This is a genomic window from Alsobacter sp. (assembly GCF_059501845.1).
On record NZ_JCACDK010000014.1, the window covers coordinates 225,038 to 281,915 of the forward strand.

47 protein-coding genes (2 of these 47 cut by a window edge) are annotated in these 56,878 nt (G+C 68.8%); 18 read left to right on the forward strand and 29 right to left on the reverse strand.

Annotated features, from left to right (window positions below):
* A protein-coding gene (locus AC5JCN_RS12020; protein ID WP_495755299.1) for a phosphatidylglycerol lysyltransferase domain-containing protein crosses the window boundary here: on the forward strand, nucleotides 1-12 show its end. Its footprint begins 2,433 nt before the window's first position; the window shows 12 of its 2,445 coding nt (coding positions 2,434-2,445); its start codon lies beyond the left edge, outside the window; the stop codon is at nucleotides 10-12.
* 30 nt (nucleotides 13-42) lie between these two features.
* Here the strand turns inward: AC5JCN_RS12020 and AC5JCN_RS12025 are convergent, their stop codons facing one another.
* The 7 genes from AC5JCN_RS12025 to AC5JCN_RS12055 all read right to left on the reverse strand — a co-directional run bounded on the left by AC5JCN_RS12025 (nucleotide 43) and on the right by AC5JCN_RS12055 (nucleotide 6,869).
* Nucleotides 43-270 carry a hypothetical protein gene (locus AC5JCN_RS12025; protein ID WP_495755300.1) on the reverse strand — a complete coding sequence of 76 codons (228 nt, stop codon included), beginning with the start codon at nucleotides 268-270 and terminating at the stop codon, nucleotides 43-45.
* Between the two features lie 198 nt (nucleotides 271-468).
* Nucleotides 469-1,215, reverse strand: coding sequence for an SDR family NAD(P)-dependent oxidoreductase (locus AC5JCN_RS12030; protein ID WP_495755301.1), 747 nt, complete (start codon nucleotides 1,213-1,215; stop codon nucleotides 469-471).
* Nucleotides 1,196-2,263, reverse strand: coding sequence for an oligopeptide/dipeptide ABC transporter ATP-binding protein (locus AC5JCN_RS12035; RefSeq protein WP_495755302.1), 1,068 nt, complete (start codon nucleotides 2,261-2,263; stop codon nucleotides 1,196-1,198). The genes AC5JCN_RS12030 and AC5JCN_RS12035 overlap by 20 nt, the downstream gene beginning before the upstream one ends.
* A 3-nt stretch (nucleotides 2,264-2,266) precedes the next feature.
* Entirely contained in the window at nucleotides 2,267-3,238 is a 972-nt protein-coding gene (locus tag AC5JCN_RS12040) for an ABC transporter ATP-binding protein (RefSeq protein ID WP_495755303.1), read from the reverse strand.
* 16 nt (nucleotides 3,239-3,254) lie between these two features.
* Nucleotides 3,255-4,262, reverse strand: coding sequence for an ABC transporter permease (locus AC5JCN_RS12045; protein ID WP_495755304.1), 1,008 nt, complete (start codon nucleotides 4,260-4,262; stop codon nucleotides 3,255-3,257).
* Nucleotides 4,259-5,203 (reverse strand): ABC transporter permease, encoded by a 945-nt coding sequence (locus AC5JCN_RS12050; RefSeq protein WP_495755305.1) that lies wholly within the window; start codon nucleotides 5,201-5,203, stop codon nucleotides 4,259-4,261. The genes AC5JCN_RS12045 and AC5JCN_RS12050 overlap by 4 nt, the downstream gene beginning before the upstream one ends.
* Nucleotides 5,204-5,210: 7 nt before the next feature.
* The gene (locus tag AC5JCN_RS12055) at nucleotides 5,211-6,869 is read right to left on the reverse strand and encodes an ABC transporter substrate-binding protein (RefSeq protein ID WP_495755306.1); all 1,659 of its coding nucleotides are present in this window, start codon (nucleotides 6,867-6,869) and stop codon (nucleotides 5,211-5,213) included.
* A gap of 485 nt (nucleotides 6,870-7,354) precedes the next feature.
* On the opposite strand from AC5JCN_RS12055, the gene AC5JCN_RS12060 reads away from it, so the two are divergent.
* Nucleotides 7,355-8,275, forward strand: coding sequence for a LysR family transcriptional regulator (locus AC5JCN_RS12060; RefSeq protein ID WP_495755307.1), 921 nt, complete (start codon nucleotides 7,355-7,357; stop codon nucleotides 8,273-8,275).
* A gap of 5 nt (nucleotides 8,276-8,280) precedes the next feature.
* On the opposite strand, the gene AC5JCN_RS12065 is transcribed toward AC5JCN_RS12060, so the two are convergent.
* Nucleotides 8,281-9,456, reverse strand: coding sequence for an amidase (locus AC5JCN_RS12065; RefSeq protein ID WP_495755308.1), 1,176 nt, complete (start codon nucleotides 9,454-9,456; stop codon nucleotides 8,281-8,283).
* Between the two features lie 10 nt (nucleotides 9,457-9,466).
* Nucleotides 9,467-10,699: an amidohydrolase family protein gene (locus AC5JCN_RS12070; protein WP_495755309.1), complete on the reverse strand. Its 1,233-nt coding sequence runs from the start codon at nucleotides 10,697-10,699 to the stop codon at nucleotides 9,467-9,469.
* Between the two features lie 175 nt (nucleotides 10,700-10,874).
* Between AC5JCN_RS12070 and AC5JCN_RS12075 the strand changes: the two genes are divergently transcribed.
* Nucleotides 10,875-12,017, forward strand: a complete 1,143-nt coding sequence (locus AC5JCN_RS12075) for a Gfo/Idh/MocA family protein (protein WP_495755310.1) — start codon at nucleotides 10,875-10,877, stop codon at nucleotides 12,015-12,017.
* Between the two features lie 12 nt (nucleotides 12,018-12,029).
* On the opposite strand, the gene AC5JCN_RS12080 is transcribed toward AC5JCN_RS12075, so the two are convergent.
* On the reverse strand, nucleotides 12,030-12,161 hold the full coding sequence (locus AC5JCN_RS12080; RefSeq protein ID WP_495755311.1) for a hypothetical protein: 132 nt from the start codon (nucleotides 12,159-12,161) through the stop codon (nucleotides 12,030-12,032).
* Nucleotides 12,162-12,546: 385 nt separating this feature from the next.
* On the opposite strand from AC5JCN_RS12080, the gene AC5JCN_RS12085 reads away from it, so the two are divergent.
* From AC5JCN_RS12085 to AC5JCN_RS12095, 3 genes are all read left to right on the forward strand, one after another.
* Entirely contained in the window at nucleotides 12,547-13,026 is a 480-nt protein-coding gene (locus AC5JCN_RS12085) for an Hcp family type VI secretion system effector (protein ID WP_495755312.1), read from the forward strand.
* 85 nt (nucleotides 13,027-13,111) lie between these two features.
* Nucleotides 13,112-14,608, forward strand: a complete 1,497-nt coding sequence (locus AC5JCN_RS12090) for a M48 family metalloprotease (RefSeq protein ID WP_495755313.1) — start codon at nucleotides 13,112-13,114, stop codon at nucleotides 14,606-14,608.
* A 13-nt stretch (nucleotides 14,609-14,621) separates the two neighbouring features.
* Entirely contained in the window at nucleotides 14,622-15,164 is a 543-nt protein-coding gene (locus AC5JCN_RS12095; protein ID WP_495755314.1) for a LemA family protein, read from the forward strand.
* A gap of 9 nt (nucleotides 15,165-15,173) precedes the next feature.
* Here AC5JCN_RS12095 and AC5JCN_RS12100 read toward each other — a convergent pair whose 3' ends face one another.
* The 11 genes from AC5JCN_RS12100 to AC5JCN_RS12150 form a co-directional block, all read right to left on the reverse strand.
* The gene (locus AC5JCN_RS12100; RefSeq protein WP_495755315.1) at nucleotides 15,174-16,718 is read right to left on the reverse strand and encodes an SUMF1/EgtB/PvdO family nonheme iron enzyme; all 1,545 of its coding nucleotides are present in this window, start codon (nucleotides 16,716-16,718) and stop codon (nucleotides 15,174-15,176) included.
* A gap of 22 nt (nucleotides 16,719-16,740) precedes the next feature.
* Nucleotides 16,741-17,193, reverse strand: coding sequence for a DUF4399 domain-containing protein (locus AC5JCN_RS12105; protein WP_495755316.1), 453 nt, complete (start codon nucleotides 17,191-17,193; stop codon nucleotides 16,741-16,743).
* A 2-nt stretch (nucleotides 17,194-17,195) separates the two neighbouring features.
* The gene (locus AC5JCN_RS12110) at nucleotides 17,196-18,443 is read right to left on the reverse strand and encodes a DUF4399 domain-containing protein (protein ID WP_495755317.1); all 1,248 of its coding nucleotides are present in this window, start codon (nucleotides 18,441-18,443) and stop codon (nucleotides 17,196-17,198) included.
* Between the two features lie 143 nt (nucleotides 18,444-18,586).
* The gene (gene tssH, locus AC5JCN_RS12115) at nucleotides 18,587-21,232 is read right to left on the reverse strand and encodes a type VI secretion system ATPase TssH (protein WP_495755318.1); all 2,646 of its coding nucleotides are present in this window, start codon (nucleotides 21,230-21,232) and stop codon (nucleotides 18,587-18,589) included.
* Between the two features lie 13 nt (nucleotides 21,233-21,245).
* A complete protein-coding gene (gene tssG / locus AC5JCN_RS12120) occupies nucleotides 21,246-22,274 on the reverse strand; it encodes a type VI secretion system baseplate subunit TssG (protein WP_495755319.1) in 1,029 nt (342 codons plus the stop codon).
* Nucleotides 22,271-24,235 carry a type VI secretion system baseplate subunit TssF gene (gene tssF / locus AC5JCN_RS12125; RefSeq protein WP_495755320.1) on the reverse strand — a complete coding sequence of 655 codons (1,965 nt, stop codon included), beginning with the start codon at nucleotides 24,233-24,235 and terminating at the stop codon, nucleotides 22,271-22,273. Before tssF ends, tssG begins: the two co-directional genes overlap by 4 nt.
* A gap of 4 nt (nucleotides 24,236-24,239) precedes the next feature.
* Entirely contained in the window at nucleotides 24,240-24,788 is a 549-nt protein-coding gene (tssE, locus tag AC5JCN_RS12130; RefSeq protein WP_495755321.1) for a type VI secretion system baseplate subunit TssE, read from the reverse strand.
* Nucleotides 24,789-24,837: 49 nt separating this feature from the next.
* On the reverse strand, nucleotides 24,838-25,317 hold the full coding sequence (locus AC5JCN_RS12135; protein ID WP_495755312.1) for an Hcp family type VI secretion system effector: 480 nt from the start codon (nucleotides 25,315-25,317) through the stop codon (nucleotides 24,838-24,840).
* A 107-nt stretch (nucleotides 25,318-25,424) separates the two neighbouring features.
* A complete protein-coding gene (gene tssC / locus AC5JCN_RS12140; RefSeq protein ID WP_495755322.1) occupies nucleotides 25,425-26,930 on the reverse strand; it encodes a type VI secretion system contractile sheath large subunit in 1,506 nt (501 codons plus the stop codon).
* Nucleotides 26,931-26,944: 14 nt separating this feature from the next.
* A complete protein-coding gene (tssB, locus tag AC5JCN_RS12145; protein WP_495755323.1) occupies nucleotides 26,945-27,478 on the reverse strand; it encodes a type VI secretion system contractile sheath small subunit in 534 nt (177 codons plus the stop codon).
* Nucleotides 27,479-27,572: 94 nt separating this feature from the next.
* A complete protein-coding gene (locus AC5JCN_RS12150; RefSeq protein WP_495755324.1) occupies nucleotides 27,573-29,069 on the reverse strand; it encodes a type VI secretion system protein TssA in 1,497 nt (498 codons plus the stop codon).
* A gap of 188 nt (nucleotides 29,070-29,257) precedes the next feature.
* On the opposite strand from AC5JCN_RS12150, the gene AC5JCN_RS12155 reads away from it, so the two are divergent.
* Nucleotides 29,258-31,132 (forward strand): type VI secretion system Vgr family protein, encoded by a 1,875-nt coding sequence (locus AC5JCN_RS12155; RefSeq protein WP_495755325.1) that lies wholly within the window; start codon nucleotides 29,258-29,260, stop codon nucleotides 31,130-31,132.
* Between the two features lie 9 nt (nucleotides 31,133-31,141).
* Complete coding sequence (locus AC5JCN_RS12160; RefSeq protein ID WP_495755326.1) at nucleotides 31,142-31,705, forward strand: DUF6931 family protein; 564 nt, start codon at nucleotides 31,142-31,144, stop codon at nucleotides 31,703-31,705.
* A 9-nt stretch (nucleotides 31,706-31,714) separates the two neighbouring features.
* On the opposite strand, the gene AC5JCN_RS12165 is transcribed toward AC5JCN_RS12160, so the two are convergent.
* Entirely contained in the window at nucleotides 31,715-32,257 is a 543-nt protein-coding gene (locus AC5JCN_RS12165) for an OmpA family protein (protein ID WP_495755327.1), read from the reverse strand.
* A 340-nt stretch (nucleotides 32,258-32,597) separates the two neighbouring features.
* Here AC5JCN_RS12165 and tagH point away from each other — a divergent pair, with 340 nt between their 5' ends.
* The 7 genes from tagH (at nucleotide 32,598) to AC5JCN_RS12200 (ending at nucleotide 44,038) form a co-directional block, all read left to right on the forward strand.
* The gene (tagH, locus tag AC5JCN_RS12170; RefSeq protein ID WP_495755328.1) at nucleotides 32,598-33,968 is read left to right on the forward strand and encodes a type VI secretion system-associated FHA domain protein TagH; all 1,371 of its coding nucleotides are present in this window, start codon (nucleotides 32,598-32,600) and stop codon (nucleotides 33,966-33,968) included.
* Between the two features lie 22 nt (nucleotides 33,969-33,990).
* Complete coding sequence (gene tssK, locus AC5JCN_RS12175) at nucleotides 33,991-35,328, forward strand: type VI secretion system baseplate subunit TssK (RefSeq protein ID WP_495755329.1); 1,338 nt, start codon at nucleotides 33,991-33,993, stop codon at nucleotides 35,326-35,328.
* A gap of 161 nt (nucleotides 35,329-35,489) precedes the next feature.
* On the forward strand, nucleotides 35,490-36,779 hold the full coding sequence (gene tssL, locus AC5JCN_RS12180; RefSeq protein WP_495755330.1) for a type VI secretion system protein TssL, long form: 1,290 nt from the start codon (nucleotides 35,490-35,492) through the stop codon (nucleotides 36,777-36,779).
* 13 nt (nucleotides 36,780-36,792) lie between these two features.
* Nucleotides 36,793-40,431, forward strand: a complete 3,639-nt coding sequence (gene tssM, locus AC5JCN_RS12185) for a type VI secretion system membrane subunit TssM (RefSeq protein WP_495755331.1) — start codon at nucleotides 36,793-36,795, stop codon at nucleotides 40,429-40,431.
* Nucleotides 40,432-40,433: 2 nt separating this feature from the next.
* Nucleotides 40,434-41,117, forward strand: coding sequence for a type VI secretion system-associated protein TagF (gene tagF / locus AC5JCN_RS12190; RefSeq protein ID WP_495755332.1), 684 nt, complete (start codon nucleotides 40,434-40,436; stop codon nucleotides 41,115-41,117).
* Between the two features lie 10 nt (nucleotides 41,118-41,127).
* Complete coding sequence (locus AC5JCN_RS12195; protein ID WP_495755333.1) at nucleotides 41,128-41,901, forward strand: PP2C family protein-serine/threonine phosphatase; 774 nt, start codon at nucleotides 41,128-41,130, stop codon at nucleotides 41,899-41,901.
* A gap of 4 nt (nucleotides 41,902-41,905) precedes the next feature.
* Nucleotides 41,906-44,038, forward strand: coding sequence for a serine/threonine-protein kinase (locus AC5JCN_RS12200; protein ID WP_495755334.1), 2,133 nt, complete (start codon nucleotides 41,906-41,908; stop codon nucleotides 44,036-44,038).
* Between the two features lie 3 nt (nucleotides 44,039-44,041).
* Here the strand turns inward: AC5JCN_RS12200 and AC5JCN_RS12205 are convergent, their stop codons facing one another.
* The 6 genes from AC5JCN_RS12205 to AC5JCN_RS12230 all read right to left on the reverse strand — a co-directional run bounded on the left by AC5JCN_RS12205 (nucleotide 44,042) and on the right by AC5JCN_RS12230 (nucleotide 51,375).
* Nucleotides 44,042-44,407, reverse strand: a complete 366-nt coding sequence (locus AC5JCN_RS12205; RefSeq protein WP_495755335.1) for a hypothetical protein — start codon at nucleotides 44,405-44,407, stop codon at nucleotides 44,042-44,044.
* On the reverse strand, nucleotides 44,404-45,000 hold the full coding sequence (locus tag AC5JCN_RS12210) for a hypothetical protein (protein ID WP_495755336.1): 597 nt from the start codon (nucleotides 44,998-45,000) through the stop codon (nucleotides 44,404-44,406). The genes AC5JCN_RS12205 and AC5JCN_RS12210 overlap by 4 nt, the downstream gene beginning before the upstream one ends.
* A gap of 115 nt (nucleotides 45,001-45,115) precedes the next feature.
* A complete protein-coding gene (locus tag AC5JCN_RS12215) occupies nucleotides 45,116-46,315 on the reverse strand; it encodes a serpin family protein (protein WP_495755337.1) in 1,200 nt (399 codons plus the stop codon).
* Between the two features lie 4 nt (nucleotides 46,316-46,319).
* Nucleotides 46,320-48,881: a trypsin-like serine protease gene (locus AC5JCN_RS12220; protein ID WP_495755338.1), complete on the reverse strand. Its 2,562-nt coding sequence runs from the start codon at nucleotides 48,879-48,881 to the stop codon at nucleotides 46,320-46,322.
* The gene (locus AC5JCN_RS12225) at nucleotides 48,872-50,566 is read right to left on the reverse strand and encodes a caspase family protein (RefSeq protein WP_495755339.1); all 1,695 of its coding nucleotides are present in this window, start codon (nucleotides 50,564-50,566) and stop codon (nucleotides 48,872-48,874) included. Before AC5JCN_RS12225 ends, AC5JCN_RS12220 begins: the two co-directional genes overlap by 10 nt.
* Complete coding sequence (locus AC5JCN_RS12230) at nucleotides 50,566-51,375, reverse strand: OmpA family protein (RefSeq protein ID WP_495755340.1); 810 nt, start codon at nucleotides 51,373-51,375, stop codon at nucleotides 50,566-50,568. Before AC5JCN_RS12230 ends, AC5JCN_RS12225 begins: the two co-directional genes overlap by 1 nt.
* 302 nt (nucleotides 51,376-51,677) lie before the next feature.
* Between AC5JCN_RS12230 and AC5JCN_RS12235 the strand changes: the two genes are divergently transcribed.
* From AC5JCN_RS12235 to AC5JCN_RS12245, 3 genes are read left to right on the forward strand one after another with little or no spacing between them, the layout of a single operon-like run.
* Nucleotides 51,678-51,965, forward strand: a complete 288-nt coding sequence (locus AC5JCN_RS12235; RefSeq protein WP_495755341.1) for a PAAR domain-containing protein — start codon at nucleotides 51,678-51,680, stop codon at nucleotides 51,963-51,965.
* Between the two features lie 9 nt (nucleotides 51,966-51,974).
* The gene (locus tag AC5JCN_RS12240; RefSeq protein WP_495755342.1) at nucleotides 51,975-53,648 is read left to right on the forward strand and encodes a hypothetical protein; all 1,674 of its coding nucleotides are present in this window, start codon (nucleotides 51,975-51,977) and stop codon (nucleotides 53,646-53,648) included.
* Nucleotides 53,645-54,709, forward strand: coding sequence for a DUF4424 domain-containing protein (locus tag AC5JCN_RS12245; RefSeq protein WP_495755343.1), 1,065 nt, complete (start codon nucleotides 53,645-53,647; stop codon nucleotides 54,707-54,709). Before AC5JCN_RS12240 ends, AC5JCN_RS12245 begins: the two co-directional genes overlap by 4 nt.
* A 3-nt stretch (nucleotides 54,710-54,712) precedes the next feature.
* On the opposite strand, the gene AC5JCN_RS12250 is transcribed toward AC5JCN_RS12245, so the two are convergent.
* Nucleotides 54,713-56,878, reverse strand: the 3' portion of a protein-coding gene (locus tag AC5JCN_RS12250; protein ID WP_495755344.1) for a caspase family protein. It continues 408 nt past the right edge of the window; the window shows 2,166 of its 2,574 coding nt (coding positions 409-2,574); the start codon falls outside the window, past its right edge — the gene reads right to left on this strand; the stop codon is at nucleotides 54,713-54,715.

The following is a 56,878-nucleotide window of genomic DNA, read 5'->3' on the forward strand; positions in this document are numbered from 1 at the left end:
GCGAAGCGCTGAGCAAGCATGCCCTGCCCCGGGGCAATCTGGTCAGTCCAGTAGGTCGGCGGGGGCCGTGCGGCGAGCCTCGGTGCGGGCCGGGTGAGCCCAGGGCGGCCCGTCCTCGTCGAAGGCTCCGGGCAGCACGGTGGGGGTGCGGAGGGAGAAAAGCCGGCCGAGGGATTTGATCTCGGCTGTCGCCGTTCCCATGGACGCGGCTGGGACCTTGTCGAACCCGCGGGCTTCGGTGGTCATCGCGGCGAGGGGGGCGGCGTACATGATCTCGTCTCCGTTGCGTCGTCTGGCGCAGGGGGACAGTGCCCCGTCTGCGCGCCTCAATCTGTGAGCTTCCTCACATGAACGCTCCCTGAAGAGGCAGGTTCGGCCGCAATGGTTTCCGGAAAGCAAACGGCCGCGCTGGTGGCGCGGCCGTGTGGCATTTCCGGCACGAGGCTTCCAGCCAGGTGGCCGCCTGCTTCAAATCATGTAGTCGCCGCCGTTCGGATTGAGGCTGGCGCCCACGAAATACGATCCCTCTTCGGAGGCGAGCAGCAGGGCGACCGGAGCAATCTCGCCCACCTCGCCGAAACGGCCAATGGGAAGCTCCTTCATCTTCATGTCCAGCCAGTCCTGCGGGAGGGCCCGCAAAAGCGGCGTGTTGATCGGGCCGGGATTGAGCGTGTTGCAGGTGATGCCGTCGCGGGCGAGTTCATAGGCCAGGGACTTGGTGAAGCCCATGATGGCGGCCTTGGCACCGACGTAGTGCGCCATCCCCGGTGCGCCCTTGTGCGCGAGCTGCGACGAGACGTTGATGATCCGGCCCCACTTCTTGGCCTTCATGCCGGTGATGACTTCGCGCGTGCACAGAAACGTGCCCTTCACGTGCACGTCCATCATGCGGTCGAACATCGCCGTTTCCATCGTTTCGACGGGGCTCACCGTGTCGATGCCGGCGTTGTTCATGAGGATGTCGACGGTCCCGAGCGCGGCCGTAATCGTCTTGAAGGCGGCTTTCACCGCCTCCTCGTCGGCGACGTCGGCGGCGGCCGAGGCAGTGTTGACGCCGTGCGCCGCCAGCTTCCGCGCCGTCTCCGCAGCCTTCCCTGCGTCGAGGTCGATGACGCCGATGGCGGCGCCCTCGCGCGCGAAAAGGTCGGCCGTGGCCGCGCCGATGCCGCTGCACGCGCCGGTGATGACTGCGACCTTACCCGTAAGCTTTCCCATCACTCGCTCCTTCGATGCTGGCCGTCCGGGGCGTCAGGATGCGCTCCGCCTCGGCCTGAAACCGTGAGAAGAAGTCGTCCGACCGCTCCATCGCGGCGACGTCCTCGTGCCGCCAGCAGCGGACGAAATGGCGGTCGCCCAACGCCGTGACCGGCGGCATCTCGACCCTGCAGCGATCGATGGCGAGCGGGCAGCGGCCAGCCAGCGGACAGCCGGGCGGCAGGTCGATCGGGCTCGGGATCTCGCCCTCGAGCTTGATGGTGTTCTCGCGCCTCAGGTCGGGATTGGGCAGCAGCACCGAGGAGAGCAGGCCCACCGAGTAGGGATGGCGCGGGGCGGCGAACAGCGGTGCCGCAGGAGCGTCCTCGACGATCGAGCCAAGATACAGAACCGCGACGCGGTGGCTGAGGTAGCGCACGGTGCTGAGATCGTGGGAGATGAAGAGATAGGCGGTCCCGAGGTCCTTCTGGATCCGGATCAGCAGGTCGATGATCTCCGCCCGGGCGCTCGGGTCCAGCGCCGAGGTCGGCTCGTCCAGGACGATCAGCTCGGGCTTGGACACGATGGACCGGGCGATCCCGATGCGCTGCTGCAGCCCCATGCTCAGTTCGGCGGGGTAGACATCGAGGAGCCGCTCGGCCAGGCCAACGCGGCGCACCGCCTCCCGCACGGCCTTCTCCCGGTCGGCGCGGTTGACGCCCAGGGCCCTGAGCGGCTCACCGATCGTGTCGCCGACGACGGTGCGCGGGTCGAGCGACTCGGCCGGCTCTTGGAAGACGAGCTGCATGCGCCCGCGCAGGGCGGACGACCGGACGGTCATCCCCTTCCCCATCGTCTGGCCTTTGAAGGCGATGACGCCGCGCGTCGGACGGATCAGGCCCAGAACGCAACGGCCGATCGTCGTCTTGCCGCTGCCCGACTCCCCCACCAGCGCGAGCGTCTCGCCGGGGTCGACGGTAAGGCTCACGCCGTTGACGGCCTGCACCACCTTCCGGCTGCCGGAGACCGGAAAGTGCTGAACGAGGTCGTCCACTTCGAGGAGCGCCATGCCTCAGTGCTCCACGGGATAGTGGCAGCGCACGAAGTGGCCCGGGCTCAGCTCCCGTAAGGGCGGATGATCGACAGCGCAGTTAGGCCTGGCCCGGACGCACCGTGGCGCGAAGCTGCAGCCAGCCGCCGCCGGTGCCCTGTCCTCCGCCGTGCCGCCCTTGATCCAGTAGCTGCGCAGCCGGGGATTGTGGGAGAAGGCGGCCAGCAGCAGTAACGTGTAGGGGTGCATCGGGGTGGCGAAGAAGCTCGCCTTCGCGGCGATCTCGACGATCTCGCCGGAATAGATAACGGCCACCCGATCACAGAAATGCGCAGTGATGCCGATGTCGCGGGTGATGATGAGCATCGCCGTGCGGTGGCGCGCGACAAGGCGCTGCAGCAGCTCCAGCACCTGGGTCTGCACCGTGACGTCGAGCCCGCTTGTGGCGTCGTCCGAGATGACGAAGCGCGGGTCGCAGATCAGCGCGATGGCCATGACGACGCGCTGGGCCATGCCGCCGGACAATTCGTGCGGATAGGCGGCGTAGCGACGCTCGGGATCCGGGATGCGGACCTCCTTGAGCATGTCGATGACGCGGTCCTTCAGCTCCTGCCCGGTGACGCCGACATGGTAGCGCAGCACGTTGCCGATCTGCTGGCCGACGGTGAGCAGCGGATTCAGCTCGCTACGTGGATTGGCGATGACCATGGACATGGACCTGCCGCGCAGCTGGCGCAGGCCTTCCTCGTCCAGCGTCGAAAGGTCGATCCCCAGGAACTTCACCTTGCCGCGCGCGATGCGACCCGGCGGCGGCACCAGCTGCATGATGGCGCGGGCGAGCGTCGTCTTGCCGGCGCCGGATTCACCGACGAGGCCGACGATCTCCTGCGAGGCTATGGCGAGGTCGAGTTGCCGGACCGCCCTCTGCGCGGTCTCGCCGTAGCGGGGGAACTCCACGTCGAGAGCCTCGACGTTCAGCACCGGACTTTCCATCAGGGCAATCCCGCCATCAGCGCGTCCTGGGATCGATGAAGAAGTAGAGGAGGTCCACCATCAGGTAGACGAAGAGCGACAGCACGGCCGAGTAGAGCACGAAACCCAGCACGGGGTTCAGGTCCGCGTTCAGCACGCCCTGCACGGCGTATTGCCCCGCCCCGCCCCACGAGAACACGATCTCCACCAGCACCGCGCCGCCGATCAGGAAACCGTAGAGCACGCTGACGATGGTGATGACGGACGGCAGCGCATTGCGGAAAGCCTGGCGCACGACGACCTTGCGCGGCAGCCCGCACAGCTCCGCGTAGCGGCTGAAGTCGGAGTCGAGCATCCGCTCCGTCGTCGCCTGCGTCATCTTCAAAATGGGGCCGGCATTGATGAGGCCGAGCGTCACGACGGGGAGCACCAGATGGGCGGCCGCGTTACGGAACGCCTCCCAGTTGCCCTCGAGCAGGCTGTCGATCAGGAGCGCGTTGGTGACAGGGGTGGGCGGCAGGATGACGAGGTCGAGCCGGCCCAGCGGCGCCGGGGCCCATCCCAGCATCGTGTAGAAGACGTAGATCAGCACGAGCGCCAGCCAGAAGTCCGGCAGCGCGCCGGCGAGCAGGCCGTAATAGTCCGCCGCCGCGCGGATTGGCCCCTTCGTACGCCGCGCGCCGGCAATGCCGAGCGGGATGCCGATGAGCAACGCGAGGACGAGGCCCAGCGTGACCAGCTCGAGCGTGGCGGGGAATCGCTGGGCTAAGTCGGAGGTCACCGGCATCGTGGTCTGCCACGACATGCCGAGATCGCCGTGCAGCACGTTGCCGAGGTAGATGAAGAACTGCGTGAAGACCGAGTGGTCGAGGCCCAACTCCCCGCGCAGCTTGGCGAGCCCTTCCGGCGTAGCGAAGGGCCCCAGCATCAGGACCGCCGGGTCGCCCGGGATCAGCTTCACCATCATGAAGCTGACGAAGAGGATCCCGACGATCTGCGGGACGACGAAGAGCAGTCGCTGGCCGAGATAGCTGAACAGGCTCATGCCCGGGCCCCCGCCTGTCCGATACGCCCGGCGAGGCGGCGCCGTCGGGCGGGATCGGACAACACCTCGATGCTGCTGCCGATGAGCGAGAAGCCGAAGACGGTGACCGCCAGTGCGAGACCGGGGAAGATCGAGGGCCACCAGTGGCCGGTGACGATGTTCTGGTAGCCGGACGCGATCATGCTGCCCCACTCGGGTGTCGGCGCTTTCACGCCCGCGCCGATGAAGCTCAGGGCCGCGGTGAGCAGCACGGACCAGCCGATATTGACAGACAGCTGCGCCAGAACGGGCGCGATGGCGTTGGGGACGATGTGGCGCAGGATGATGCCGGTATCGGAGACGCCGGCAAGCCACGCCGCCTCGACGTAGCGCATGTTGCGGATGCTCATGACCTGCGAGCGCATCAGCCGGAGGTAGATCGGCGCGTTGACGAAAGCGATGGCGAGCACGATCGACTGAAGGCTCTGCCCGAAGACGGCAACGAGCGCGATGGCGAAGACGAAGACGGGAAAGGCCTGCAGCACGTCGGCCGAGCGCATGACGAAGCCCGCGCCGATCTTCCCGATGCCCTTGACCGACTGGTAGTAGCCCACGAGGGCACCGAGCGACGTGCCTACCAGGGCAGACAGCAGCGTACCCAGCACGGCGATGGACAGGTCGATGCGCGGCGCCCAGAGCACCCGCGAGAAGACGTCCATGCCCGTGGCGTCCGTGCCCATGAAGTGCCGCCAGCTCGGGGGCTGGAGGAAGGCGCCGGGGTCCGCGGCCTCCGGCGGGAAGGGCGCGACCCAGGGCGCGAGGATCGCCAGCACCAGCACGACCCCGACGATGCCGTAGCCGAGGGCGAAGCTGGGGTTCGTCCTGAGTACGGCGAGGAAGAAGGCGAGGCGGCGGGATGACCCGCCGCCTGCGCCATACGTGTCCGTCCGAGCGACGGCCATCGCGGGATCAGGCCCGGCTGAAGTTCTGGAAGCGGATGTTGTTGGATGTGTAGTACGTCCAGCCCTTCAGATCCGCCTTACGGGCCATCGTGTAGTTGGGATAGGCGACGAAGGTCCACGGTGCCTCGCTCATGATGATCGCCTGAGCCTTCTTGGCCGCCTCGAGGCGCACCTTCTCGTCGGCGGTACCGGCCATCTCGGCAATCAGCTTGTCGACTTCGGCATTCTCGTAGTTCGAGTAGTTCACGTAGGACTTGCTGTCGAAGTAGAGCGTGAGCGAGTAGCCGGGATCCGGGCACCACGGGCTGTCCACATAGAAGATCATCGGCTGCTTGCGTTCGGTGACCGCGTTGTAGAACGAGCCTGCCGGAACCTTCTTGAGCTCCAGCTCAACGCCGATCTTGCGAAGGGCGGACTGGTAGATGATGGCGATCGGCTCCTGGATGGGATCGCCGGCATTGTAGGCCAATGTCGTCTTGAACCCGGTCACACCCGCCTTTGCCAGCAGCTCCTTGGCCTTGTCGAGATTGTAGGTGTAGTCGGCGAGGCCCCCCGCGAAGCCCGGGTAGATGTTGGGCATGCAGCCGTCGAGTGGGCTCGCGAGCCCCTGGAACACTGCCTTGAGGACTTCCTGCTGCGGGAAGGCGAAGTTGAGGGCGCGGCGGACGTCGACCATGTCGAGCGGCGCCATCTTGGCGTTCAGCTCGATCCAGACCATGAAGGAGGCCGGCACGGTTTCCACTGCCACGTTGGGCACGGTCTTCAGGCTGATGACCTCCAGCGGCTGGAGGTACTGGGCGATGTCGACCGCCCCGCCGCGCAGCAGCTGAACGCGGGCGGCGGAGGTGGGCACCTCCTTGAAGATTACCGTGTCGATGGCAGGCTTGCCGCCGTAGTAGTCCGGCCGCGCCTTGAAGACCGCCTGCTGTCCGCGCACCAGCTGCTGCAACTGGTAAGGGCCGAAGCCGGCGCTGTTGTTCTCCAGGAACTTGCGCGCCCACGGGTCGTCCGCGCCGCCCGCCTCCTTGCACTTCTTGCTGTCGTAGACGGGCGTGTACAGATTGGCGTGGATCTTGAGCAGAAGCGGGTTGGGCTCCTTCACGTTGAAGGAGACGACGTACTTGCTCTCGACCTTGATGTCGTCGGGGCCGGACAGGCCGATGACCTTGGTGTAGAAGGCGCCGAGCGCTCCGAGCGCGAAGGCTCGGGACCACGTCCACTTGACGTCCTCGGCCGTGAGCTCGTTGCCCCAGTTGCTCTTGACGCCCTCGCGCAGCTTGAAGCGCGCCCACTTGCCGGCGGGGTCGAGTTCGAAGCTCTCGGCGAGCTTGCCGTACATGTTGACGCCACCGACCTTGTCGGCGTGGAAGGCGATGTCCTCGCGCCTGGCGTCGGGCACGCCGGCATCCGGGATCAGCGTGAAGCCGAGCAGGCCGTCATACATGGCGGCGATCGCCTCGAACGTCCCGAGGCTGACGTCGAAGTTGCAGTCCAGGCTCTGCGGCGTCGCAGGTGCGGCGATCACCATCGTGCTCACCGCCTGCGCATGAGCCTGCGGAATGGCGAGGATGCGCGGCATGGCCGCGATGCCGGCCAGGGCCGCCGTGGTCTCGAAAAAGCGGCGCCGGCTGATCTCGAACGCGGACTTGTCGTTAGTATCGCTCACGATCCCCTCCCCTCAGGCCGCCGCCATCCGGCGGCTTCCCACTGTGGTGCGGGAGCGAGAAAGCCGACCAACAAGAAATCCCTATCCGATGTATAGTCTCCACCTATGGCGAACGTCGAACACGATGGGTCGGAGCTGGAACGGGGGCCTGAAGGGCCATTTGCGGCTGCGTGGTTCCGGAAATGCCTGATCCAAGGTCAATCCGCTGCCGCATTGACCGCCCCGGCGCTCAGCTTACGCTCAGGAACCTGGTCCTGCCATGGCTGTCATAGCAGCAATCGGGCCGGGCTATACGGTCCCGGATCATCTCATCCTGTCCAGCCTTGGTCGGGCCGTGGGCCCGGTGCCCTGCCCATGCGTGAGGCAGGCGCGCGCGACACTCTGCAAAGGGTTGGCCACCCCATAGGTCAATGCTATGGGCGACGCCTCCAATACGGGCAGTCCATGCGTCGCGCGGGTTACAGCAGGGATCCGCGAGGCGGCACATGGACCTGAGACAGCTGCGCTACTTCGTCCAGATCGTGGAAAGCGGCAGCCTGTCGCGGGCCGCCGAGATCCTCGGCATCGCTCAACCCTCGCTCAGCGTGCAGGTGAAGGCGCTGGAGGAAGAACTTGGCGTCGACCTGCTCATCCGCCATCCCCGCGGGGTCACGCCCACCGATCTCGGCATCGCCTTCCGCGACCACGCCCAGTTGATCCTGGACAACATGGACCGGGCGCGGGAAGCCGTCCGCTCGCAGGTGTCGAGCCCCGTGGCCACGGTCGCGGTCGGACTGCCCGCCTCGGTGTGCCGGGGCGTGGCGCTCCACATCGTCCGGGAAACCAGCAACCGCTATCCTGGCATCTCGGTGCACCTCGTGGAGGCCATGTCCGGCACTCTCGAGGAGTGGATCCAGGCCGGCCGGCTGGACGTCGCCATCCTCTTCGACCATCGCGCCTACGAGCACATTTCCGCCGTGGAGATCATGACAGAGGACCTCGTCCTGCATGTTCATGCCCGGTCCGGACTCGCCGGCATGAACGCGATCCCGTTCAGCAGGCTGGCCGGTGTCCCGCTCGTCCTGCCCTCGCCCGGGCACGTGGTGAGGGGCCTGGTGACCAAGCAGGCCGGCCTCGCCGGGTGCGAACTGTCCGTGATGAACTGCGACTCGCTTCCCGCCACGCGGCAGCTGGTGCGCGCCGGTTACGCGACGGTCGCGCCGCATTTCGCCTTCGCCGAGGAGATCGAGCGCGGCGAATTGGCCGCCGTGCCCATCGTCGATCCCACCCCGTCGTGGCGGATCTCGATCGGGGTGTCCCGCCGTACCGTCCACCCGCGGGCGGCCCACATCCTCGCGGGGGTGCTGGAGGAGGTTTGCAGGGATCTCGTGCGTACGGGGATCTGGCAGGCGAGGCTCGTCGACTGAACCAATCACCCCGCCACAGCCTGCGCCAATGCGAGCAGGTCTTCGTCCGTCCCCGGTCCGCCAACGACGGAAAGCCCGACGGGAAGGCCGTCGACAGACGCGAGCGGCAGGCTGACCTGCGGCAGGCCGGCGTGACCGGCGAGGCAAAGCAGCGCCAACGCCCGCGCCCTAAAGGCTTCGAGTTCCGCCGGTGGTGAGCCGCGCAGGGGCGCCGGCCCCGGCGACGACGGAAGGAGCAGGACCGTTCCGGCCGGCAGCATCGAACGCAGCCGCCCGGCAATGCCGACGCGCAGCCGCTGCGCGGCGGCGAGCGCTGCCGGGTCGGTCGCAGCGGCCGCGGCGAAGCGCTCGCGGATGCCGGGGCCGAAATCCGGCTGCACGGCGGTTACCCACGCGCCATGGGTCGCCCAGACCTCTGCGGTCTGGATCGTCCGGAACGCGTCGCGCCAGGCCGCCATGTCCTCGCCTGCAACGCTGACCTCCTCGGCTGGTCCCGCGATGCTCTCAAGTCGGCGCAGAGCGTGCATCAGGGCGTCGGCCGTGCCGGGATCGGCGATCGCGAAGAGATCGATCGCGACGAGCAACCGCGACGGCACCGCGCCTTCACGCTGCGACGACAGCAGAACGCGGCCGACCTCCGCGAGCATATCCGCCGAGCGGGCAAACCAGCCGGCGCTGTCATAGCTCGGCGCAAGCGCGACGGCGCCCTCCATCGGGATACGCCCGTGCGTCGGCCGCATGCCATAGAGGCCGCAGAAGCTGGCGGGCAGCCGGACAGATCCTCCCGTGTCCGAGCCCAGCGAGAAGTCGACGAGACCGGCCGCTGCCGCCGCCGCGGACCCGCTCGATGAGCCACCCGGGATACGCCCCGGCGCGGAGGCGTTGAGCGGCGTGCCGTAGCGGGCATTCTCGCCCATCAGGCTCCAGGCGAGTTCGTCCATCTGCGTCTTGCCCACGCAGGTCGCACCGGCATCCAGCAGCCGCTGGACAGCGGGAGCGGTTCGCGTCGGGACGGGATGGGTGGCCAGCCATTCCGGCGAGCCGTTGCCCGTGAGGATGCCGGCGAGGTCGTAGAGGTCCTTCACGCCGAAGGTGAGACCCGCGAGTGGGCCGTTGGCGGCCCCGCGGACCTCGGCGAGGCCGTGGGCGCAGAACGCACCGGCCGTGTCGACGACGCTCATCGCTTGGTCCTCACTGCGGGCGGTGCAACTCGGGCAGTGCCCGCGTGAAGGTGCGCACACCCCGCTTGATCCCGAGCACAGGCGGCGCGAGCTCGGCGATGGCCGTGCTCGGCGCAGGCGCGTCGAGCAGGACGAGGTCGGCGCTCATGCCTTCGGCGATCCCGTAGTCGTCGAGGTTGAGCAGCTTTGCCGATTGCGAGGTCACCATGTCGAGGCAGGATGCAAGACCGCTTTCGCTCCCGACCTGGGCGATGTTGGCATAGAGGTTCGCCATCCGCACCAGTGAGCAATCACCGAAGGGGGTGAAGGGGTTCAGCACGTTGTTGGTCGAGATCGAGCAGGTCACGCCCTTTTCGAGCAGCTTGTGGGCCTGCGTCACGCCGCGGGGGATGTCATGGTCGCGGTCTCGGCCGGTGAGGTAGAGGTCGGTGGCCGGCAGAACGGTGACGGCCACGCCGGAGGCCGCGAGCATGGCGGCGATGGCGTCGAGCCTCGCGGGCGGCACCGACGAGAACTTCGTGACGTGGCCCACGGCCACCCTGCCGCCCCAGCCATAGTGGTCGGTCAGGCGGCACACTTCCTCCACGTCGAGATGCGAGGGATCGAGCCCGAAATCGAGATGGAAGTCGATGTCCACGTCGAAGTCCCTGGCCATGGCGAAGATGCGCGCGATCTGGCCGTGCGAGTCCTTGTCCATGTAGGGCGCGCCGCCGACCACGTCCGCGCCCTCGGTGAGCGCCTGCCGCATGACGTCCTCGCAGCCGGGGTCGTCCAGCAACCCCTCCTGCGGAAAGACGCAGAGCTGGATGTCGATCGCCCAAGAATAGGACTGCTTGAGCCGCCTCAGTGCATGGAAGCTGGTGAGCCCGACCCGTGGATCGACCTCGACATGCGTGCGCATGCGCATGGTGCCGTTGACGAGCGCTTTTTCCAGCGTGCGGGACGCGCGGACATAGACGTCCTCGTCGGTGAAGGCGCGCTTGGCGTCTGCGACCAACCCTATCGCCTCCTGCAGGGAGCCCGTTTCGCAGCGGCAGCGGCCGATCAGGCAGGACTTGTCGAGGTGAATGTGGGTCTCGACGAAGCCGGGCACCGCGAGGCGCCCTCCCGCGTCGACGGTGGGCGCATCCGCCACGAAGCGCGTCCCGACGAACGCGATCCGCCCCGCTGCAATGGCGATGTCGACCGGCTCGGCCCCGTGGCTTGCAAGGCGCGCATCGCGAACGATCAGATCGAAGCCCATGTCCCGTCCCCCCAGGCTTCCGGCCGTCCGGCGCCGCGATACCCGCTCGCAAGCCACGTGCCATCGCGCCGTGAGAAGGCGCTCGCGCCGACGCCGCAAGCCGCGCATGATCATGGACGCGGCCGGCAGGCCTGACTGGACCGCGCCAAAGACGACAGGCATCGGAGGATACGCCATGTCCGGCTCCGCTGGCGACAGCGCTGCGCGCGAACACCCTGTCCGCATCGGCCTCGTGGGGGCGGGTGCGATCATGCGGCTGAGCCACGCGCCCACCATCGCGGCTACGCCCGAGGCGGTGCTGGCCGGCGTATTCGACCCGGATGCCGGCAGGTCGGACGCACTCGCGCGTGAATTTGGCGGCTGGGCCTATCGCGAGCTCGACGCCATGCTCGAGGCCCGTGACATCGACGCGGTGATCGTGGCGACGCCGAACGCCCACCATGCCGAGCCCGTGATCGAAGCGGCCCGCCGGGGCAAGCACGTTTTCTGCGAGAAGCCACTGGCCATCGACATCGCCTCGGCACGGAGGATGGTGGACGCCTGTGCCGAGGCCGGCGTGGTGCTCCAGGTGGGCTTCAACCAGCGCTTCTGGACGCAGGTCCAGATTGCCAAGGCGCTGCTGGACAGCGGCCTGATCGGCAAGGTCCACCAGATGCGGTCGGTCTACTCCGAGAAGTCCACGGCCTACCCCGCCGCAACGCGCTACCGCTACGACCTCGCCTTGTCCGGCGGGGCGACGATCATCGACCTCACGATCCACCGGATCGACCTCGCCCGGCATCTCGTGGGCGACGTTTCGGCCGTGATGGCGGAGCTCGCCAACAGCGCGATGGCCGAGAAGGTCGACGACAATGTCTGGCTGATGACGCGCTTCGCAGGCGGCGCGCGCGGGTGCCTGACCAGCAACCGCTACTCGCCCAACATCGGCGACGGCACGGATCTCTGGGGCACCGAGGGCACGATCCACATCGCCAGCGAGACGCTGAACCCGTTCCACGCCGCCCCGCTCGCCGTCTACACCGAGAAGGGCGCCGCGGATCTTCCGGACGTGCTGCGGGAAGCGCACTACCCGGATGCCTGGTGGAAGACCTTCGACGGGGGCTGGATCACCGTGAAGCCGCCGCGCCGGAGCCCATACCTGGCGCAGATGAAGGCGTTCTGCGACAGCATCCGCCACGGCGCGCCCGTGGCCGTCACCGGGATGGACGGCCTGCGCGCGCAGGAGGTCGTGCAGGCGGCCTACCTGTCGCAGGAGAGCGGCAGCTGGGTCGGGCTGCCTCTCCCCGAGGACGCGCCCTTCGTGCTTCCACGATACTAGGAGAAGGCTGGCTCAGCGGCGGCGTCCGGCAGCCACCTGCACGGGAGGCCGCTCGGGCCGGTCGACAGGAAACTGGCGCAGCACGGCACGGTAGTCGCCGAGCCCGACCGATGCGTTGCCGCCCTCGCGCAGCATGCGCATCATCTCGGCGCATCCGCCCGGATCGGCAGGCACCCTACCATTGCGAAGCAGAGACATAGCCGACTCCCCCTTTCGGCCGCACCGCCAGAGTATGCACGTTGCGCACACGGCGATGTGACAAATCGCACCTGCCCCCCTTGCACAGGCCAAGATGCCTGTTGGCACATGGAAGGCGACGGACCGCCAGACTGACAGGCGGGACCCGGCACGTCTGTGAAGTGCGCCACACTGTTTCCCCCTTTTCGATTGGAGGGCGAAGCGTGGACGTGGGAAGAAACTCCAGCTTATCTGGCTCCCATCGGACGCCACGGGGCGCCGGATCTCAAGTAGAGCTTCCCGCACTTACAAGGTTCCGGAAGCCTTCGACCTCGGACGATGGAGCACTACAATGGCAGTGGACATGTTTCTGGTCCTCGACGGGCTCGAGGGCGAATCGCAGGACAAGGCCTATTCAGGCAAGGTCGACGTTCTGTCCTGGTCATGGGGCCTGACCCAGACCGGCAACACCCATGTCGGCGGCGGCTCGGGTGCCGGCAAGGTGAATGTCGACGACATCACCATCACCAAGTACATCGACAATGCCTCGCCGACGATGATGACCTGGTGCTGCAACGGCAAGCACATCCCCAAGGGCAAGATCATCTGCCGCAAGGCCGGCGAGCACCCGCTCGAGTACATCACCATCGAGCTTGAGAACATCATCATCGCGCATATCGGCACGGGCGGCTCGCATGGCGAGGAACGTCTGACCGAGCACGTGCGGCTCAACTTCGGCAAGTTCAAGTACGTCTACAAGAAGCAGGACGAGAAGGGTGGCGGCAAGCCCAAGGAAGCCACCTGGAACATCATGACCAACACGCCGAACTGATCGTGTACGGTCCGACCGGCGCGCCGGCGCCGTCTCCTCCGGGAGCACCGCGCCGGCGCACCCATACGTTCCGCCGGGACCGCCCATGAGCGCAGTGACGCTGGAACGCACCTCCTTCCAGGAAGAACAGGCGCGCCGCCGCCGCGGCACGTGGCGGATCAGCCTGGCGTGCCTCGCCATAGCCTCGGCGCTCGGCATCGTCATGAGCACGGTGCTGACCCCGCTGATCCTCATCGCCGCTGGTGGCCTGCTGCGGCTGCTTGGCCTGGTGCCAGGATTGGGTTCGCCCGCCGGTTCGCTCCGTCATGCTCTCGGAGGCTGGCTGACGGGCCAGCTCGCCCGTTTCGAGCGCTTTCTCGACGCTATCGACAAGCTCAACGGCCTCACCGACGTCGGATCGCTCGGGCCCTCCGCCCTTGGAATGGCGGGCCTCATGCTGCCGGGCATCGCTGCAGCCGGCCTGGTCTGGCTGCTGTTCGTCTGGGCCATCCGACGGACAGGGCTTCGCGACCTCGTGGCGAGCCTGAACGCCCGGCCGCCGCGCGGCAACGACATCGAGGAGCGGCAGCTCGCCAATCTTGTCGACGAAATGGCGCTTGCCGCCGGCCTGCCATCGCCGGGGCTCCTCGTGGTCGACAGCGAAGCGGTGAACGCCGCCGCCGTCGGCAGCACCCCCGAGGACGCGTCCGTCATCGTCACCCGCGGGATGCTCGACAGGCTTGGCCGCGAGGAGACCGGGGCTGCCGTCGCGCACTGCGTCGCCTCCATCGGCCATGGTGACCTCAAGGTCAGCGCGTCCGTCCTCGCCGTCCTGCAGACGCTCGGCCTGCTGCTCTCCATCCTCGACCTGCCGTTCCGGGGGACGGCCTGGCGCGGTCTCTACCGGTTCGCTCCGCTCGCCGTCGGCCTCTCCTCCGACCCGCAAAGGCTGCTCGCGGCGGAAAGAGACTTCGAGACGGCGATGAACTCCAAATCTTCCGAGGAGATCGGCAGGTTCATGCCGGAGGAAGGCAAGTCCCGGCTGAAATTCCTGATCACGCTGCCGCTGCTGCCGCTGATCCTTCTGACCCTCTTCATGAAGATGATCGTCGTGCTCTGGGTGCCGCTGTTTCTCGGGCCGCCGCTGACGATGCTGTTTCGCAACCGGCGCTACCTCGCCGATGCCGGGGCGGTGCAGCTCACGCGCGACCCCGACGCGGTCGTGGCCGCCCTCACCGCGATCGCTTCATCGTCGCTGCCGGAAGGGGGCGAGTCCCGCGACTTCCTGTTCGTCCACGCACAGGGTGGCGGCAAGCGGGGCGGCATGGCAGACAGGCAGACGCTGCCCGCCGCGCTCACGCCCTCGCTCGAGGCGCGGTGTGTCCGGCTCGCGGCCATGGGAGCCCGGGTCCAGGTGACGCCGCACCGGGCGCTCCGTGCGCTCCTGGCGAACCGGCGCGCGGCCGTGCTGGTCGCCCTCCTCTGCATTCCCCTCGTTCCCCTCGTGGGAATGCTGGTCTTCATGACCCTTCTGATCACGGCCGGGTTCATGCTTTTCTCGCTTGCCGGCGGGCTCGCGCTGGCCTCCTTCGTCGTCGGATGATTTCGGAGACTCCATGACCTGGCTGCTGATCGCCGCGGGCCTCTACGCGGTATGGCTCTACAATCGCATCGTCGCGCGACGGAACCGGACAGACGCCGCCTGGGCGCAGATCGATACCCAGCTGAAGCGCAGGGCGGACCTCGTGCCGCAACTGGTGGGCGCCGTGAAAGGCGCCATGGCGCATGAATCGTCGACGCTGGAAGCCGTCGTACGGGCGCGGTCGGAGTGCCTGGCGACGGCGACGGCGGACGCGCCGGCCCGGTTCGCCGCCGAGCAGCGGCTGAGCGCGGCGCTGGCTCCGCTGTCGGTCATCGTCGAGGCGAATCCGGACCTGAAGACCTCCGCCAACGTGCTCGGCCTGCAGGAGGAACTCTCCTCGACCGAGAACCGGATCGCCATGGCGCGCCAGCACTTCAACGATTGCGTCGCCGAGTACAACACGGCGATCGGCACCGCTCCCGGCGTGTTCCTGGCGAAAGCCTTCAGCTTCCAGCCGCGACAGCCCTACGCGGCGGAGGATCAGTCCAAAGCGGTCCCCCGCGTCAGCCTCGGTTGACGGCCGGGCTCATGGGTCGCGCGCCACGCGCAATCCGTTGGTGAAGTAGCGCACGTCGGAGTCGTATTTGAAGCGGGCGCCCGAACGCAGGTAGCGCGGATCATTGTTGAAGGACCCGCCGCGCAGAACGCGCTCGCGGCAATCCGCTTTGGTCCAGGCCGAGCCGTCGGCGGGCGCACCCTTGTAGGTTTCGCTCCAGCAATCCTCCACCCACTCCGCCGCATTGCCGGGCATGTCCAGCAAGCCCCACGCATTGGCGGGGAACTGGCCGGAGGCGACGGCGTGCTTCACGGGCTGGCTGGAGCAGCCGAGGCAGTTGGCGCGATCCTTGTCGGGGGCGGCGCCCCATGGATAGGTCGTGGTCGTGCCCGCCCGGCCGGCATACTCCCACTCGGCCTCGGTGGGCAGGCGATAGGACTTCCCAGTGGTCCGCGAAAGCCATGCCACGTACTCCTTGGCATCCGCCCAGGAGATATCGGTGACGGGCCTGTCGCCGCGCCCGAGGCCGCGGTCCGACGGCCGGGCCTGGCATCCGCCGCCGTCCACGCAGGCGTCCCACTCGGCGAAGGTGACCTCCTTCCTGCCGAGCATGAAGGGCCGCGAGATCGTCACGCCGTGGACGGGCTTCTCGAAGTCGAACTGGTCGCCGCCCATCTGGAACGAGCCGGGCCGGACCGCCACGAGCTCGGGGCAGGTCTCGCAGTCCTTCGTGGCGCCTTCGGCAGCTGGAAGAAGAGATGCATCGCGGCTGGTATCGGCCTGCGCCACCGGGGCGGAAGCCGCGGGGGGTGGAGGCGGGGCGGCTGCTCCCGGCGGCCCGGAGACCGGCGGACCTTCCGGCTCCTGCCGCACGATGAAGGCGGGGACGCCACCCGGCGGCGTCGCGGCGGCACGCACCTGAACCGCCACCTTGTTGGCCGACAGCCCCGGCGCGGCCATCGCCCGGGTGAGCTCCGCCGCGAGCCGGCTGCCGCCGGACCCGGGCAACGCCGGCGCCACACCGACGGGGGCGGCGTAGAGCATGGCCGTCGCTGGGGGCACGCGCACAACAGCAAGGCCGCGCGCGGCCGCTCCGCCCGTTCCCAGCGGGAACGAAAAGCCGGTGTCCAGCACGACGAGCGCGGTGGCGGGACGGCCGACGATGAGCCGGTCCAGCAGCGTCTCGAGCCCGAAGCCCTGGGTGCGCAGGTCGTCGGCGGTGGCCGGGTTCGCGTCGACGGGAAGCAGCACGTTGACGCCGTTCGCCTGCACGCCGTGCCCGAGATAGTAGACGACAGCGGTAGCGCCGGGGGTGAGCTTGCGGCCGAAGACGGTGAGCGCCTGCTCCATGCCGCCACGGGTCATGTTCTGGCCGAGCGTCACGTCGTAGCCGGCCGTCGTCAGCGCGAGGCCGAGCTTCTCGGCGTCGCTCGCCGCGGTCGGGATGCCGGCCTTGGCGTAGCTCCCGTTTCCGATGACGAGGGCGACTCGCCTGGACTGCGCCGCCGCGGGCGCGAGTTGCGCCAGTGCCGCCAGCGCACCGAGCGCCAGAGCCAGGACCCAACGCAACCTCATGCAGACCTCCCGGAGATTGCGATCAGCGCACCGTCACCGTGATCTTCTGGGACATCACGGGGGGAACGTGCGGAATGTGGTCCTGGTCGGCGACGACCAACTGCAGGGTGTGGACGCCCGGCGTCAGCGTCACGACCACCTCCGTCTGGCCGTTGCCGAGGTGGATGTGGTTGTAGTCAGAGGGAATCGGCTCGCCCGGCGGTCCGGGCGGCGCGTCGATCAGCAGGTGGTGATGGCCGGTGTTGGCCATCTTCACCCCGGCGGGCGCGACGCCCATCTCCTTCAGCCCGATGCGGACCGTGAAGCGCTGCGGCACGCGGCTGCCGTCCTTGGGGTAATGGAAATAGACAAAGGCGCCCTTGGGAGAGGGTGTGTTGCCCTTCCCCTCCTGGGCCGAGGCGGGACATGCTGCAGCCACCAGGGCTGCCGCGGAAAGCGAAGCGGCGATGAGCGCCGCGCGGACTGTCCGGCGCATCGTCACTTCTTCCTCCTCTTGCCGCCGCCGGGGACGACGATCACCTCGATCTTCTCGGACATGACGGGCGGATCATGCGGCACGTGCTTCTCGTCGGCGAGAATCAGCTGCAGCGTGTGCTTGCCCGGGGGGAGCGTGATGCGCTTTTCCGTCTGGCCGGCGCCGAAATGCAAATGGTTGAGGTCGCTGGGGATCGCCTCGTCGAGCGACGGCGTGTCGGCGTCGACGATCAGGTGGTGATGCCCGGTGTTGGCCTTCACGACGCCGGCCGGGGCGACGCCCATGTTGCGCAGGCCGAAGCGGATGGTGGACGTCGGGTAGATCGTCTCGCCATTGTGGGGGTAGACGAAATAGACGGCGGCATCAGGCGGCGAGGGCTTGCGCTTCAAGGCTTCCTCGCCCGGCGCCGCCTTGCCCTCCGACACCGTGACGCGGATCGGCGCCGACATGACCGGCGGGTCGTGGGGCACGTGCTGGTGGTCCGCCAGCAAGGCCTGAATGGTATGCGGGCCGGGCTTCAGGGTCAGCTGGATCTCCGTCTGCCCCTTGCCGAGATGCACATGGTTGAAGTCGCTCGGCACCTCGTTCTCGAGCGGCGGCACGGGTGCGTCGACCAGAAGATGGTGGTGGCCGGAGTTCAGCTTTTGCGTTCCCGCGGGCGCCACCTCCATGCCTTCAATGCTCAGCTTCACGGTGAAGGTGGGCGGCACGGTCGCGCCATCAGCCGGCTCGGTGATGCCGACCTTGGCGCCCGGCGGCGAGGGCGTGCGCGGCGGGCCCTCCGGTTGCTCGGCCTCGGCCGAGCCCTGGGCGGGATCCACCACCTTCACGGTGATCCGGCCGGACATCACGGGAGGATTGTGCGGCACGTGTGAGGCATCACCCAGCAGGAGCTGCAGCGTGTGCTCCCCCGGCGGCAGCTTGACCTCGGCCTCCGTCTGCCCCTTGCCGAAATGCAGGTGGTTGAAGTCGCTCGGGATGGGCTGGTCGAGCGGCGGCAGTTCGGTGTCGATCAGCAGGTGATGGTGGCCCGCAGCCGGACCCTTCTCGCCCGCTGGCGTGATCGTGACCCCCGACGCGCCGAACCGGATCTTCGCGTCGGGCGGGATGACTGACCCGTCCTGCAGGTCGGGGAAGAAGACGGAAGCGTTGGGCGGCGCCGGCGTGCGCGGATCGGCCCAGGCCAAGGCAGGGAAGGCGAGGATCGCGGCGAGGGCGAGGACCCGGCCCGACATGGCTCTGCTGCGCAAGGATCCCTCCACCGACAGCCTGCCGCGCGCACCGGAGCCGATGCCATGCGGAGTTGAAGAAAGACTCGCTGACACCGACGGTTGCGGCAAGGGCGCCCCGTTCCAAACGGTTTGAAGGCCGAGTCCGCGCTCAGCGCCGGGCATCAGCGCCAAGCATAGGTGAACTCGCTTCCCTCTGCCCCGACCGCAATGCCCGTCAGCTTCTCGCGTGCGACGGAGCGCTGCAGCACGCCGCGGGCAAGCGCCGGGAGCATCGTGTTCGTGACGATGTTGTCGATCATGCGCCCGCCCGAATCCGGGTCGTTGCAGCGTGACACGATGAGGTCGACCACGGCGTCGTCGTAGTCGAACGCCGCCTCGTGATTGTCGGCGAAGCGCTTGCCGATGCGGTTCAGCTGCAGGCGGACAATGCCGGCCAGCATGTCCGGCGAGAGCGGGAAGTAAGGGATGACGACGATGCGCCCGAGCAAGGCCGGCGGAAAGACGCGCAGCAGGTCCGGGCGCAGGGCTGCGGCGAGCTTTTCCGGCTCCGACGCAAACTGCGGATCGGAACCGAGCTCCATGATCGTGTCGGTGCCGACATTGGAGGTGAGCAGGATGAGCGTGTTCCGGAAGTCGATCCTGCGTCCCGTGCCGTCCTCCATCTGCCCCTTGTCGAAGACCTGGAAGAAAATCTCGTGCACGTCGGGGTGGGCCTTCTCCACCTCGTCCAGCAGCACGACGCTGTAGGGCTTGCGCCGCACCGCCTCTGTCAGCCGGCCGCCCTCGCCATAGCCGACATAGCCGGGAGGCGCCCCCTTCAGGGTTGAGACCGTGTGGGCCTCCTGGAACTCCGACATGTTGATCGTGACGACGTTCTGCTCGCCGCCATAGAGCGCCTCCGCGAGCGCCAGCGCGGTCTCCGTCTTGCCCACGCCGGACGGGCCGCAGAGCATGAAGACGCCGATGGGCTTGTTGGGATTGTCGAGCTTGGCGCGGCTCGTCTCGATGCGCCGGGAGATCATGTCGAGGCCGTGCTTCTGGCCAACGACGCGCTTGCCGAGGATGTCGGGAAGCGACAGCACCGCTTCTACCTCGTCCTTGACCATGCGCCCGACGGGGATGCCGGTCCAGTCCGACACGACGGCAGCAACGGTCTGGTCGTCGACATGCGCGTGGATCATCCGCGCTTCCGGATCGATGCCATCGAGCTCGGCGGTCTTTTCCTTCAGCCTCACGCGCTCCGCGTCGGGGTCGGTGCCCTCGGGCATTTCGGCGGCGGCGAGGATCTCGCGAATGCTGCGAACCTCGCCGACCAGGGCCTGTTCGCGCTGCCAGTCTGCTTCCAGCTTCTCCATCGTCGCCGAGAGGCTTTCGAGCTCGGCGTCGATCTTCGCCACGCGCTCGGCCCGGTCCTCGCCGAGATCCAGGTCGAGCACCAGCCGTTCCTTTTCAGCCTGCCGGGCCGAGATCGTGGCGCGCGTGTCCTCGATGGCGGCCGGCGTGGCGCTCTGGCTGATGGCGACGCGCGCGCAGGCTGTGTCGAGCAGGCTCACAGCCTTGTCCGGCAACTGGCGGGCGGGAATGTAGCGGTGCGACAGGTTCACCGCCGCGACGATGGCGCTGTCGGCGATGCGGACCTTGTGGTGCTTCTCCATCGGCCCGACCAGCCCGCGCAGCATGATCGCGGCGCGGGCGATGTCCGGCTCGTCCACCTGAATCGGCTGGAAGCGGCGGGTGAGCGCAGGGTCCTTCTCGATGTATTGCCGGTACTCGGACCACGTGGTCGCGGCGATGGTGCGCAGCGTCCCGCGTGCGAGGGCGGGCTTCAGGAGGTTCGCCGCATCGCCCGTGCCCGCTTGGCCGCCCGCGCCGATCAGCGTGTGCGCCTCGTCGATGAAGAGGATCACCGGCTTGGGGGAGCTCTGCACCTCGTCGATGACGGAGCGAAGGCGCTGCTCGAATTCGCCCTTCATGGAGGCGCCCGCCTGCATCAGGCCGACATCGAGCACGCAGACGCGCACGTCGCGCAGCGGTGGTGGCACCTCCCCCGCGACGATGCGCTGGGCGAAGCCCTCGACGACGGCGGTCTTCCCCACGCCCGCCTCGCCGGTGAGGATAGGGTTGTTCTGCCGCCGGCGCATCAGTACGTCGATGAGCTGGCGGATTTCCTCGTCGCGGCCGAGGATCGGGTCCATATCGCCGGACGCGGCCTTCGCCGTCAGGTCCTGCGAAAAGCGGTCAAGGGCCGTGGTGCCCGACGGGCCTGCTGCCGCTGCACCTGGAGTACCGGCCGCGCTTAGGCCCGAGCCGTCCATCGGCCGCAGGTTTTCCTCCTCCGACCCCGCCCAGGCGGCCCGGTGCTCGGTCGCAAGGGCATCGGCCGGGATCTTGGCGAACTCGGCCGAGGCGTTCGTCAGCGCGCGCCTGAGCTCCATCGACTTCAGGGCGGCGAGCAGAACGTGGCCGCTGCGGATCTGCGTCTCGCCGAAGAACAGCGTCGCGTAGTGCCAGCCCCGGTCGAGCACGTCGACCACGGCGTTGGAAACGCCCGGCATCTCCGTCTCGTTCTTGCGGAAGCCCTCCACCACGCGGCCGAGATCGGCCAGCATCCTGGCACGGTCGAGCTTGAAATGATCGGCGGTGAGGGCGACGTCGGTTGCGTCGCGCTGCAGCAGGTGGACGAGCCAGTGCGCCAGCTCGACATTGCGGTTTCCCGCGGCCTTGGCCTGCCGGAGGGCCTGGATGAAGGCGTCGTAACCGACCCGGTTGAGTTTTCCGGTCACCGTTTCGAGGCTGATGTCGGCCATCGCGGACCTCCTGTCACTGCGGCGAAGGCGCAGCAGCCTTGCGGCTGCGCGCCGCGCGCTCGGCGGCGTTGAAGCGGGCATCGGCCCGGCGTGTACCCTTGGCGTTCGACCAATTCGGCGCCACCCAGCTCGTCCACCCCAGCCGGCCGAACCCGCCGAGCGTGGTCGGCTTCACGGCGGCCGCGTCGATGGACAGTTCCACGTCCCACTCGAGCTCGTCGCCGCAGCAGAAGAAGACGAGGTCGACCAGACGCGGGCTGTGTTCGCCGACGGGGAGAAAGCGCTCGTACTCGTCGAGGTCACGGGCAAGGATGCGCACGCGGAACTTGTCCTCGACGGAGAACAGCGTCGCGCCGAGCAGCGTGTCCCGGCCCAGCGCGCAATACCCGACGCCGAGGCGCGAACGCTCCTCCGGCTCGATCGGCAGCCGCGTCCCCGCGAACTGCTCGATCTCGGCGCGCACGCCGAACATGCCCTCGATCAGGCTCTTGAGCCGCGAGGCAGAGGCGCCCTTCCGGCCGAGCAGGCCGGCGAAGCCCAGCTTGGCGATGTCCTCGATCGAATCGAGCTGCCTGTAGACAGGGGATCCGATCCCGATGGTCGAGCCGACGAAGGCGGCGAAGCGGTCGTCGTCCGGGCGCTCGTGCTGCGCGATCGGCCTCGCGTCCGCCCAGGCACGGTAGAAGAGCTGCAGGAAGCGATTGTTGAAGATGTCGAGGAAGCGGGCAAAGGCGTCGTCGCCGGCGAGCGCCCAGCCATAAGCCTCCTCCGTGATGGCGAGCGGCAGCGCCCCCTGCGGTCCAAGCAGGCCGAGGAAGCGCACGAACAGGGCGAGACGACCCTGCGCGTCCCTCGCCGACCGCGAGAGGGTCGAGGCCGGGAAGTCGAGGAACGGGTCCTGCCCCAGCGTCACCCGGTCGTCGCGGCGCGACGCGCTGTCACCGATGCGCGGCGCGTCGGGGCTGTTGCGCTCGACGATGCGCAGGGCGAGAAGCGCATCGACCAGCCAGGGCTCGCTCTCGACGAGACGCTCGACGCTCACAACGCCCTCCTCAGGCCCGGGCGGGGTGGCCAGCGCATGAGAAGGCCGCGGTCCGTGGAGCGGATCACAGTCTGCGTGAAGTGGTTCATGCCGGCATATTCGGCGAGGAACCTGTCGAGGATGGCACCCAGCAGAAACGCTCCGGATCCCTCGAAGGCTTTCTCGTCGAGCGTGACCGTCACCTCCGTCCCGCGCGCAATGCCGGCACCTGCGCGCTGCCGGACGCGGCGGGTCACTGGCCTGCTGTCGACGGCGCGCACGCCCCGGATGCGGCGCTCGACGGCGGCGTCGTTCAGGTCGGCGAAGAAGGCGAGCGTCTCGCGCAGGGCGTTGCCGTCGCGGCCGCCTCCCCTGCGCACCAGGCCGAGCTGGTTCAGGCTCAGCATGTTGATCAGCCGCCACGTGATGCCGCCGGTGCTCTCCGCTTCGGAGCGGACGGAGCGCTGCCCCACCATCGGGCCACGGGGCGGGGTGGGTCCCGCAGCGCAGGTCACCGTCAGCGCCGTGTTGTCGAGGATCGTGAAGTCGGCGCCGCTCTCGCCGACGGGCAGGTGCTCGGTCAGGTGCCGGTTCGAGCACAGCGCCCGGACGCTCAGCTCCGCAACGGGCGGCATGTCGCCCGCGCGCACCGGCTCGAGCAGCGACAGGAACATGTCGGTGCCGGTGTAGTCGGACGGCGATCCGAAGGTGCGTTCGCGCGCCGTTCGGCGTCGGGGCATGCGGCGTACGCCGTAGAAGAGCCCGGAACGCAGCGACCCGCCGTCTGGCGTCGCCGAGTAGAGCGGGTTGACGGGCACCTTCTCCTGGCCGCCGGCGAAATGCGCCCCGACCTCCAGGATCCGGTGCGGCTCGAAATCGAGGTAGCGGCTGCGGTCGGGGACGACCTGGTACTCGTGCTGGAACGAGCGCACGGCAATCCGGTCCGTCGTCTTCTCGAAGAGGTTGACGGCCGGCGCGGCATAGAGCGCGAACATGGCCGGCGTGACGGCGGCGGACAGGCGCGCCGCGACCTCGTCGAAGCACAGGACGAGGTCGAGGTCACGGGACTGGATGCGCGGCATCAGCGGTCCGAGGCCGTTGATGCGGAAACCGAGGAATTTCCGTGGGAAGATGAAGTAGTCCCGCAGCAGCTGGAAGCCTCGAAAGATCCGGTGGTCGCCCGGCAGAAGGCTGTCGTCGTCGCCGAAGCCGATCTGCTCGATCTGCGCCGGGTCGAGCCTGATCAGGACGGGGTCGCCGAACTCGTCGGGAAAGCGAAGGAAGGCCGCCGTGCGGTGCCCGAAGAGCTGCTCGTAGAGCGCATCGGCGTCCGCCTCGGGCCCGACGAGGTGAACGGCGAGGTCCTGCGTGCGGCAGCCGGCGAACCAGGCCTGGGGCGTCTTGGCGGCAACGGCGTCGGGCGGCTCGTCCTCGAGGCGGTCGGCCGTGCGGCAGGCGAGCGACAGGCGCATTCCCGCCGCGACCTCCGGGCCGACGGGAACGCCGAGCGCCTGCAGGGGACCCGGCCGGGAAAAATACTCCGTGCCCGCGATCGAGAAGGGCCACAGCACGATGTCGCCCCGCAGCTGGAACCGGCAGGCGATACGCCTGTCGCGTTCCAGGTAGGTCGCATCCATGTAGGCGCCCGACGGTACGGCCAGCCCCTCACGCAGGCCGGGGTCGGAGAAGGGCGGATCGATCCGCGCCAGCAGCGCCGACGGCGTGGGGGCAAGACAGTCGGGAACGAGCTGCTCGATCAGGTTGGCCGTGAATTCGGGAAACTCGTGCTTGATCTTCAGCTGGACGCGGGCGGCGAGGAAGGCCGTGCCCTGCAGCAGGCCCTCGACCATGGGGTCGGTGCGGTCGGCGAGCAGCCCGCCCAGCCTGTCGGCAATGCCGGGATATTCCTCGGCGAACTCCCGGCCGTGCTCCTTGAGGAGGCGCAGTTCCCGCTCGTAGAGGTCGAGGAACTCGCGATCCATGTGCCTAGGTCCTGACGATCGCGATCTTGCCCGCGCCGACGTCGACATCGGCGACGAACTCGGCGGAGGTGTTCACGGGCTCGCAGAACAGGTCGGCGCGGATGCTGAACCGCACCTTGAGGGCGGCGGGGTCGGCGACCGCGTCGCGTGCGACCTCGATGGTGCCGGGCACCATGCGTGGCTCGAAGTCGATCAGGGCCTGCCGCACCTCGTCCTTGATGTCGGCCACGGAGAACTCGTCGTAGGACCGGTGCACGATGTCGGGGATCCCGAAATTAATGATCGAGTGCCGCACCTCCTCCAGCTCCGACAGGTCCTGCGTCGAGGCCATCTGGATCGTGTTGAGCAGGTTCTCGAGGTCGCGCCCGACCTCCCGTCGGAGCGCGGCCTCGGTGATCGGCGCCCGGCCGAGCGCGCGGCGGCCGGCAATGACCCGCTCGCCCGTCTCATCCCGCAGGTCCAGCTTGCGTTTGGAGTCACCCGCCCGATGCGCCTCCCGGAAAGCGTGCAGCAAGGGCGGGCTCAGTCGGTTGCGCCGCTCTCTCGTCGACATCGATCGCTCCGGAGTCCAGGCAGCAGGGCGGGCGCCCGGGTGGCGCGGCTCAGTTCGGCGTGTTGGTCATGATGTTCCAGGTGGCTTCCTTGGGCTTGCCGCCACCCTTCTCGTCCTGCTTCTTGTAGACGTACTTGAACTTGCCGAAGTTGAGCCGCACGTGCTCGGTCAGACGTTCCTCGCCATGCGAGCCGCCCGTGCCGATATGCGCGATGATGATGTTCTCAAGCTCGATGGTGATGTACTCGAGCGGGTGCTCGCCGGCCTTGCGGCAGATGATCTTGCCCTTGGGGATGTGCTTGCCGTTGCAGCACCAGGTCATCATCGTCGGCGAGGCATTGTCGATGTACTTGGTGATGGTGATGTCGTCGACATTCACCTTGCCGGCACCCGAGCCGCCGCCGACATGGGTGTTGCCGGTCTGGGTCAGGCCCCATGACCAGGACAGAACGTCGACCTTGCCTGAATAGGCCTTGTCCTGCGATTCGCCCTCGAGCCCGTCGAGAACCAAGAACATGTCCACTGCCATGGCGTTCCCCCCGTGATTGACGGGCGCGGCAGGCGCTGAACGCGCCGCCGGCCCTGTTTCCGCTCAAGTCGTGAAGGCGGACGCGCCCCGCGTCCGCAGCGCGTGGGTCAGCTCTGGGCGCCGGGCAGGCGCGAGACGAGGCTGAGGCCGACGTCCATTCCTTCCAGCTGGAAGTGCGGGCGGAGGTAGAACTTCGCCGCGTAGTAGCCGGGGTTCTCGGGGTTATCGATGACCTCGACCTTGGCGTCCGCGAGCGGCCGGCGGGCCTTCGTCTCCTCGGAGGAGTTGATGGGGTCGCCGTCCACGTATTCGTAGATCCACCCCTGCAGCCACTTGGTGAGCTGCTCCTTCTCCTTGGTGGAGCCGATCTTGTCGCGCACCATGCACTTCAGGTAATGCGCGAAGCGCGAGACCGCGAACATGTAGGGCAGCCTCGAGGACATGTTGTCCGACGCCGTCGCTTCGACCGCATTCGGACCCGTCCGCGGCGAGGGCTTGTAGAGCGATTGGGCGCCGATGAAGGCGGCCTTGTCGGTGTTCTTGCGGTGGATGAGCGGGATCAGGCCAGCCTTGGCGAGTTCCGCCTCGCGCCGGTCGCTGATGGCGATCTCGGTCGGGCACTTCAGGTCGATGCCGCCATCGTCGGTGGGGAAGGTGTGCGTGGGCAGGTTGATCACCTCGCCACCCGACTCCACGCCGCGGATGCGGGTGCACCAGCCCCATTCCTTGAAGGCGCGGTTGATGTTCACCGCCATGGCGTAGGAGGCGTTCATCCAGGCGTACTTGTCGCCGGTATGTCCGTCCGTCTCCTCCTCGAAGGCGAACTCCTCGACCGGCTCCGTCTTGGCGCCGTAAGGCACGCGGGCGAGCACGCGGGGCATGCACAGGCCGATGTAGCGGGAATCGACGCTGTCGCGCACGGACTTCCACGCCGCGTAGTCCGGCGTGTCGAAGATCTTGCCGATGTCGCGCGGGTTGGACAGCTCGGTCCAGGCGTCCATGCCGGCCAGTGTCGGGTCGGCGCCGGCGAAGAACGGACAGTGCGCCGAGCTGGCGATCTTGCCGATGTCGCGCAGCAGCTGCACGTCCTGCGGAAGGTGGCTGAAATAGTAGTCGGCCACCAGCGCGCCGAAGGGCTCGCCGCCGAGCTGGCCGAACTCGTGCTCGTAGATCTGCTTGAAGATCGGGCTCTGGTCCCACCGCGCGCCGGAGTAGAGCTTCAGTGTCTTGAGGAGCTCTGTCTTGCCGACGTTCATGAAACGGATCTTCAGCATCGAATCCGTTTCGGAGTTGAAGACCAGGTAGTGCAGGCCTCGCCAGGCGCTCTCGATCTGCTTGAATTCGGGCGCGTGGATGATCTCGTTCACCTGCGCGGTGAGCTTTTCGTCGAGGCGGGCGATCATTTCCTCGATCGTGTCGAGGACGTCGTCCTTGATCAGGCTCTGGTCCTGCAGCGCCTGCTCGACGAGCGTGGTGACCGCGTTCTCGACTTCCGTCGCCGCGCGTTCGGTGCGCGGCTTGAAGCTCTGCTTCAGGACGGAGGCGAAATCGTCGGGGTTCTTCGTCTCGACGGCGGTGCCGGCGGCCCCGGTCTGGATCTGTGCGTCAGCCATGGTCCCCTCCCCGCTCACTCGCTCTCGCCCGGCTCGGCCGGAGCGCGCTGTCCGGCGCGCTCCTTGAGAGCCGCCATCAGCTGCGGATCGGCCAGCAGCTCCTTCAGCTTGCCTTCGGCCGCCACCTTGCCGTCCATGAAGCGCAGGAGGTTGGCGAGCTGCTCGCGCGCCTCCAGGAGCTTGGCGACGGCAGGCACCTGCCGCGCGACCGCGGCGGGGTTGAAATCGTCCATCTTGTCGAAGCGAAGCTGGACGCTGAGCTTCTCGCCGGCGCCGGGGTCACCGAGCTTGTTGTCGACGCGGAAGGATACGCCAGGCTGGATGGCCGCCATCCGCCGGTCGAAATTGTCCATGTCGATCTCGAGGAACTTGCGGTCCTTGACCTCGGGCTTCTCGACGCCGGGCGTGTTGCCGGAGAGGTCCCCGAGGACGCCCATGACGAACGGAAGCTCAACCTTCTTGTCGGCATTGTAGGGATCCTCGTAGGTGATGTGCACCCGAGGCTTCCTGTTACGGCTGATGAACTTCTGCCCGCTATCGGAAGACATTGCCAGGATCTCCGCTGATCTTCGCGATTGCTCGCGGTTTCCCGTCGTTCTCCTTCATGGAACGCTACGCAACGTTGCGCGTCAAACGTAACGTTCAGTCTTGGCCTCCAATCTTTTTGAGGCTCGCTTCCGGCAGCACGTCCTTGAGCAGGCTCAGGAAGTCCCGCTCGGCGAACGACCGTGCCCGCTCGGTCAGGAACGGGATCGGGCTCGACGGCTCGGCGGCGCGGAAATAGGTGCCGACCTGCTGCAGGACGGCCATGGCGGCCTGCCGGCTCTGGACAATGGGCTTCACCGGCGAGGATTCGCGGGCCTGCGCGACGGCAGGCGGCGAGTGAGAATTATCCGGTTGCGTATCCGTCCCGTCGGGCATTGTTTCCGCGACTTCCCCGGCGTCGGAAGCGCCGTCATCGCCCGTGCCGGACGTGTATTCGTCGCCGACTTCGCCGTCCTCGGCGGACTGCCAGGAGGGCGGATCGTCGGCATAGCCTGCGCCGGACGTAGCGCCGTCGAGCGAGCCCAGCCGCTCGAGCGGCAAGTCGAAGAACTCCTGCCCGCCGATCTGGATGTTGGCCTGGTCGAGCTGGCCGGGCAGGAGAACCTGCATCACTTCCAGGAACGACTTGCCGATCAGCTGCTCCGCCTGGCGGACGAGGAGCAGGGAGGGGCTGGAGGGCTCGCGAGCGGCGAAATACTCGGCCACCGCCGCAAGAGCGAGGGCCGCGTCGCGGGGGGAAGCTATCGATCCGACAGAGACCTGCGCCGGGGCAGCCATGGCCCCCTGCGCTGGTCCCTGACCCGCCGGTGCCGTCTCATGGCTGGCCGCACCGGTCGTCACGAAGCCCGGATCGCGCCTGGAGATCGCAGCGCCGAGGAAGGCGACCATGCGCCCGAGCAACCCGTCCACGCGCTCGAGGGACACCGCCTGGTCGTGCCCGGCCTGCGACAGCCAGACGGTGTGGATCCGGCCGACGGCAGCGTGCGTGGCACCGAGCACGGCCGCCTGCGCCTTCATCGCGTCGAGGTCGGCGTCCGCCATTGCGAGATCGATCGTCTGGCGGTCAAGCGTCTCCTCGTCTTCCCGGGCCGCGGTTTCACCATTGGCAAGCAGTTCGTGACGGAACCGCACGGCGCCATAGCGGCGGCTCTCGGCGAGGGTGATGTGCTGGAGCGGCAGGACAACGTGGGGGAGGTCGTCCAGGGTCTGCAGGATCGCGCCGCGCAGCGAGACGTCACCATCGTCGGGAGCGGGATGAACATGCGTCCACTGCGTCTCCAGCAGCCCGGCAATGGCTGCAAGCCCCCCGGAGAAGGTTTCGGTATCGCGTGTCAGGATCGCGAGCTTCGAGAGGACGACGAGCAGGCGCAGGTCGCGCGTGCGCTCCAGAAGGCCGGCAATGGTTGCGGCCTCGACGTCGAACTTGATGCTCGACCGGTCGAACGTGAAATAAGCCGCCGGCAGCAGGCCGTCGATGCGGGCCATGAAGTTCGTGAAGTCCGGATCATACTCCGCGTCGAGGTCCGGGCCGCAGGGGGCCTCCGGCGAAAGCGGTTCGTCCAGGCGGGTGAGGACAGGGATGATGGCGGCCAAGATGCGGTCCCGTGCACAGTCGCTGCGGGCTTTCGGCCGGCGCACGGCGGACTGTGCGTGAGCGCGGCGGCGCGGTCGAGCGCTCCCATCCCAATCCGATTGCAGACCGCGCCCGTCGACTTTCCAATGCCGCATGTATAGCGTCAAGCTGATGCACTTGATTACGTAAATGCAGCCAGGGTGAAACCATGCTCCGGCAGGATGATCGGGCCTCTTTGCTGAAGACGCCGCTGGGGAAAGACACCCTGGTGCTGACGGCGTTCGAGGGAACGGAAGGCCTGAGCGAAGTCTTTGAGTTCTCAGTTGCCGCCCTGAGCGAGCAGGAAAACGTGAACTTCGACGACGCCCTGGGCCGCAATTGCAGCGTCAAGATCAAGACCTACAAGTCCGGCGAGCGCATCTTCAACGGAACGCTCATTCGCGCGCAGTGGCTGGGCAAGCGTGACGACTACTACGCCTACCGGCTGGAACTGCGGCCTTGGCTCTGGTTCCTCCGTCACACCAGCAACTGCAAGATCTTCAAGGACCAGTCGGTTCCCGACATCGTCAAGGCGGTCTTCGACGACCGAGGTTACACCGACTACAAGCTCAAGCTGACGCAGTCCTATGCGAAGCTGGAGTACTGCGTGCAGTATCGCGAGACGGATTTCGACTTCGTCTCCCGGCTGATGGAAGAATACGGCATCTACTATTTTTTCGAGCACACGGACGACAAGCACACTTTGGTGCTGGCGGACGCGCCCTCGTGCCACACGCCTATGCCGGGCGTGGAGAAGGTGACCTTCCTGCCGCGCGGCGCGGGCGACCAGCGCGACCGGCCGCACTTCGTGTCGTGGACCAGCGAGCGGAACTTCCGCAGCGGCAAGTTCACGCTCAACGACTACGACTACCTCAAGCCCAGCGCGAGCCTTAAGGCGGACGCGCAGGGCTCGGAGCGCTACTCCTCCTCGAAGCTCGAGCGCTACGACTATCCCGGGCGCTACATCGACCGCGGGCTCGGCGAAAAACTGGCCCGCATCCGGCTGGAGGCCGAGCAGGCCCTCGACCATCGCCGCGAGGGCCATGGCGATGCCGTCGGGCTAATGCCGGGCGCGCGCTTCAAGCTCGAGCAGCATCCGACGGGCGCCGAGAATGCCGACCACCTCGTCCTCAGGGCCGAGCACCAGTTCGAGAACGAGGCCTACCGGTCGGGATCCGAGGGCGCGGGCGAAAACTATGCCGGGCGCTACGTCTTCCTGAAGAGCGACCAGACCTACCGCGCCCCGCCGCAGACCCCGAAGCCCCGCATCTACGGACCGCAGACGGCCAAGGTCGTCGGCAAGTCCGGCGAGGAGATCGACGTCGACGAGCACGGGCGCATCACCGTCCAGTTCCACTGGGACCGGGACAAGAAGCCGTCCCGCCGGGTGCGCGTCGCCCAGAACTGGGCCGGAAAGAGCTGGGGCCAGCAGATCATTCCGCGCATCGGGCACGAGGTGGTGGTCGAGTTTCTCGACGGCGACCCTGATTTTCCGCTGGTCGTCGGCTCCGTCTACAATGGCGAGAACGAGCTTCCCTACGACCTGCCGGCCAACAAGACGAAGTCGGGCCTGAAATCCGACTCGTCCAAGGGCGGACGCGGCTACAACGAGCTCGCGCTGGAGGACAAGAAGGGGTCGGAGAAGGTCAATCTCCGCGCCGAGAAGGACCTCGACGTGCTCGTCCGCAACAAGGAGGAGCGCGAGATCGGCGAGGCCTTCGTCCCGCCGATGGGGTCGCCCTCGCGCAAGACCACGCTGAAGAATGGTGACGACGTGCTGGAGGTGAAATCCGGCAACCAAGACGTCAAGGTGGCCATGAACATCAGCACCAAGGCCGGCCCCATGCTGACCATGGAGTCCGACGTGATGATGCAGTTCAAGGTGGGCCAGAGCACCATCACAATGACCCCCGCTTCGATCATGATCCATTCGCCGGTCGTGATGGTGACCGCCGACGGGCCCGCCATGCTGTCGGGCACGATGACCACGGTCACCGGCTCCGCCCTGCTGACGCTGATGGGCGGGCTCATCACCATGAACTGAGGAGCGGCCATGTCGCGCCTGCGTTTCGAGACGGCTTCGGAGGTGTTCGAGGCCTTTCCCGCCCTCCGCACGGACATTCGCGCGGCGCCGGGCCCGGATGAGCTGCCGCTGGTCTACCTCGCCCGGCTGCTCAAGCCGGAGACGGGGGCCGAGGCGGTGCGCTTCCTTGCGCATACTCTGCCCCGCCGGGAAACGGTGTGGTGGGCCACGCGCAGCGTGCGCAACCTTCTCGGCAAGGACGTCACCGGACCGGATGCGCGCGGGATCGAGCTTGCCGAAAACTGGGTCCGCGAGCCTGACGAGCCGGCCCGCCGCGCGGCGCTGGAGTTCGGGCTGGACGCGAGCCAGGCAGCGCCGGGCACGTGGGCGGCGCTCGCGGCTGGCTGGTCCGGCGGCGGGCTGACGCTCGGAGAGCACACGGCCAACGCGCCGGCCGACATCACGGGCCGCAGCGCCATGGTGGCGGTGACGCTCGCCTCCTGCTCCGTCCCGGTTGCGCGGCGTTGGCCGGCGACGCAAGCCTGCCTGGAGGCGGGCATGCGCTTCGCCGCCGGCGGCGATCTCGGCATGTGACCTGCGCGCCTACTGCGCCAGCTTGGCCTCGACCCTGCGATTGACGGGATCCATGGGATCCGTTCCGTCGCGCGGCTTCTCCTTGCCGTATCCCTTGGCGAGCAGCCGGTCCGGCCGCACGCCCGCGGAGGCGAGGTACTTGACGACTGCGCCGGCCCGCTTCTGCGACAGCACGAGATTGTAGCGGTCGCCACCCCGCGCGTCGGTGTGGCCCTCGACGGCGAACTTGCCGGCGGCGAGGCGCGGATCCTTCAGCGCCTTCGCGAACTCGTTCAGGTTCTGTTTGGCCTGTGAAGTCAACGCGTTGGAGTTGAATTCGAATGTGACGAGGAGATCGAAGGGTTGCGGGGGCGGAACCGAAGCGGCCGCCTGCGCCTGCTCGTTGCACTCCGTCTCGGTGCCGACGCAGAGGGCGCGGACGTCGCCGCCCGACAGCGCTGGCGCGAAACGCTTGACCACATCATCCGCCGAGTAGACGGATTGAGCCATTGTTGGGCTGGCAGTGGCGGCGGCAAGCACCGCCAGTGCCGGCAGGAGCACGGTGTAGCGCATTGCTGGACCTCCGGTCTGCGTCCAGAAAAGGCTCGCAGAAGGGTCCCGTCCCGTCAACGCGAGCGGGGGTGTTAAGCGCTCCAATCCATTTGGAGAGCAACTATTTAGCGGAGCTTTCCTCAATCAAGGTGGCATGCGACAAAACCGGTGCGGAGCCGCGGCGGCTGGCGTTCCGGCGCCCGGTCAGGCGGGACACATCGGGGCATGCACCTCATATGACGCGTACTGCGAGAGCGATGGCCGGGGACAAGTTCCGCTTGCTCCTTTGCGGTACCAGCCACAATCATCGGTTGTGGCGTTGCGCTTTCCCTGCCGCGCCCCGTGGGGTCCAGGGTCCACCATGCCGCTGACACTCACCATCGAGAACGAGCCGAACCTGCCGGACGGCGGACCGGTTACTGTCACCGTGTCCGGCAAGCGTGGCCTCGACGTCGGCCGCGACCGCCACCTCGACTGGACCCTGCCAGACCCCAGCCGCTACATCTCCGGCAAGCATTGCGAGGTCCGGTTCCGCGACGGCGAGTACTGGCTCACCGACGTGTCGACCAACGGCACCTACGTCAATGGCAGCGACGTGCGGGTGCAGAGCCCGTACCGCCTGCGCAACGGCGACAGGCTCGCAATCGGCCACTACATCGTTCGCGTCGACATCAGCGCCGCGCCCGGCGAGGCCGACGCGCCGTCCTCGCTCACGACGCCGCCTCCCTCGCCGGAGCCACCGGCAGCTCTACCACCGGCCTCCGTTCCGGCTCCGTCGGCGAGCCCCTGGCAGGACGCTTCCGGCGCCGCCCCGCCTGCTCCCGTCGAAGACGTGCGCCCGCCCCGGCCACCGGCCAGCAGTGCCACGCCTTTCCTCGACTGGGCCATCGATCTTCCTGCGCCCCGCGCCGCCGAGCAGCCGCCCGCGCCTGCGCCGGAAAAGCCGCCGGTGCAGGAAGACCTGGGCTGGGCCGCAGCGCCGGCGCCGCCCGTGCGCGGACCCGTGCCGGACGAGCCGCCCGCCATTCCCTCACCCCGCCGCCCTGCCGCATCTGAGCCGCTGCCCGTCGCGGTGCCGCCTGCAGCAGCCGAAATGCCGGCTGCGGCCGCCCCCCTTCCCTCTCCGTTCGATGCGCCGCCGCAGCCGGCGAGGCACGGTGGGGATGCAGCCATCCTGCAGCGGATCGCCGCCGGACTTGGCGTGCCGGCCGAGACCTTCGCCGGACGTGATCCGGGTGATGTCGCCGAGCAGATCGGCGCCACGCTTCGCATGGCCGCGGACAACCTTCGCCAGCTCCTGATGGCCCGCACCCAGGCCAAGCAGCTCGTGCGCAGCGGCTCGCACACGATGGTGCAGGCCGTCGACAACAACCCGCTGAAGTTCTCGCCCTCGACCCAGGACGCGCTGACGGCGATGTTCGGCCCGGCCAGCGCCAGCTTCATGCCCGCCGATCGTGCCTTCGCTCAATCCTTCTCCGACCTGAAGTCCCACCAGGTGAAGACCTACGGGGCCATGCAGGCGGCACTGCGCCGGTTGGAGAAGGATCTTTCCCCGGCCTCGGTGGAAGCGTCCATCGAGCCCGACAAGGGCATCTCGGCGATGCTGGGGTCGCGCAAGGCGAGGCTGTGGGACGTCTACACGGCCCGCTGGTCGGCGAAGACGTCGAACCGCGACCACGGCCTGGTGGACGCCTTCATGATCGAGTTTTCCGACTGCTACGACCAGCAATAGGCCGGACGGACGAGGGGGAGCGATGTCCTGGTACAGCAAGGTCCTCTGGTCGGAAGGGCTGTTCCTGCGCCCGCACCATCTCCAGCAGAGCGACCGCTATCTGGAACACCTCGTCGAGAGCCGCGTCCGCGCCATCTCGCCCTATCCCTGGGGCTTCAGCACGATCGCGATCGACCGCGACCTCCTGCAGCAGGGCAAGTTCGGCCTGCGCCGGGCCGCCGGCGTGTTGCCGGACGGAACGCCTTTCGCGCTGCCCGACGACAGCCCTCTGCCGACACCCGTCGACGTGCCGGAAAGCGCGGCGAAGCTCACCATCTTCGTCGCCATGCCGCTGGCCGCGTCCAACACCCGCGAGGTCGAGGAGGCGGATGCCGAGAGCGCCTCGCGCTTCGTGCCGGGCCAGGAGCTGCTGATCGATTCCACCTCTCCCATCAGGGCCGAGGAGGAGATCGACGTCGCGCTGCCCCGCATGGCGTTCGACATCGGCCGCAAGGGCAAGCCCGGCTTCGCCTCGCTGGCCGTCGCCCGCATCGTCGAGGTGAAGGACAAGCTCGTCCTCCTCGACGAGAAGCACGCGCCGCCGATCCTCACCTGCTCGGCCAGCCCCGTCGTGGACGGCTGGATCGATCGCGTGACAGGCTGGATCGAGACGAAGCTCGACGAGCTGTCGCGCTATGCGGCCGACCCGACGGCCGGCGGCGGGCTGCAGAGCGCCGACTACCTCGTGCTGCAGCTCCTCAACCGGACCCAGCCGGTGCTGCAGCACTTCCACCGCTCGCGCTACGTTCACCCCGAGCGACTGCACGTCGAGTTGCTGCGGCTGGTCGGCGAACTCGCGACCTTCGCCACGCCGGAGCGGCGGGCGCGGACCTATCCCTCGTACGACCATGACGACCTGGAATCCGTGTTCCAGCCCATTCTGCGCGATCTCCAGGATTTCCTGAGCGCGCGGCTCGGACGGCGGGCCATCCGGCTCGAGATCACGGAGAAGGCGCAGAACGCCTTCATCTCCACGATCAGGGACCGCAGCCTGTTCAGAAATGCCACGCTCGTGATGGAGGTGGGCGCCCGCCGGCCGCTGGGCGAGATCCAGACGCAGTTCCCGCGCCTGTTCAAGGTGGGGCCCAACACCAAGATGAACGAGATCGTGCACGCCCACCTTCCCGGCGTTCCGCTCGTACACCTGCCGACGCCGCCGCCGCAGATCCGCGCGATCACCGACCACGTCTACTTCTTCCTCGACCGGAATTCGCCGCTGTGGCCGGAGTTCAGCACGGCGAGCTCGATCGGCATGCACTTCTCGGGTGACTGGCCCGAGCTCGAGCTCGAGCTCTGGGCGGTGCTGGACGACAGGCGATGAGCGGCCGGCCGCCGGACGACCCCTTCGGACGAAACGACAGGACCGTTCTGCGGCCGAACCCCGGCGGGCGCCTTCCCGCCTCTCCCGCCGCGTCACCGGCCACACCATCGCCTTCCCCACCCGCTGCCCGGCCGCCTGCCGCGGCGGGCACCGAAGACTGGATGCTCCCGCCGGAGCCCCCGCCGCCCCCGCCGCGGCGCGAACAACAGCCGGGCATCGTCGAACGGGCGCCGGTTCACCTAGGGGCGGGCGCAGCCGAGGCTCCGAATCCCAACCCGATCATGAAGGCGGCCGGGCCGCTGCTGGTGCTGCTCGGGCGGCTGCGCGTCGACATGTTGCGGGCCCCCTTCCAGCGGCTGATGGAGCAGGTCGCGCCGGGCATCGAGACCTTCGACCGCGAGATCCGGGCTGCCGACGTGCCCGCGGCCCAGGCCGAATCCGCCAAGTATGTGATCTGCGCGGCCGCGGACGACATCGTCCAGCATATCCCGCGGGAGGACCGGCAGGTCTGGACGCAGTACAGCATGCTCAGCCGCTTCTTCGGCGAGCGCATCGGCGGCGTCCGTTTCTTTGAGGAGTTGGATCGCGCGAAGCAGGATCCCGCGACCAACTACGACCTGCTGGAGTTGATGCACGCCTGCCTGGCGCTCGGCTTCCAGGGCAAGTACCGCATGGGCGCCGGCGGCCTCGCCGAACTGCAGCAGGTGCAGCGCAACCTGTACGAGACGCTGCGCCGGGTGAAGCCGCGCGCTGGCCTGCAGCTTTCGCCGCGTTGGCAGGGGCGGCAGCTCGCCGCGAGGGCGTCCCGCGTCGTGGTCCCCGTCTGGGTGGTCGCGTCGGTGCTGGGCGTCGCGCTGCTCGGCCTGTTCCTGACGTTCCGCGCCCTGCTCTCGGGGCCGGCCGAGGCGGCGTCCGACGGAACCGTGACTCTGCACCCCCGCGACCGGATCGCCCTGGAGCGCAAGGTGTTCGCGCCGCCTCCTCCGCCGCCGCCCGTCGAGCCGAACCGGATCACCCAGCTGCAGCGCATCCGCACTGCTCTGGCCCCCGAGATCCAGGCCGGCACGGTGTCGGTGGATCCCTCGCCAAACGCCATCGTGGTGCGCGTTCCGAGCGTGGCCATGTTCGACTCCGGCGACGCCGACGTGAAGGAGGGCTTCCTCTCCCACGCCGCCCGCATCGGCGCGATGCTGGAGAAGGAGTGGGGCTGGGTGCGGATTGTTGGACATTCCGACAGCACGCCGGTCAACACCACACGCTTCGCCAGCAACTGGGAGCTGTCTCTGGCGCGCGCCAAGGCCGTCGCGGGATTGCTGAAGCCCGCGATCAGCAAGCCGCAGCGCATCCAGGTCGACGGCAAGGGATCGGATTCGCCCATCGCCTCCAACGCGACGCCGGACGGACGCGCCCGCAACCGCCGTGTCGAGATCCTCATCGAGAGGACCGATTGATGCGGTGCGCGCCATGACCCTCGCGTCCTGGATCAGGATCGGGCTCATCGCGATCGGCGCCCTCGCGCTGGCTGCGCTGGTGTGGTTCGCCGGCCAGCTGCTGGCATTCGGCGAGACGCGTCCTTTCGAGAGCACGGTCGTGCGCGGGAGCATCGCGGCAGCGATCATCCTCGTCGCTATCGCGATCGTCGTCTGGCGCATCGTCCGCGCCCGCCGGCAGGCGGCGAAGATCGCGGGCGCGCTCACCGAGACGGAGGACGATCCCGACTCCCTGGTTCTGCGCGATCGCATGCGCGACGCCCTTGCCACGCTCAAGACCGCGCAGGGATCGAAGGGCGACTACCTCTACGACATTCCCTGGTACCTCATCATCGGCCCGCCAGGCTCGGGCAAGACAACCGCGCTCGTCAATTCAGGCCTGAAGTTCCCGCTGGCGCGGGGCGTCACGCCCGCGGCCATCGCCGGGGTGGGCGGCACGCGCTATTGCGACTGGTGGTTCACCGAGAACGCCGTCTTCGTCGACACCGCCGGCCGGTACACGACGCAGGATTCCGATACGCGGGCCGACCAGAAGAGCTGGCTGTCCTTCCTCGACCTGCTCAAGCGGAACAGGCCACGCCAGCCCATCAATGGCGTGCTGGTCGCGATCAGCATCGAGGATTTGCTGACGCTGCCTCCGGCCGAGCTCGCCGCCCATTCGGCAGCGATCCGCGCCCGGCTGCTGGAGCTCTATGAGCGGCTGAAGGTCGACTTCCCCGTCTATGTCGTCTTCACCAAGGCCGACCTGATCGGCGGCTTCCGGGAGTTCTTCGCCGACCGTGACGAGGCCGGGCGCCGCGTCGTCTGGGGCGCGACGTTCCAGACGGACAGCCGGACGCTCAACCTCGTCGGCACCGTGCCGGAGGAGATGGACGCGCTCGTCGAGCGGCTGTCCCAGGAGATCGCCGACCGCACGCAGGAGGAACCGGATCCGGTCGCCCGTGTCCGCCTGTTCGGCTTTCCCGCGCAGATGGCCGGGCTCAAGCAGCCGATCGCCGGGTTCCTGAACCAGATCTTCGAGCCCACCCGCTACCACGCCAACGCCACGCTGCGCGGCTTCTACTTCACGTCCGGCACGCAGGAAGGCACGCCTATCGACCAGCTGATGGGGGCGCTGTCGCGCAGCTTCGGGGCGGAGGCCGTGCCTGCCTCGTCCTTTTCCGGCACCGGCCGCAGCTACTTCCTCGGCGACCTGCTGGAGAAGGTGGTCATCGGCGAGGCTGCATGGGTGTCGACCGACCCCGCCGCGGTGCGGCGGCAGAGGATTGTGCGCTGGACGGCGATGGCTGCGGTCCTCCTCGCCACCATCGGGCTGGGCGCGGCGTGGTGGACGAGTTACGCCCGGAACCGCGCCCTTATCGAGGATACGACGGCCGCCCTCGACGATTACCGCAAGAGTGCCGGCCCGCTCGCGGCCGAAAAGGTCATCTCGGACCGCGACTTTGCAAAGGTGCTGCCTGCCCTGCACAAGCTGCGCTACCTGCCGGCCGGGTACGGCACCCGCGGCGACGCGGTATCGCCGGCCGAAACGCTCGGCCTGGGCCAGCGCGACAGGCTGCGCTCGGCCTCCGAGACGGCGTACCAGACCGCGCTGGAGCGCATGTTCCGCTCGCGCCTGATCTGGCGGCTGGAAGAGCAGCTCGAGGCGGCTCGCGGAAACCCGGCCGGCATCTACGAGCCGCTGAAGGTCTACCTGATGCTCGGCGGCCTGCCGGATATTCCCGTGGACAAGGATCTCATCCGCAACTGGATGGCTCGGGACTGGACGGAGCTTTACCCCGGGGCGGCCAATGCCTCGGGACGTGAGGCTCTCGCCGACCACCTGGACGCGATGCTCGACCTCGGGCCAGGCGACATCCCCATCGTCGAGCTCAACGGGCCACTGGTGGCGGAGAGCCAGAACACGCTCGCCCGCCTCAGCGTGGCGCAGCGTGCCTACGAGTACCTGAAGGCGCAGTCCCAGTCGCAGGAAGCGGCCGGGGCGGGCATTCGCGACTGGATCCTCGTCGACCACGCCGGCCCAGATGCAGCGGCCGTCTTCGCGACGACCAGCGGCGATCCGTTGGACAAGCTCAAGGTGCCGGGCTTCTACACCTATCTCGGCTTCCACCGGGGCCTCATCGACAGGCTGGACGAGGTCGCCGACCGGCTGGACCGGGAGCGCTGGGTGATGGGCCAGGCTGGCCAGCAGACGGCGGTAGCCGGGCAATACGAGCGCCTTCCGCAGGACCTGCTCGACCTCTACGCCAAGGACTTCGTCACGGCCTGGAAGCAGGTGCTGGGAAAGCTCGTCATCAAGCCGCTCACGGCCGACAAGCCCCGCTACACGACGCTCAGTGCCGCCGCTGCGGCCACCTCTCCGCTTCGACGCCTCCTCGAGGCGGTGCGGGATGAAACGGTGCTCACCCGCGAACTCCCGTCGCTGAAGCAGACCAAGGACGCGCCGACCGGAGACGACGTGAAGAAGGCGGCCGAGACGCTGGGGCAGGTGACCAGCAAGGTCCGGCTGCCCGCCGGCGCGGGGACCATGCTCTCGAAGCTCGGCAAGGGACCGGACAGGTTCGGTCCCGGCGGCTCCATCGAGGCGCAGTTCCGTCCCTATCAGGAGGCCGTCGAGGGCGACGCGGGGAAGCGGCCGATCGATGCTGCGCTGGCGAGCCTGGGCGGCGTGAACGAGGCCTTGCTGCTCTCCGCCGGAAATCCCGCTGCGGCGGCGGAGGCGACCCAAAAGATTCAGGCCTCGGTAGCCAATCTCCGCGCCGCATCGAACCGCCTGCCGGCGCCGGTCGGAGACATGATGCGCGCCGCGGCCGGCGAGTTCGAAGGCGACGCCGCCAGCGCGATGCAGGCGCAGCTCACCCAGGCGCTCGCCGAAGTCGGGCGGGTCTGCCAGCAGATCGTCGCCAACCGGTACCCGTTCACGAAAGGGACCGACCGGGACGTTCCGCTCAATGATTTCGGCCGGCTTTTCGGCCAGGGTGGCGTGCTCGACAAATTCTTCGAGGAGAAGCTCGCGCCGCAGGCCGACCGCTCCCGGCCGGTCTGGGCCTGGCGCCCGGACAGCCGGCTGGCACGAGGCTTCTCGCCGGCCCCGCTGCGAGATTTCCAGAAGGCAGCGCAGATCCGGGACGCGTTCTTCCCGGCGGGAGGGCAGGCGCCGCAGCTCCAACTGTCCGTCCTGCCGCTGTCGCAGAACGTTCCGGCCAAGCTCGAGACCGCGGGAACGACGGTGACCACCGTCGCAGCGCAAGCCATCCCGCCGCCGGCGCCCTCCGGCGGGCTTTTTTCCAGCACCCCGCCTCCTCCACCGCCGCCCCCCACCGGTGCAGGTAGCGCCGCGACGCCGGTGATCTGGCCGAACCAAGGCGTGACACGGTCCGCCGTGACGGTTCTCAGCGACACCGGGGCGCCGGTGGCAGTCCTCGAGAAGACCGGACCTTGGTCGCTCTACCGCCTGCTGGATGCGGGCAGCGTTTTGCTGAAGGGAGACCGGCTGGTCGCGAGCTTCGGCGTTGGCGGCAAGCAGGTGTCCTACCAGATGGCGGCGAGTTCGCTGTCGAACCCGCTCAACCTTGCCCTTCTCCGCGATTTCCGCTGTCCCGGAGGGCTGTGACAATGCGTTGCGGGCTCTACGGCAAGCTTCCTTCCCGCCGCGACTTCGTCGCCGTATCGGCGCCGCAAGAGTTCATGGCCGTCTGGGAGCCATGGATCGAAGCGGCCGTATCCGCGAGCCGCGCAACGCTCGGCGGCGCTTGGAAGGACGTGTTCCTGCGCGCGCCGATCTGGCGGTTCTGGCTCGGTCCGGCATTGGCCGGCCGGGCCGTGGCGGGCGCCTTCATGCCGTCAATGGACGGCGTTGGCCGCTATTTCCCGCTGACCGCCTTCGTGCTCGATGATGGGCACGCGCGCATTCCGCCGCCCCATCTCGATTCGCAGGACCGCTTTTTCGACATGCTGGAGGAGTTCTTGCTCGCCACGCTCGACCCGGCCGCGACGTTTGAGGACGCCAAGGCCCGGCTCGATGCGTTGCCCGCACCCTCGCCTGCCGAAGAGGTGCTGCCGACGGGGGTGCGCCGGGTGACCGGCGGCGCCCTCGCGGCCCGTCTCGGCGACGGACCCGCCCAACCGGCGCTGGCCGTGCTCGCGGGTGCTGACGCCGCAGGGACGCACGCCCATTCGACGGTCTGGTGGACGACGGGCGGCGAGGACTACCCACCCCTCGGCCTCTTCGCCGTGAAGATGCCGGATCCCTATCTGATGACGGGCATGCTGACCGGCCGCTTCGGCGCTCGGGAGTGAGGCCGCTTCCATGCGCGACGCCTTCATCTTCGAGACGGGCGCAGCCAGCCATCCCGGCCTGGTGCGCGAGATCAACGAGGACAGCTTCGTCACGCGCCCGGAAGCCGGCCTCTGGGCCGTCGCGGACGGCATGGGCGGGCATGATGCAGGCGACGTCGCCAGCCAGATGGTGGCGGCACGGCTGCGCGAGGTTGCTGCCGACGGAGCATTGGAAAGCCGCATCGAAGCCGCCAGGCGGAGCCTCGATCAGGCCAATGATGCCCTGTGCCGGATGGCCGAGGAACGCGGCGCGGTGATCGGCAGCACCGTGGTGGCGCTCGTTGCCGGCGACGACGGCTATGCCTGCCTGTGGTCCGGCGACAGCCGTATCTACCGGGTCGACAGTGCGGGCATCGTCCAGCTCACCCGCGACCACACCGTTGTCGAGGATCTCGTCGAATCCGGCGCGCTGACGCCCGACGAGGCCCGCACCTTTCCCGGCCGCAACGTGATCACGCGCGCCGTCGGCGCATCGACCATGCTTGCCGTCGACATGGCGCGGGGCACACTGAGCGAAGGCGATGCCTTCGTCCTGTGCAGCGACGGGCTGACCGGCCATCTCAGCGACGCGGAAATTCGGTCCTGCGTCGCGGGCAGGTCGTGCCAGCAGGCCAGCGACGCCCTGGTCGCGGCGACCCTGGCGGACGGCGCGAGCGACAACGTCACCGTCGTGGTGGTGCGCGCGCATGCGCGGGAGATGACGCTGGTTCGCCCGGGCCCGGCCCGCAGCGACATCTGGGAGTGAGGCCATGAGCGGCGAGCGTGGCGCCTTCGACCAGGCCCTGCCGCCGGGCACGACGCTGAGCGGCATCTACGAGGTCGGCAAGCGCATCGGCCATGGGGGCATGGGCGAAGTCTATCGCGGCCGCATGCTGGAGACGGGTGACTCCGTTGCCATCAAGGTTCTGAAGGCCGACTACGCCGGCGACCCGACCGCGCTCGCTCTCTTCCGGAAAGAAGCCTCGGCGCTGCACCACCTGCACCATGAGGCCATCGTCCGGTACTTCGTCTTCACGGTCGAGCCGGTGCTGCAGCGTCCCTACCTTGCCATGGAGCTGGTCGAAGGGCCGTCCCTGGCCGACCTCCTGAAGAACGGGCCCCTGGGCCTCGATGCCGCCCGGGTGCTCATGCGGCGCGTCGCCTCCGGCCTGCAGGCCGCGCACGAGCGGGGCGTGGTGCACAGGGATATCTCCCCCGACAACATCATCCTGCCCGGCGGCGACCCGGCACGGGCGCGCATCATCGACTTCGGCATCGCCAAGTCGGGCGGGCTCGGCGGCGAAACCGTGATCGGCGAGGGCTTCGCAGGAAAATACGGCTACGTCTCGCCCGAGCAGCTCGGCCTTTTCGGCGGCACGGTGACGCCACGCTCGGACATTTACAGCCTCGGCCTCGTCGTGGCGCAATCGCTTCGTGGCCGGGCCGTCGACATGGGCCGCACGCAGGCCGACGTTCTGGAAAAGCGCCGCAGCGTGCCCGACCTCGCCGATGTCGACGAGCGCATCCGGCCGCTGCTCGCCGCCATGCTCCAGCCCGACCCCGACGCGAGGCCGCGCTCCATGGCCGAGATCGTCGAGTGGACGCCGGTGGCGGCCCGCCCGCTGCCGGGACCATCCGACTCAGGGAGTGGCGGAGCGCCGCGTTCGCGCGATCCGGAGCCGGGCGGCGATGGCGGCAAACGACGGGGTCTCGCAATCTCGGCCGTGCTGGGCCTCCTTCTGCTGGCCGGCGGAGCGTATGTCGCCATCGACCGCTTCGTCCTCGCTCCGCCAGCGAAGAAGCCGACGGCGGAGCCGACGCTGGATCCAGGCGGGTCCACTGCCTCGCCGTCCGGCGGGCAGACTGCGGAGGCTCCCAAGCCCGAGGCGCCGCCGTTGCAGGATGGCCAGGCTTCGGCGCCTGCGCCGCAGCCAGCGGTCGAGCCTGCACCGGTGCCGCCGAAGCAGGAGGCGACCGCGCCGCCGCTTTCGGCCCCGTCACCGCAGAGCACTGCTGCGGAGACCTCTTCGGCACCACCCTCGCCTGAGCCGCAGAAGCCCACTGCGAGCAGCGTCGAGAACTCTCGTCCGGCGCCGCAGGGACCGACACCCAAGCCCGACCTCTCGACGATCATCCTCGATCCCCCCGCGCCGGCATCCCCTCCTCCGCAACAGCCGGTGCAGCCCACGCCGCAGCCGGTACCGGCCGATGTGGCGAAGGTGGAGCCTGCTCCTTCCCCTTCCGCTCCTCCCGCCTCGACGGTGACCACCCCACCGTCCGCCAATGGAAGCACCGACCGCGTTCAGAGCTTCCTCGATGGCTTCCGGGGCGGCCCGTGCTTCTTCGTGCAGCCCGTCGACATCGCCGGCGGCAGCGCGAGGCTGGAGGGGTACGGATCGGAAGTCGCACCGTTCCAGCAGCTCGACCGGGAGTTCACCGCCGCGAATGGGTTCGAGGCGAAGATCACGGTGGGCAAGGTGGAAAAGGCGCAGTGCCCGGCCGTCGACATGCTGGCACGCATCGGCGCGCGCGAGCGCGGCAAGGCACCGCGCATCGAACTCGCACGCGACACGGTGCGGCTCGGCGACATCCTCACGGGCACGCTTGAGGCTGGCCCCGCCCGCTACCTCGACCTGATCCTGGTGCGGGACGACGGCACCGTGCAGAGCATGCTGCCCTATGTGAAGACGAAATCGCCCATTACCTTCGGCATGCCTATCGACCGTGCTCCGGCAGCGTCCAAGCCGCAGCTGCTGGTGGCCGTCAGCAGCGACAAGCCCCTGCCCGCCCTGGACCTCGCGAAACCCGTACCGGCTGACAGACTGTTCGCAGCTCTGCAGAAGGAGATCGCGACCGACGGCAACGTGTCGATCGGTGCACGGCTGTTCCGGATCGAGAAGTGAGCACTAGCGGGTCTGGGGCTTGCCCCCGCCCGCGGCCTTGATGCGCTTCAGCAGGTCGTTGATCGCTTCCGGCGAGGCGCCTTCCAGCGGCAGCAGGTCGGGATTGCGCTGCAGGAACTCCCGGCGTTCCGCGTCCGGCGTCGGCATTCCCCGGCCGCCGGTGCCGGGGGCGGCCTTCGCCGCCTCGATCTCGTCGAGGGTGCGGCGCACGAGTGCTGGATCCGAGCGCGACAGGCTCTTCAGCGCCGGATTTCTGGCGATGACTGTCTTCTCGGCCGCAGTGAAGTGTGCCGCGGCAAGCGCCGGCACGGACGCGAGCAGGAATGCCACCGCACCCGCGATCACGGCGCGCCGGCCGATCCCGCTCACGACGGCGTCCCCATGGTGCGGATGGAGCGCCTGAGGTCGCGCAGGCAGCTGCCGAAGATGTCCTCGATCTTGCCGGTCGAGATGACCAGGACGGTGCCGTACGGGGTCCGCTCGCGCACGAGGAGGCCGGCGGCGCTGCAGTCCACCACCACCTTCCGGCATGTCTCTGTCGACATGACCGCGACCAGAAACCGGGCGAGGTTCGACTGGTCGATTGCCCCGGGACGCGCCTTCCAGTTCTGCAGCAGCCTCGGCTTGGTGTCGGCGGTGAAGATGCCGGCGAGCGCGCGCTCCATGGTGAGCCCGAGCCGCTCCATCTTCTCTTTGTCCTTCGTCAGGTCGACGATGTAGTTGTTGTGGAGCTCGACGAAGCGGTCGATGGAGGCTTCGGACTCCACGCCATAGGCCTTCAGCGAATAGAGGAACTCGGCCAGCTGGTAGGTCGACTCCATGCGGAGGCCGGCAAGTACCTTGGGCGACTTGTCCTGCGAGGATTCGCAGATGCGGTCGGAGAAGGCCGCGCGGTGCCAGCTGAAGCCTTCCAGAAATGCAAGGTCCCGGGAAACTTCACCATGGTCCCAGCTGTACGGCATTCCACCATCCCGCGCCGGAAAGTCCGGCTCGTACAGGCACCAGACTGCGCCTTTCCCGTCAAGCGCATTGAGTGAAAACGACTTTAGTGGATTGTGATGGAAGGGATCGTGCATGTCAGCGCTCCGCCGTCGCGGGGGTGGCGGGCGGAGCCCCGTAGTAGCCGGCAACGAGCAACAGGCCGGTCGGCGCGTCGCGCAGGGCGAAGATAAAGGGCCGGTCGACCGTCATCCGCACGAACTCGCCGGCGATGCTGCGCTCGACGACCGCGGCCGTGGCGGCCGCCGCCTCGGCGCCGTCCTCGTCGACCTTCATCTCCACACGCTGCACCACCTTGCCGAGGCGGGCGGGGTCCGGCCCGAACCCGGCCAGCGAAGTGGGTGACTGCCGCTCGCGCCGCAGGCCGAGCCGATCGAGCGGACCGGTGAGATCGCTCTTCTGCGACACGGAAAAGACCGGGAGCCGCAAGTCTCCCTGCACGTCCCGGAACCCCTCGCCCGCCAGCCAGTCTGCCGCTGCCAAAAAACTGCGCCGCGGCGCGGGGCGCTCGGACGTCGTCGTGACGATGACGAGGCGTGTGCGTCCGTCGGCAAAGGGCAGGTCGATGGCCGTGAACCGGTCGTCGCGGCGGAAGGCGTAGCGGCCCTCTGCAAGGGCCATCATGGCGACCTGGCGCTCCGGGCCACGAACGGGCCGGAACGCGGCCTGCCGCGTGTCCTGCCGGTCGAAGGGAACCTGCCAGCGGTCCTTGAAATGCAGCGCGCTCAGCGCCACCAGGCTGGCATCGCCCGGCAGGTCGTCGAGGATGGAGGGGATGAGCCCCGCCGTCTTGTCCTTCACCCATCCATTGATGTGGGCAAGCGTGCCGGGATCGCGAAAGTCCCGGCGCTCCAGCGCCAGACCTTCCTTCGCGAAAGAGAGCGGGATGCCGGGATAGAGCGTGACACCGTCATCGACGACGACGAGGTCGGCGAGCCGCAGGGGGCCGGAGGCGGAGCCGGCCGCACGCACGCTGTCGCGGAGACCGGCGAAGTCGCGCTCCGCGTCGCCGTCGGGAAAGCCGAGGGTGCCGTGCATCGCGGCGCGGAACCGCGGCGAGGCGCCGAGGTCGAGCGAAGCCGCCACCGCCGCGAGGCTGGCCGGAGAGACGCTGACCGTGTCGCCTCCCTGCGGCAGGGTCCGAAGCAGCCGCATGGCGAGGCGGGACTGCGCCTGGGCGAGCCGGGTCGCCCCCTCCTGCGACATCGCCTGCGCCGTGGAAAGGCAAAGCCCCAGCCCGGCGAGAAGGCACAAGAGGACCTGGATCGATCGCGCCATGGTGTCACCTGATCGTGTAGGGCTTCGACGCGAAGGACCATTTCGGCTGCACGACCCGCCCCGCCTCGTCGGCCGGGGTGATGCGCAGCGACTGTGCGAGGCGGTAGACGTAGTCGAGCGCCGCCCTTTGCCCGCCCAGCGTCACAGGCATGTCGGGCAGGTCGATCACCTGGACGGGCTGGTCACTCACCACCGCGACGACCATGCCGTTGCCCGAGGGCGGCTCGGCCACGTACTCGAAGCCGGCAAAAGGGTTGCCCATGTCTGGCACGGTCAGCACGCGCCCTGCCTTCAGCAGGTTGGCCGTCGGCTTCTCGCCCTTCGGCGTCGCCATCGAGTGCCGGTTGGGCCAAATCTGCGTCAGCTTGCCGGAGGCATCGACGTCGATCAGGACGAGATAGCCGGGCTTCTTCGTCTGCACGCGGAAGGCGATCTTCTGCCCCACGGCGATGTCGTCCCCCGGCAGGATCTCGAGGCTCACGCCGGCGGGGTTCTCAGCCCCGAGCGTCGCCTGCACCGCCTCCGGCGTGGAGGACGGCTCGACGCCCGTCACCGCGTCCTCGCCGAGCCGCGAGGCCGAGGCCTCCAGCTGCGGGGTCAGGCCGGCCTTGCACAACTCCGGGCGGGTGTCGCAGTAGGCGGCCGACTGGGAGCGAACGTAGTCGAGCAGCTGGGCAAGGCTCCTCGGCTCCTTCGTCGCACCCTTGCCGCCGCTGCGGGCCCGCACGCCATCGACGAAGCGCCGGGTGAACACCCCCATGGGTTCCGCCGCCGTCCGGTCGACGAGGGCGAGTTGGTCCTCGGCGACGGCGGACCACACCACGGCATCGTCAATGCGCTCGACGAACGAGGATTTCGGCGCAGTCGCGGCCCGCAGCGAGCGCTGCGCGGAGGTGAGCTTGCGCGACAGCTCCTGGTCGAGATCGAGGACGGCCTCGAGGCTTCGGACATAGCCGAGGTCCGCCGGCGTCATGCCGGACCCGCCGACGTCGCGCGTCACCGTGCCGGAATGGCAGGAGTCGAACACCGCCGTCACCTTGCGGTCGCGCAGCCTGGCCATGCGGGCGGCAATCTCGTCATCGATGATCTGGTTCTTGACCTCGGTCACCTTGCCGCTCGGTCCACGCACCAGCTCGACGTCGACCGGGACGAGCGTCTCGTCGAGGCCGTCCTCCTCGTCGCCATTGTCGTCCTTCGCCTGGAAACCGTGGCCGCTGAAGTGGATAAAGACGCGCGAGCCAGGCTTCGATCCCGCGACGAGCCAGTCGTCGATGGCGGCGAGGATGCCCGCGCGGGTCGCCTTCTCGTCCGTGAGCGTCATGATCTGCTCGGGCTTGTAGCCGAGCGTTTCCGTCAGCAGCCGGTACTCCGCCTTGACGTCGTTGGTCGAGCCGACGAGGCGCAACTGCCCGGGGTAGGCATCGATCCCGATCAGAAGGGCGCGGTCTCCGCTAGCGTCGCCGGCCGTGGCGGGCTGTGCCGGAGAGACCGGCTTCGGGGCCGGAGGCGCAGTTGTCACTGGTGCAGGGGGCTGAGGCTGCCCGGACGGGACCAGCGCCGCCAGGGCGTCCTGCGCGGTGAACTGCGGGCCGGGCTGGGCCGGAGCCGAGGGCGCAGGCGTAGCAGCAGGTGCCTGCACTGCGACGGCGGCTGCGGCGATGGGCGGTGCCGCGGGACCGGGCGCGCCCCCCGTCGTCTCCCTGATCCAACCTTCGAAGGCGGCGACGCGGGTGTAGACACCGTAACGGTTCTTCGCCGCGCAGCCCTCGCCCCAGCTGACGACGCCCACCTGGGTCCAGCCGCCGGCGGCGCGCGCCACCAGCGGACCGCCGCTGTCGCCCTGGCAGGCGTCGCGTCCGCCTTCCTGGAAGCCGGCACAGAGGTTGCGCTGGTCGAGCGAGTAGCCCCGCATCGTGCTGTCGGAATAGGCCTGCCGGCAGGCGGGAACGGAGACGACGGGAAGCTCGGCTTCCTGGAGGGCCGTGGGCAGCTGCGCCGTATCGAAACCGTGCGCGGTGGAGGTGAAGCCCCAACCCGTCACCACGGCCGAAGCGCCGCCGAGGTCGGTCTGGGCGGCCGCCTCGCCCGGCAAGGGCACCGGCTGCGCCTGCGTCGGCGTCTCCAGTTCCACCAGCGCGACATCGTTGACGAAGGTCCTGATGTCGAACTGGGGATGCACCACGACGTTTCGCGCCCGCAGCATGCGGGGGTCGCCCGCCTTGGCGACGAGGCTGCGCGGCAGCTCGGTTTCGCCGGCGACGAGCAGGATGTCGCGGGCCGTGAGGCTCTGCTTGCCCGTGCTGCCGGAGACGAAGCAATGCGCGGCGGTGAGCACCCAGTTCGGCGCGATGACCGTGCCGCCGCAATGAGCCGCCGACCTGCCTCGCTGCTGCGGGTCGGGCGCATAGATCTTGACCTGCCACGGCCAGGCGCCCTTTTCGGCCGGGCGGCCGCCGACGACGCGGTCATCCGAGGGCTGGGCCGCGGTCTGTGCCCCCACGCTACCGGGCAGCAGCATGGTGAGGCCGAGGGCAGCGGCAAGGATCCGGGACGGGCTCAGGCGCATGTCGCCCTCCTCCGCCGGCCGGGTCGCCGCGCCCGCCGGCGCCGCGGTGCCGTGAAGATCGCCGTCGCTCCCAGCCTGGCGTCCGGCGGCATGAAGCGGCCGAGCACGTCAGGAACCTTGCCGGCATTGCGGGTCCCGTCGAGCGAGGCGAGGGCATCCACCAGGCTCGGCATCGGCCCGGCGGCGCTGACGGCGATGACCTGGTCGGCGCCGTAGGGCGGCGACACCCTGACGGGCAGCCGCACCGCCTCGCCCTGCGGCACCGGGGAATCGCCCTTTTGCGGGTAGAGCATCTGGACGGTGCCGTCCCCGGCGAGGTTGAAGACGGCGAGAGCCCGTCCATCCGCGCCGGGCACCTCGACCTCCACCAGCGCGCCGGCATGGTGCACCCGGTCGTCCGGCACCATGCGCACGCTCTGCGCACCGCGGCCGGTCAACCGCTTGATCTCGCGCAGCGCGGCGAAGCGGTCCGCCGCCGCGCCGATCGAGGCGACATCGATGCCGCGCGCGATGACGTCGACGCCGGCGAGAAGGTCGCCGGTCGCCGGATCCCAGACGAGGTCGGGCGCGGCGTCCGTTGCCACGACGCTGACCGGGGCCGCACGGGCGCGCATGTCGGCGAACCACGTCATCTGGCCATCGAGGGCCGCGACGGTCACCGGCTGGAGCTCGGCCGGCGCGGAGGGTGCGCGTGAGGCGAGCGGAGCGTCCTGCTGGCCCGAACCGGCACTGCGGAAGACGGCCGCCGTGTGCATGTCGAGCGCCGGCGCGTTGATCGTCACCACGTTCTGGCGCTGGTCGGTGAGCTGGTAGGCGACCTGCCGGACATAGGCGTAGAGCTCCGCCAGCGTCACCTGCCCGTCCTTGTCGGCATCGGCCGCGCCCTCTGCGGCGCGGGCCACGGCATAGGTCAGGGCGCCACGCCAGCCCGGCACGTCGGGGATCTTCACCTCGGGCGCCTTCGAGAACTTGTCGACGGCGCCCAGAAAGACGGAGCGCTCGAAATCCACCTGGGTGAGGAAGGCGTCCGCCTCGGTCACGATCGGCTTGAGCTCGTCGTCGGAGATGGCAAAGCGGGGCACCTGCCGGTAGCTGAGCTCGACGCCGCGGGGGTCCGCCTCGCGTGCCAGCCCGCCGCCATGGCAGGCATCGGCCACGAAGAGGACGGAGGCGCCCTTCGCTTCCAGGCGCTTGACGATGACGTTGAATTCCTTGTCCAGCACGCGCTCGCGGGATCCCGGGCCGGTCGCCGGGTCGAAGCCTGCCAGGAGGAACACTTCCTCGTTGCCGTCGGGCTCCGAGCCCTTGACCTTCTCCGGCTCCTGCGCCCCGTGGCCTGCGATGGACAGGATCACGAGGTCACCAGAGCCGGCGCGCTTGGTGAGGGCGTCGGCGGCGGCCATCACCGCGTCGCGCGACGCTCCGGCATCGGTCAACAGCGTGACGTCCTGCGCGCCGAGCCTCCGCAGCGTCCCGGCGATGTCCTGCGCGTCGGCGACGGCGCCGCGCAGGGGCCGGAAGGCGCGGTAGTCGTTCACGCCGATGGCGAGCGCCCGCACCTGCCCTCCCCCGGGCGCCTGCAGCGCGGCGGCCTCAGCGGCGACGGGAACCAGCAGCGCCGCAGCCGCAACCGCAATGCCCGCGAGAACCGCCCGAGCGCGGCATGCCCGGAAGCGGGCGGCCATCACTGGCTCCCCGTGTCGCGGATCCATTCGACCCGGCGGTTCAAGGCGTAGATATCGTCCTGGCTGAGGCCGGAGGTATCGGTCAGCCGCAACGGCTCGGCGGCGCCGCGCCCGTCGGTCGCGATCTCGGCCGTGATGCCGTTGTCCCGCAGGAAAGACGCGACGGCCTCGGCCCGCGCGACGGAGAGCTTCTGGTTGTAGTCGGCGCCGCCGCGCACGTCGGTGTGGCCGACGACCATGACGCGGGCCGGCTGCTGCTCGCGGATCGCCGTCAGCAGCTCCTGCGCGGCCGCCTCTCCTGCGGCGGTGAACGTGGTCTTGTTGTAGTCGAAGGTGATCGGCACCGGGACTGCCCTAGGCACGATGCCTCTGATCGAGGCCGCGTAGAGACCTCCCAGCCGACCGTCGCGGGTGGAGCGCGTGGTGTGGACGACGCCCGCCTCGCCCGCCACGTTCACGGCCAGGATCCGCGCCTGGGCGGCGCGGTCGACGAGGTCCTGGATTTCGAAGGGAGCGGGCGGGTTGGGCGTCACGCTCTCGTTGCGGACGATCTCGATCGCGGCATCGAAGGCGGATGCCGCCTCGGCGAAGCGCCGCTCGCCGAAGCGCACTTCCCCGACGGTCGCCGAGGCCTGCCAGAGCACTTCCGGTGCTGCGGCATCGGCCAGCATGCGCTCATACTCCGCGACGGGACGGCCCCTCGCCATGAGGGTCTGCGCGCCGCGCAGCCGGAGGGCGGCGAGGCGGCGCTGCGCCTGGACCTGGTAGCGCCCGCAGGCGGCATCCCTGGCGATGATGTCGACAAGCATCGCGGCGTCGGTTTCCCTGCCGGCATCAACCGCTCCATTGAATTTCTGCAGAATTGCGTCGCAGTCTTGCGCGCCCGCTCGCCCAGCCGCCAAGCAAAGCGGCAACAAGGCCGCCAGAAGCATGGCGGGGAAACGCGGAAACGACACGGGACGGCCTCCACTGCACTGATGTCCGGAAGTGTCCATCTCGGGACGTCCCGGCACAAGCGACCGGTCCCCAAACGGATTGCCGCCACCGACCTCGACCGGATGCCGTGCCGTGCTACCCTCAGTGCGTTGAGATGCGCCCGAGGAGGCGACCGATGCCACAGCCCGCGGCCCGGCTCGGGGACATGCATGTCTGCCCCATGGTCGACGTGCTGAAGCCGCATGTGGGCGGGCCCATCGCGATGGCCTGCCCCACGGTGCTCGTCAGCGGCCAGCCCGTCGCACGGATTGGTGACCTCGCCATCTGCGTCGGCCCGCCGGACGTGATCGTGATGGGCTCCCCCAAGTTCCTCGTCGGCGGCATGCCGGCGGCGCGCATGGGCGATATGACGGCCCATGGCGGGGTGATCGTCCAGGGCGCCCCCAACGTCCTGCTTCCCTGAGAAGCCGCCATGTTTCCCGCCCGGCGGCTCGCCGCAACCGCCTTGCTCGCAGCCCTGGCAGCCGGACCTGCGCTCGGGGCGGGCACTGTGGTGCGGGAACTGCCGAACGGGGCGGGTCGCAGCGCGGTCGGGGTGGTCGAGGCCGGGGAGGACACGGAGGTGTCGGGTCCCGATGCGATCTATGCCGGCGAGGGCGGCGACGTCTTCATCCTCGACCAGGTCAATGGCCGCGTCCTCAGCTTCGATGCCGAGCGGCCGGATTCCGAGGTCCGCTCGCTCGACCTGCCGCCCGACATGGCGCCGACCGATCTCGTCGCGGTGCGCGGCGCTCTCTACGTCTGGGACGGAGAGGCAAGGGCGCTCGAACCGGACGGCCCGCCCGGGGAAGCGAGGGCGCTCCGCGCGGCGGGCGACGGCTCCGAGGTCGATGCCTTCGCCAGCTCTGCGTTGGCGCAGATGGGCTCGCAGCCGCCGCCGTCCGACACTGACGTTCTCGGCTCGTCAAGCCGCGCGCTGGAGTTGCGCGACAAGCCGGAGCCCATCCGGCAGTTTCTCGCGTCGCGCGGGGCGGGCCCGGTGGTGGCCGAGGTCGCGACCCGGCCCGGAGGCAAGGCGGCCCGTGTCGAGGTCAGGCGCCAGGGGGAGACGCGGCTGCTCTCAGGGCTGGACCTGCGGGTCACGAACCGGCTCGGCGCCGTCGAACTGCTCGACATCGACAAGCAGGGGCGGCCCTACCTGATGGTCGAGAACATCCCATCGTCCCGCAAGCCGCCAGCGACCTACGTGGCCCGCTTCACGGCGGCCGGGGCCCTCGACGGGGTGTTCCCCCTGCCTCTCGGCGAGACGATCGCGCTCTCCCGCCGCTTCGTGACGGTGTCGGCCAAGGGCGCCGTCTACTTCCTGCGCACGAAAGCGACCGGAATCGAGGTCGTGTCCGTCGATGCGCTCCCTCCCGCCGAAAAGGGTCTCGTCGAGGCCGGTAACGCCGATGCGCCGGTCGCCGACCAGCCGAAGCGCAAGGGCGGGACCGCGACCGCTGTACGACCCGTCACCCGCCAGCAGGTGGTGGAGACGGCGCTGGCTTTCGCCTCCATCCGCTGGACGGTGAACCAGGCTGCCTACGGGCCTGATCCGGACACGGCGTGCTCGGGCTTCCGCCGCATCCGCAGGCCGCCCTACATCGAAGGCCAGATGAACAAGATCGTGCAGGGCATCCCTTATTGCTGGGGCTGCCACGGATCGCTGGCCAACGTCCGCTCCAGGCTCGAACAGGGTGTGCTGGCCGGCAACGTCTGCACCCGCAACGAGCCCCGGCGCGACGCCGTCGGGGTCGATTGCTCGGCCTTCGTCAGCGCGACCTGGGGGCTCGGGCAGCACTACACGACGATGGCGATCCCGACGATCACGACGGTGGTCGAGGACCCGTGGAGCATGCTGCCGGGAGATGCCTTCAACAAGCCCGGGCGGCACGTGATTCTGTTCCTGCGCTTCACGCCCGACCGCAAGGTGGAGGTGGCGGAGTCGTCGCCGGGCGCATGCCGCGGCAGGGTGTGCCGCAACATCTATCCCCTCGCCTCTCTCCTGGCGCGAGGCTACACCCCCGTCCGCTTCCGCGGCCTTGCCCCCGACACGGCGGCGGACGCATCGCCGCCGGCCCAGCCCGTTCCTGGAAAGAAGAAATGACAATCGCACCCCTAATCCCGTGCCCCGCGGGTGTGGCAAGCCGCATCGCGGTTCTCCTCATGGCGGGAGCGGCCGTGCTCGCCCCGCCGGTGGCGCGGGCCAATGACAGTTCGGCGGAACTGTCATTGGGCGGGCTCACCTTCACCCGCAGCGACGACGTGTCGATGGAGGAGGAGGACCTGCAGATCTCCCCTGAGAGGACGCAGGTGCGATATCGCTTCCTCAACAATTCCGCCGCGCCCGTGACGCTGACGGTCGCCTTCCCGCTGCCCGATATCGACCTCTCCGACCTCGACCAGGACATCGCCATTCCCGGCACCGACCCGGTGAACTTCGTCGACTTCCACACGCTCATCGACGGCAAGCCGGCGCCGTTCACGGCTGTCCAGAAGGCCATGCTGGGCGAGAAGGACGTGACCGCGAAGGTGAAGGCCGCCGGCCTGCCGGTCATGCCTGTCGGGCCAGATGCCGATGCCCTGCAGCCCCGGGCCGAAGCGCTTGCTCCCGCGACGCTGAAGGAACTCGTCGACGGAGGCATCCTCGTCGAGGCCGGGACCGGGGCGGAGGGCAAGGCGCTCTACGGTGCGGGCTGGACCGTCCGCACCAGCTTCGTGCGCAAGCAGACGTTTGCGCAGGGCGTGCCCGTGCAGGTCGAGCACAGCTACCGCACGAGCCTCGGGCAGAGCGTCGATACGGTGCTGCGCGCGGCGCTGCGCAAGAACCCGACCTTCGCGGCGGAGATCGAGCGCTATCGCAAAATGTACTGCATCGACGACCTGTTCCTGCGCGGGATCGACAAGATCGCGGGCACGGCGGACGCCAATCCGGCCAATGTGCAGGAGCGCCGGATCTCCTACATCCTCAAGACGGGTGCCAACTGGGCCGGGCCGATCCGCAGCTTCCGCCTGCTGGTCGACAAGGGGAAGCCTGACAGCCTCGTCAGCTTCTGCGCTAACGGACTGAAAAAGATCTCGCCCACGCAGTTCGAGCTGCGGCAGACGGACTTCACGCCCACCTCCGACCTCGCCATCCTTCTGGTCGGCGTCTTTCCGGTGAAATAGCAATCAGAACAGGTCGGCGCGCACGTTGCTCGCGATGAACTGCGCCTGCGCGACGGCGACCATCGCGGCATCCAGCGTGTCGGCGGACAGCGTCAGCTTGCGCTGCTGGGCGACGGTCCGGGCCGCTGCGACGAGCCTGTCCTCCGGGACGTCCGGCGAGCCGGCGGCGGCGAGCATGATCCGCAGCGCCTGCACCTTCGTCTTCCGGTCCATTGCGGCGAGCGCCTTCGTGCCGTTCGCGGCCGAGTCCACCCCGGTGTAGGCGGCGGCGCGGGCGTAGTATGTCGCGGCCTCGACGGGGTCGGCCTTGCCGCCCTTGCCCATACGCGCGAGCTCGGCGAGGTTGAAGGCGGCCCAGCCGTCGCCGCGATCCGCGCCGGTGCGGTACCACGCCTTCCCCTGGGCGAGGTCGATGGGCACCCCGATCCCCAGCACGTACATGCGTCCGATGCTGTTGGGTGCCGCGGGATGGCCGAGGTCGGAGGCCTTGCGGAAGAGTTCGAGTGCCTTGCCGGTGTCCTTCGGAACGCCGATGCCGTCGAGGTAGACGTAGCCGAGATTGTGGATGCCGTAGACGTCGCCGCGCCCGGCTGACGCTTCCCAGTAACGCCTGGTCATCTCCAGGTCGACAGGCACGCCCTCGCCGCGCTGGTACATGCGGCCGAGCGAGTTCATCGAGAAGGTGTGGCCTGCCCGCGCCGCCTGCTCGAAGCGGTCCTTGGCCAGCGCGAAGTCCTGCTTCATGCCCCGGCCGTCATAGGCGAACGCGCCGAGCGTGTGTACGGCGAAGATGTCGCCGGCAGCCGCGGCCTTCTCCAGTTCGGCGCGGCCCCGCTCGAACTCGACGGGAATGCCGGCACCGAGCGCATACATGTAGCCCATCGTCTGGCGCGCGCGGACATGGCCGAGGTCGGCAGCGGTCTGGAAACGGGACAATGCCTCCTCGGAGCGGCCAAGGGCGAGCAGGACACGGCCCAGCGCGTACTGGAAGCGGCCGATCTGCGGCTTGGCTTTCACCGCGGCCTCGCAGGCCGGCAGCGCGGCAGCCGTGTCGATCTTTCCGGTCAGCACGCCTTCTGTGACGCCCTGGGGGTCGAGGACCGACCCGGCGAGCCGGTCGCAATCGGTGACCTTCACGTCCACCGAAAGGCGGGCCTCGCCGCGCGCGGGCTCGACGGCCTCGAACACGGCTTCGACGACCTTTCCGCCCTGCCCGGGCGGCGAGAGAAAGGCGAGCCTCGGCAGGTCGGCCGCGTCGATCGACTTGCCGGTCTCGATCACGCGGTCACCAATGAGGAGCTGCCCGAAGGGCAGGTTGGAGGCGAGCCTCACGCGCACGCCGGTCGAGGATGGCGGCAGCTTCGGCGCCGAGGTGTAGACGAGATTGGGCCCCAGCCCGACGAGCGACACACCCTTGCCGTCGATCCGGCCGATGTCCGCGACGGGAGCTGGAGCGGCCGACGCGGCGCCCTTCTGGTGCACGATGGAAACCAGCACCGTTTCCGAGTTGCCCCAGCTGTCGTCGACCCGCAGGCCGAAGGCGTCTGGCGTACCGCCGGTCGCGGAGTAGGCGAGCCGCGGGAAGTCGTTGCCGGCGAGGCTGTCGCCGTCGTTCAGGGGCTTGCCGTCGACGAGCAGGCGGCCGGCCCGCGGCGCTGGGCTCACGGTCGCCTTCAGGGCTCCGCCTTCCGGCTGGAGGGGGGCCTTCAGCCCGAGAGGCCACTGCGAGCCCTCGTCCGGCAACAGGACCATCGCCACCTTGTCGACGATGGGCGGCGGGCGCTTGGGGACCAGGAAAAAGTCGCCGACAAGCGAGGAATTGTCCCAGGGGATCTGCTTCTGCTCGGTTTCGCTGGTGACGTCGGCACGGACCCGCGTCAGCACCTGGCGGATCTCCAGGCGCGGCGTCGTCGCGTGCTTGACGAAAGCGGCCGTGAAAGGGCTGAGCTCGCCCGTGCCGTCATAGGCGACGGACCCAGGCGACGTCGAGAACACGACGAGGGACCCGAGGGTGCTGCTGATCCGCGCCAGGCCCCTGACGGCCCCGGCGCCGCGGGTCGCGACCGTCGTCGTCTCGGAATAGGGATTGTTCCGGCAGGCATCGAGGAACAGCAGTTCCACCTTCACGCCGGCCTGCTTGATGATGTTGCTGACGTCCTGCAGCGCGAC

Coding starts and splice junctions, on each gene's coding strand:
- AC5JCN_RS12165 (WP_495755327.1), bottom strand. CDS start 32,257: ATGCGCTACACCGTGCTCCTGCCGGCACTGGCGGTGCTTGCCGCCGCC.
- AC5JCN_RS12045 (WP_495755304.1), bottom strand. CDS start 4,262: ATGAGCCTGTTCAGCTATCTCGGCCAGCGACTGCTCTTCGTCGTCCCG.
- AC5JCN_RS12050 (WP_495755305.1), bottom strand. CDS start 5,203: ATGGCCGTCGCTCGGACGGACACGTATGGCGCAGGCGGCGGGTCATCC.
- AC5JCN_RS12095 (WP_495755314.1), top strand. CDS start 14,622: ATGACCTGGCTGCTGATCGCCGCGGGCCTCTACGCGGTATGGCTCTAC.
- AC5JCN_RS12230 (WP_495755340.1), bottom strand. CDS start 51,375: ATGCTTGTCGACATCATCGCCAGGGATGCCGCCTGCGGGCGCTACCAG.
- tssL (WP_495755330.1), top strand. CDS start 35,490: ATGCTCCCGCCGGAGCCCCCGCCGCCCCCGCCGCGGCGCGAACAACAG.
- AC5JCN_RS12065 (WP_495755308.1), bottom strand. CDS start 9,456: ATGAGCGTCGTCGACACGGCCGGTGCGTTCTGCGCCCACGGCCTCGCC.
- tssE (WP_495755321.1), bottom strand. CDS start 24,788: ATGTCGACGAGAGAGCGGCGCAACCGACTGAGCCCGCCCTTGCTGCAC.
- AC5JCN_RS12135 (WP_495755312.1), bottom strand. CDS start 25,317: ATGGCAGTGGACATGTTCTTGGTTCTCGACGGGCTCGAGGGCGAATCG.
- AC5JCN_RS12085 (WP_495755312.1), top strand. CDS start 12,547: ATGGCAGTGGACATGTTTCTGGTCCTCGACGGGCTCGAGGGCGAATCG.
- tssF (WP_495755320.1), bottom strand. CDS start 24,235: ATGGATCGCGAGTTCCTCGACCTCTACGAGCGGGAACTGCGCCTCCTC.
- AC5JCN_RS12235 (WP_495755341.1), top strand. CDS start 51,678: ATGCCACAGCCCGCGGCCCGGCTCGGGGACATGCATGTCTGCCCCATG.
- AC5JCN_RS12195 (WP_495755333.1), top strand. CDS start 41,128: ATGCGCGACGCCTTCATCTTCGAGACGGGCGCAGCCAGCCATCCCGGC.
- AC5JCN_RS12025 (WP_495755300.1), bottom strand. CDS start 270: ATGTACGCCGCCCCCCTCGCCGCGATGACCACCGAAGCCCGCGGGTTC.
- tssC (WP_495755322.1), bottom strand. CDS start 26,930: ATGGCTGACGCACAGATCCAGACCGGGGCCGCCGGCACCGCCGTCGAG.
- AC5JCN_RS12225 (WP_495755339.1), bottom strand. CDS start 50,566: ATGGCCGCCCGCTTCCGGGCATGCCGCGCTCGGGCGGTTCTCGCGGGC.
- AC5JCN_RS12210 (WP_495755336.1), bottom strand. CDS start 45,000: ATGCCGTACAGCTGGGACCATGGTGAAGTTTCCCGGGACCTTGCATTT.
- AC5JCN_RS12060 (WP_495755307.1), top strand. CDS start 7,355: ATGGACCTGAGACAGCTGCGCTACTTCGTCCAGATCGTGGAAAGCGGC.
- AC5JCN_RS12215 (WP_495755337.1), bottom strand. CDS start 46,315: ATGGCGCGATCGATCCAGGTCCTCTTGTGCCTTCTCGCCGGGCTGGGG.
- AC5JCN_RS12090 (WP_495755313.1), top strand. CDS start 13,112: ATGAGCGCAGTGACGCTGGAACGCACCTCCTTCCAGGAAGAACAGGCG.
- AC5JCN_RS12070 (WP_495755309.1), bottom strand. CDS start 10,699: ATGGGCTTCGATCTGATCGTTCGCGATGCGCGCCTTGCAAGCCACGGG.
- AC5JCN_RS12240 (WP_495755342.1), top strand. CDS start 51,975: ATGTTTCCCGCCCGGCGGCTCGCCGCAACCGCCTTGCTCGCAGCCCTG.
- AC5JCN_RS12160 (WP_495755326.1), top strand. CDS start 31,142: ATGTCGCGCCTGCGTTTCGAGACGGCTTCGGAGGTGTTCGAGGCCTTT.
- AC5JCN_RS12035 (WP_495755302.1), bottom strand. CDS start 2,263: ATGGCGCTCCTCGAAGTGGACGACCTCGTTCAGCACTTTCCGGTCTCC.
- AC5JCN_RS12040 (WP_495755303.1), bottom strand. CDS start 3,238: ATGGAAAGTCCGGTGCTGAACGTCGAGGCTCTCGACGTGGAGTTCCCC.
- AC5JCN_RS12030 (WP_495755301.1), bottom strand. CDS start 1,215: ATGGGAAAGCTTACGGGTAAGGTCGCAGTCATCACCGGCGCGTGCAGC.
- tssH (WP_495755318.1), bottom strand. CDS start 21,232: ATGGCCGACATCAGCCTCGAAACGGTGACCGGAAAACTCAACCGGGTC.
- AC5JCN_RS12220 (WP_495755338.1), bottom strand. CDS start 48,881: ATGCGCCTGAGCCCGTCCCGGATCCTTGCCGCTGCCCTCGGCCTCACC.
- AC5JCN_RS12075 (WP_495755310.1), top strand. CDS start 10,875: ATGTCCGGCTCCGCTGGCGACAGCGCTGCGCGCGAACACCCTGTCCGC.
- tssK (WP_495755329.1), top strand. CDS start 33,991: ATGTCCTGGTACAGCAAGGTCCTCTGGTCGGAAGGGCTGTTCCTGCGC.
- tssB (WP_495755323.1), bottom strand. CDS start 27,478: ATGTCTTCCGATAGCGGGCAGAAGTTCATCAGCCGTAACAGGAAGCCT.
- AC5JCN_RS12100 (WP_495755315.1), bottom strand. CDS start 16,718: ATGAGGTTGCGTTGGGTCCTGGCTCTGGCGCTCGGTGCGCTGGCGGCA.
- AC5JCN_RS12105 (WP_495755316.1), bottom strand. CDS start 17,193: ATGCGCCGGACAGTCCGCGCGGCGCTCATCGCCGCTTCGCTTTCCGCG.
- tssM (WP_495755331.1), top strand. CDS start 36,793: ATGACCCTCGCGTCCTGGATCAGGATCGGGCTCATCGCGATCGGCGCC.
- AC5JCN_RS12155 (WP_495755325.1), top strand. CDS start 29,258: ATGCTCCGGCAGGATGATCGGGCCTCTTTGCTGAAGACGCCGCTGGGG.
- tagF (WP_495755332.1), top strand. CDS start 40,434: ATGCGTTGCGGGCTCTACGGCAAGCTTCCTTCCCGCCGCGACTTCGTC.
- AC5JCN_RS12200 (WP_495755334.1), top strand. CDS start 41,906: ATGAGCGGCGAGCGTGGCGCCTTCGACCAGGCCCTGCCGCCGGGCACG.
- AC5JCN_RS12245 (WP_495755343.1), top strand. CDS start 53,645: ATGACAATCGCACCCCTAATCCCGTGCCCCGCGGGTGTGGCAAGCCGC.
- AC5JCN_RS12080 (WP_495755311.1), bottom strand. CDS start 12,161: ATGATGCGCATGCTGCGCGAGGGCGGCAACGCATCGGTCGGGCTCGGC.
- tagH (WP_495755328.1), top strand. CDS start 32,598: ATGCCGCTGACACTCACCATCGAGAACGAGCCGAACCTGCCGGACGGC.